The organism is Halorubrum shenae (assembly GCF_051194165.1).
GTDB lineage: Archaea > Halobacteriota > Halobacteria > Halobacteriales > Haloferacaceae > Halorubrum.
In genome coordinates, this window is record NZ_JBLZNI010000003.1 from 55,693 (window position 1) to 112,086 (window position 56,394).

A 56,394-nucleotide genomic window follows, 5' to 3' on the forward strand; every position below is an offset into this window, starting at 1 on the left:
TCTCGCAGAGCGGTCCGGGACGATCGCGTTTCGGATCGCTTACCTCGCCGTGTTCGCGTTCCTGCTCGCGCCGTTCGTCGTCGTCGCGGGCACGTCGCTGGACGCGTCCGGAGCGGTCGTGTTCCCCCCGTCTGGTGTGTCGCTGCGGTGGTACGATACGTTGCTTTCGAGCCCGGACTGGATCCGCGCGGCGCGCAACAGCCTGATCGTCGCGGGCGGGACGACGGTGGTGTCAACGACACTCGGCGTCGGCGCGGCACTCGGCCTTCGGAACGTCGACTCGTGGCCCGCCACCGTCATTACCGGAATCGCGCTCGTCCCGCTACTGGTCCCCGGCGTCGTCCTCGGCGTCTCGCTACTGGTCTTTTTCAGTAAGCTCGGCCTCCAGCAACAGATCCCGACGATCGTGGCCGCCCACTCGCTGTGGGCGACGCCGCTCACCTTCTCGGTGATGCGAGCGACGTTCGCGCGGTACGACTGGCGACTCCGTGACGCCGCCCTCGACCTCGGCGCCTCACGCCCACGGGCATTCCTCGAGGTCGTGGTGCCGAACGTGCGAGCGGGGCTGCTGGCGGCCGCCTGTATCGCGTTCGTCGTCAGCCTCCAGGAGTTCGTCATGTCGCTGTTCCTCTCCGGTCGCGAGACGCGGACGATCCCGGTGATGGCGTGGAACTCGCTGCGGAACTCGCTGGACCCGCTGGTGAGCGTCACCTCGACGCTGCTGGTCGTCGCCGTCTTGCTCGTCGTCCTCGCCGTCGGCGTCACCGCGGGGCTCGAACGGATCGCGCGCGACACCTGACCGCGGCGGCCCCTGCGGCTCGGATACGACGATTGCGGTCGCCCGCGACTCAGCGCGGGCGCAACGACCGCCGCACAACGACCGCCGACGCTATCGGTTCGTCGTCACTCCCGTCGACCGGCCGGGTGTCTGGCGTTCGGCTCGTCGGTGCCGAACAGGCGTTTCCGAAGCGTACCGCCGCCCGCGTCGGCGGCGAGCAGGCCGCGGTCGCGGAGTTCGGGCACTAAACGCTCCGTGACGCGGTCGAGGGTCCGCGGGACGAGCGCGGGCATGACAACGAAGCCGTCGGCGCCCGCCGCCAACCACCGCTCCAGCTCGTCGGCGACCTCGGCGGGCGTACCGGCCGGCTCCGGCACCGGATATCGGGCGTACCGCTTCGCGGCCTCACCGATGGTCCACGCGCGGTCGTCGTCGAGGAACGCGCGGAGGACGCCCCGGATCCCCTCGGCGGGGACGTCGCGCAGCGGCTCGTCGAGCGCATGCCGACTGTAGTCGTAGTCCAGGTGCGAGGAGAGCCTGACCAGCCCGGTCTCGGGCTCGACGAGGTCGCGGACTTCGGCACGGGCGGCCTCCGCCGCGGCCGTCGTCTCGGCGACATACGGCGTTACCCCCGGACAGACACGGACGTCGTCCGGGTTCCGACCGGCCTCCCGAGCCCGTGTCCGGAGGTCGGCGGCGTGGTCGGCGAAGGCGTCCCGCGAGAGCGCGAACGCGAAGGCTACCTCCGCGTGGCGGGCGGCGACGGCGCGGCCCCGCTCCGACTGTCCGGCCTGGAATAAGACCGGCGCGCGTTGGGGGGTCGGCGCGCAGCCGAACGGTCCGGCGACGGAGAAGCGCTCGCCCTCGTGGTCGATCCGCGAGACTGCGTCGGGGTCGACGAACGTGTCGGCGTCGGCGTCGCGGACGACCGCGTCGTCCGTCCACGAGTCGGTCCATAGGGCGTAACAAACGGCGAGGAACTCCTCCGCGCGGTCGTACCGCTCGTCGTGGTCGAGGTACTCGCCGCGGACGTTGGCGAACTCGTTTCGACCGGAGGAAGTGACGACGTTCCAGCCGACGCGGCCGTCGGAGAGGGCGTCGATCGTCGCGAATTTCGTCGCGAGGACGTACGGTTCGTAGAAGGAGGTAGAGGCGGTGGCGATCAAGCCGAGGTCGTCCGTGGCGTCTGCGAGCGCGGTCAGCAACGGGAGCGGATCGTACTCGGGGACCTGCTCGCCGCGTCGGAGAGCCGGGACGTAGTCGTCGTCGTAGCGGTCGGCGACGTTGAACGAGTCGGCGAAGAAGAGCCCGTCGAAGCCGCCGGCTTCGAGGTCGCGAGCCAATCCGCGCCACCACGAGAGGTCGCGGACACCGTCCGTCTGCTCGTGGGCGGGATGCCGCCACGCGTCCTCAACGACGGGGGAGTGACTGCAGTTGGTGTACGCAAACAGGTGCACACCGGATATTAAGCCACGGACCGATTGAATCTGTCGCGGCTCACCGCTCCGTCCGTCGTCGCCGCGGGTACGCCGTTGTCGACGTCGGTACGCCGTTGTCGACGCCAGTCTCGTGCTTACAACGCTCCGTCGACCGGCACAGCAGACAGCGCGTCCTCCGTGACTCGGACCGCAGTCGCGCCGTCGCGGCGGCCCACGACGACGGCGAGGGCGTCCCCGGCGACTCCCGCAGCCGCGACGTCGACGTCGACGGCGTCGAGACGGCGGAGGACGGCCGCAAGCGCCCCGGCGTCGACCTCGCCGGTCGCGAGGATCGCCGTCTGGCGTCCCTCGGAGCCGACCGTCGTCCCGCCGACGCTGAGGAGCGGGGCGGCGGCGTCCGCGTCTCCCACCACCCCGACCCCGCTCCGCATCGACACGGTGGCCGCGCGGTCGGCAGTCGCGTAGTCGGACAGCTCCTCGCGGAACCGGCGGAGCGCGGTCGCGATCGCGTCGGTGTCGGCGTCGCCGTCGCCACCGAGGTCTGCCTTCTCGGCCAGCCACGTGGCGGCGGCGCTGTGGTTGAGAACGCCGGCGCGGAGCGCGTCGAGAACGAACGGTCGGGCCCGGGCCGCGTCACGGGTGTCGGCTGCCAGCGACATGACCGTATCTGCGGTGCGGGCCGGCATGGCGATTTCGGTCGGCGACCGGAGAGCCGGTCGCTTCATCGTTCCCACGCGCCCACACGTGCCGAAGTCCCTAAGAGCCGCGCGCCCCCAGCGTCTGTATGCAGTCGCTCGTCATTGTCGCACACGGCTCACACCTCAACCCGGGGTCGAGCGCGCCGACGTACGACCACGCGGACACCGTCCGCGCGACCGGCGCCTTCGACGAGGTGAAGACCGGCTTCTGGAAGGAGGAGCCGCACTTCCGCGAGGTGCTTCGTACCGTCGAGGGCGACGAGATATACGTCGTCCCGCTGTTCATCTCCGAGGGCTACTTCACCGAGCAGGTGATCCCCCGCGAGCTCCGGCTCGACGGCTGGGACGTATCGGAGTGGGACTCCGACGGCCTCTCGGCAGATCAGGCCACCCTCGTCGCCGAGGACATCGACCGCGAGGTCCACTACTGCGGTCCGGTCGGGACCCACCGGGCGATGACCGACGTGATCGTTCGGCGCGCGGAGTCGGTCACCGGCGACCCCAACGTGGGCGACGGCGTCGGCCTCGCCGTCGTCGGCCACGGCACCGAGCGCAACGAGAACTCGGCGAAGGCGGTCGCGTACCACGCCGACCGGATCGCCGAGCGCGACCGCTTCGACGAGGTGAAGGCGCTCTACATGGACGAGGACCCCGAGGTCGACGACCTCCCGGAGTTCTTCGAGAGCGACGACGTGGTCTTAGTCCCCCTCTTCATCGCCGACGGCTACCACACCCAAGAGGACATCCCGGAGGACGTCGGGCTCTGTGAAGACCACACCGAGGGGTACGACGTTCCCACCGAGGTCGACGGCACCCGAATCTGGTACGCGGGCGCGGTGGGCACCGAGCCCCTGATGGCCGACGTGCTCTTAGAGCGCGCGGCCGACGCCGGCGCCGACCTCGGGACCGCGCTCGACGACGTGCGCGAGACGACCCGCGTCGCCACGGGGGACTGACAGTGGCCGACCCCACACCCGAGAGCGCAGACACCGCGACCGGCGAACCCGAACCCCCCGAGATCGACCTCCCGAGCGACGCCTTCGACGCGGTCCTCGACGCGCTCGATGGTCGCGACCCCGACGACTCCCTTCGGTTCGAGGGGTTCAGCGTCGCGCGGGACGCCGGGAGCAGCGGCGAGGACGACTCCGAAGAGTACGTCCTCGCCGACGGCGATCGCCGGACCGGACTGAGCGAGCGCGACCTCCACGAGGCGCTCGACGAGCGCGCCCCCGCGGTGACGGACTGGTACGCCTTCGAGCGCGTCGTCGGCGAGTTCGGGCCGCGTCGCGCGTTCCTGCGCTGGCTGGAAGACGCCGACGGCGCGACGGTGGCGACACGGTACGCCGCGCTCGCAGAAGGGATCGAGCGCGCGTGGGGCGAGTTGCGAATCACGGCCACAGTCACCGACCGCGGCGAGCGCCGGTACGACGTGCGCCACGTCGACGACGCTGGCGTTCCGGTCGATGAACTCGACGCCTACGACGACCCGCTCGACGCTCGCGATCTGGTGACGCTCGACGAGAAAGGGCGCTACCGGCCCCTCAAGACCGCGCCGTCGCTTGCGGGCGGCTGGGCCTTCTCCGATCTCGGCCCGAGGGACGCGTACGAGGCGGTCGAGACGATCTACCCCGCGACGGTCGCCAACTGGCACCGCGAGCGCGAGGGCGATCTCGACGTGACTCACTGGCGCGAGACGATGGCGCGGCAGTCCGGCATCTACGGCGTCGTGAAGACGTGGGACCGCGGCGAGGGGTACGAACACGTCAACTGGGTCGCGGAGGCGTGCTGTGACGACTCGCAGTGTCTGAAGCGCCGCGAGTGGGAGTACGACGAGGAGACGGACCTCGACGTCGACGGCGGGGACGGCGTCTTCCCCTGCCGGGAGCCCTGCTCGGTCGTCGTCTCGGCCGCGCGCAAGTGGACCCGCCTCGAAAGCGAACAGCCCCGGAGCTACGAGTTCGAGCTGACCCCGAGCGAGAAAGAGCAGGTCGAGGCGGTCATCGACGCGGTCGCCGACGACCGGAGCGACGAGATTCGCGAGGCCGACACGAAGGAGGGGGCGAACCGCTACCGGACCCGGTTCCTGCGCGCCAAGCTGTTCGACGACGAGGGGAACCTCGGCGGCGTGCCGACCGACCCCGACGAGGAAGGCGAAGAGTAGGGCGCGCTAAGAAGGACACTATTCTATCAGGAGCCAGATCGGTTCTCGTCTTCAGTACCTCCGCGACACGCCCTCACGGTCATCCGTGCCGGCGATCACGGTGTTCACAATTGCTCCGATCATGAGTATAATGGCGCCCAGATAGTAGCTCGTGAGGATGATGATGATCCCACTGAGAACGCCATACAGTGCATATTGAGCGGCATTAGCGGCATAAAAGCTGACGGCTGTCAGCAGGATCGTCCACCCGACTGCGGCTGTCAGCGCACCTGGGAGCGCTTCTGTCAGTGAAGTCACCACCCGTGACGGAGCGTAGTAGAGCGGGAGGAACGCGACCGTCAGCGTGCCAAATTGAACGAACGGCCTGCTATAGGAAAGTAATTGACCGACCGGCAAGAGCACAAATAGCAAGTTGGTGAGGATAACCGCGACAATGACCAAGCCGAAGGAGCCGATAATGCTACTGGCATCGTGAAGCTGAGTGCGAAGTGATTCTCGAGGGAGTTGTTCAACGCGGTTGACGACCGTCTGAAAGCCGATCACGATGTTTATCCCAGCCCAAGTAAACACGCCGATCGCGAGCAGGGCCGCCCACATTCGCCCTGACGCAGTGACCAACGCGTCGGAGAGTAGCCGCTGGGCACCGGGCGTGAGGAAATCGGGCGTGATTGTTTGAATCTGTCTGACGAGTTGCTCGCTGATGACGGCCACCACCAATATCAGAATCGGAACTTGGGAGACGAAGGCGTAATACGCGAGTGCAGCCGCCGGATACCTGACATCGTGTTCCCTGGACATCCGACCGACAGTCAACGCGACTTCAAGCGCGTGGCCCAAGCGTCTCATACCTCATCTACGGAAATGCGGGCAAAAAGTGCTGTCTCGCTCGTACACCTTCCAAAAACCGCTCCCACGGAGACAAATGTCCGTCGCCGACACCGTTTCCGCCTTTAGGCGCGGACACCGCGAACACGGCGATCACCGCGGTCGTATCACGCATTCCCGCGCGTGCGGGCGATATTACGTGATGTCACGAAACCTTTAGACGGGAGAGCGGCCTATCCCGAGGCAATGAGTCGCGGCCCCGAACTGATAATCACGGAGAAAGACAACGCGGCGCGCCGTATCGCCGAGATCCTGAGCGGCGAGTCGGCGACGGCGGAGCGGCAGAACGACGTGAACGTGTACAAGTGGGGCGGCAAGCGCTGTATCGGCCTCTCTGGTCACGTCGTCGGTGTCGACTTCCCGGCGGAGTACAACGACTGGCGCGACGTCGAGCCCGTCGAGCTGATCGACGCGCCGGTCACCAAAGAAGCCACCCAAGAGGGAATCGTCGCGGCCCTCCGCAAGCTCGCTCGCAACGCCTCCCGAGTCGTCATCGCGACGGACTACGACCGCGAGGGCGAACTAATCGGCAAGGAGGCGTACGAGCTGGTCCGCGAGGTGAACGAGGACGCGCCGATCGATCGGGTCCGGTTCTCCTCGATCACCGATAACGAGGTGAACGAGGCGTTCGCGAACCCCGACGACCTCGACTTCGATCTGGCCGCCGCCGGGGAGGCCCGGCAGGTGATCGACCTAACGTGGGGCGCGGCGCTCACCCGATTCCTCTCCCTCTCGGCCCGCCAGCTCGGCGACGACTTCATCTCGGTGGGGCGGGTACAGGGACCGACGCTCAAGCTGATCGTCGACCGCGAACGCGAGATTCAGGCGTTCGACCCCGAGGCCTACTGGGAGCTGTACGGGAACCTGACCAAGTCCGGCGGCGACCCCTTCGAGGCGCGCTACTTCTACCTGAACGACGAGGGCAACGAGGCCGAGCGCGTCTGGGACGGCGACGTCGCGGAAGTCCTCACCGAGGCCCTCGACGCGACCGACGAGGCGATCGTCGACGACGTGCGCCGGCGGACTCGCACCGACGACCCGCCGACCCCGTTCAACACCACGGCGTTCATCCGCGCCGCGGGGTCGCTGGGGTACTCCGCACAGCGCGGCATGTCGCTCGCGGAGGACCTGTACACCGCCGGCTACGTCACCTACCCGCGGACGGATAACACGGTGTACCCCGAAGACCTCGACCCGCGAGAGCTGATCGAGGAACTCTCGGCCGCATCGACGTTCGGGAAGGACGCGAAGAGCCTGCTCGAACAGGAGGAGATCGAGCCGACCGAGGGCGACAAAGAGACGACCGACCACCCGCCGGTCCACCCGACCGGAGAGCTTCCATCCGCCTCCGACCTCTCGGAGGACGAGTGGGAGGTGTACGAGCTGATCGTCCGGCGCTTTTTGGCGACCTGCGCCGAGCCCGCGACGTGGGAGCGGCTCCGTGTCGTCGCGCTCGCGAACGACGCGGCGACCGGAATCGCGGAGCGCGCAGACGGCCTCGCCGCCCTCCGCGACCCGGACGAGGCGAGCGGCCCCGGCGACCTCGTCGCCGACGGCGGCCTCCGCCTGAAGGCGAACGGGAAGCGCCTCCTTGAAGCGGGCTACCACGACGTGTATCCCTACCGCTCCAGCGACGAGCGGATCGTCCCGGACGTCGAGGTCGGCGAGACCCTCGCACTCACCGACCGACGGACCGACGCGAAAGAGACCCAGCCGCCCCGCCGGTACGGGCAGTCCCGGCTCATCGAGGAGATGGAGAAGCGCGGCGTCGGCACCAAGGCGACCCGTCACCGCACCCTCGAAAAGCTGTACGACCGCAACTACATCGAGAGCGACCCGCCGCGGCCTACCCGACTCGCGGAGGCCGTCGTCGAGGCCGCCGAGGAGTTCGCTGGCCACATCGTCAGCGAGGAGATGACCGCGCAGCTCGAACGCGACATGCAGGCGATCGCGGCCGGCGAGAAGGAGTACGACGAAGTGACCGAGGCGTCCCGAGAGCTGCTCGACCGCGTGTTCGACGACCTCACCGAGTCGCGCGAGGCGGTGGGCGACCACCTCCAGAAGTCGTTGAAGGCGGACAAGACGCTCGGCCCCTGCCCTGAGTGTGGCGAAGACCTTCTGGTTCGGAAGTCCAGACAGGGGTCGTACTTCGTCGGCTGTGACGGCTACCCAGACTGCGAGTACACCCTGCCGCTCCCCTCGACCGGGAAGCCCCTCATCCTCGACGAAACCTGTGAGGACCACGAACTTCGAAACGTGAAGATGCTCGCAGGCCGGAAGACGTTCGTCCACGGCTGCCCGCAGTGCAAGGCCGACGAGGCCGACGAGCAGGAGGACGAGGTGATCGGCGTTTGCCCCGAATGCGGAGAGGAGCACGGCGGGGACCTCGCCATCAAACGGCTCCGCTCCGGCTCCCGGCTCGTCGGCTGCACGCGCTACCCCGACTGCGACTACTCGCTGCCGCTCCCGCGGCGCGGCGAGATCGAGGTCACCGACGAGACCTGCGAGGAACACGATCTCCCGCACCTCCGGGTCCACTCCGGCGACGAGCCGTGGGAACTGGGCTGTCCGATCTGCAACTACCGAGAGTTCACCGCCCGACAGGAGGGCTCGGAGCTCCAGACCGTCGAGGGGATCGGCGAGAAGACCGCGGAGAAGCTGAAAGACGCCGGCGTCGACGGCGTCGACGACCTCAAGTCGGTCGACCCGGACGACCTCGCCGCAAACGTCGACGGCGTGGGCGCCGACACGGTCCGCGATTGGCAGGCAAAGGCGGACTGAGCACGCTCCCGCCCTCTGCGGAGTCCCCTCGTTGTTTATAAGCTCCGCGCCCATCGTTCAGGGTATGGATGGATCGTGACGGCGAGTCGACACCCCGCGTGGTGCGGTCGTTCGTCGAGGCGGTGCCGACCCCGACAGTGGCCTGCGATCCCGAGACGCACGCGATCCGGGCGGCGAACGCGCCGGCAGCCGCGCTGCTCGGGCAGGACCGCAAGACCCTCACCCTGATGGGACTCACCGACCTCGGTGAGGCCGACGAGACCGTCGAGGGCGATCCGGTGGCCGGGACGGTCGACGAGGCGGTCGACCGAGAAGGAGTCACCGACTTCGAGTGGGAGGTCGGCGGAGAGCGGGGACGCCGCCGCCTCTCGCTTTCGCTCCGCACGGCGACGATCGCCAACGAGCGGTGGCTGATCGTCGGGCTGACCGACGTAACCGACCGCGTCACCGCCGAGGAGAAGCTCCGATCACAGCTGCGCGTCGTCGACGCCGTCGCCTCGACAGTGCCCGCCGCGCTGTTCCAGTGTGGCTCGGACGGAACGCTCGCGCGCTGGAACGAGCGACTCGCGACCGATGCCGGGCGAGGAGGCGAGTCGTTGTCAGGGACTGACCTAACGGGGCTGTTCGACGACGAAACCCGCGACGCCGTCTCGGAGGCGCTCCGGCGCGTGTACCGCGATCGCGAGCCGGCGAACTGCGAGGCGACGCTGCTAACGCGGTCTGGCGAGCGCGTCCCGTACCGCCTGGCGCTCGGACCGATCCTCGACGCCGGCGAGGTCGTCGGCGCGATCGGCGTCGGCGAGGACCGCACGGAGGCGTCGCTCCGCGAGGAGCGGCTCGCCGTCCTGACCCGAGTGCTCAGGCACAACTTCCGGAACGACCTCAACGTGGTGACGGGATTCACGGAGCGAGCCATCGAAGCCGTCGAGGATCCCGAACTGGTGGGAGAGCTCGAACGGGTCGTCGACACCGCCGAGCGTCTGCTCCGCGTCGGCGAGACCTCTCGGCGCGTCGAGCGGCTGCTCGCCGACCGACCCGCGCCCGACCGGCTCGACCTCGCCGACGCGGTCGACGAGGCGCTGGGCGCACTCCCTCCGGAGCTCCGCGAGAGCGCCGACATCGAGGTCGACGTGCCCGAGGGGATCACGGTGTCAGCGATCGGCTACCTCGCCGAGGCGATCGCGGAGATCGTCGAGAACGCGATCCGCCACAGCGACGCCGAGCGCCCGCGAGTCGAGATCACGGCCGCGAAACTCCCGAGCGAGGCGTGGGCATCGCTCGTCGTCGCCGACGACGGGCCGGGGATCCCCCCCGCCGAGCGTGCGGTGCTCACCGGAGAGGAGACGCCGCTGGAGCACGCGAGCGGGCTCGGACTCTGGTACGTCAACTGGATCGTCAGCGCCGGCGGGGGGTCGTTCGACATCAGCGAGAGCAAAACCGGCGGGACCCGGATCGAGATGGAGCTCCGGACGCGGGACGACGGGTGACTGGTGGTGTGAGCGGCCGATCTCGAAGTCGACTCACTCGACGAGTCGAACCTCGTCGCCGACCGCGACCTCGTCGACGGCACCGGCTGGGAGTTCGATCACCGTGTCCGCGCGGCCGCGGCCCAGCCCGACGAACGGGGCGAGCCGTTTCGTCCGCTGTACCTCGCCGCCGACGAGCCACAGCGCGTCGATCGCGAAGGGGACGAACAACATGTGAAGCCACTGCGTGTCCGGCGCGTCGAAGGGGAACACGAGCGCGTAGTCGTCGGGGATCGACCGGCGGAACATCAGCCCGCGGCCCTGTTCGATCGTCGAGCGCGCCACGTCGACGTCGCTCGCGAGGAGCGTAGACGACTGGTCGCCGTCGGACGACGCGCGTCGGTGGACGAGTCGCACGCTGGACACGTGACGGGCGCCGGATAAATAGCCTCGCGATCGGGCGGCGCTTCTGGTGGCCGAGCTAGCTCGCGTTGCCGTACGTCTCGTCGAGGTACTCAACGATGTCGCCGCTCTCGGACATCCCCTCGATCCCGTGTTCCTCGTCGACGAGGACGGGGACGCCGGTCTGCCCGGAGAGCTCCTCCACCTCGGTGCGCTCGCCGTGCGAGCGCGGCACCATCACCGACTCGTACTCCAGATCGAGGTCGGCAAGCTTGGTCTTCACCTTTGCACAGTACGGGCAGCCCTTCAGTTCGTACAGCGTCAGATCTGCCATCACCGATCGGTAAGGGACAGACGGATAAAGAAGTACGGTGGGCGGTGCGCGCGGGACGCACGGGCGGTGTCCACAGTTAAAAGGTACTGTGCCGGAGACGCCTCTCAGAGGATAACACCGCGCGTCTGCAGCACGTAGTAAACAACCAGAAGCGCCGCGATGACGTACTGACCGAGCGCGACCTCGTCGTACTCACCGATTGCAACCTTGATCAGCGGGTAGGCGACGATACCGGCGGCGAGCCCGTCGGCGATCGAGTAGGCGAACGGCATCACGGTGACGGTGAGGCCGGCGGAGACGGCCCACGCCGGGTTGCTCCAGTCGACCTCGACGAGCCCTTGCAACATCATCACGCCGACGACGATCAGCGCGATGAAGGAAGCGTACGCCGGGATCGCGGCGACGACGGGGATCACCGCGAGCGAGACAACGAACAGCAGCGCGACGACCAGCGCCGTCAGGCCTGTGCGGCCACCCTCTTCGACGCCCGTCGACGACTCGATGTACGTCGTCACCGTGGATGTACCGAGCACCGCACCGGCGGTCGTCCCTACCGCGTCGGCCATCAGCGGCTTGTCCATGTCGGGGAGGTCGCCGTCTTCGTCGAGGAAGTCACCGAACTGCGAGACGCCGATGAGCGTCCCGGCGGTGTCGAAGAAGTCGACGAAGAAGAACGTGAACACGACCAAGACGAACGTGAGGGGGTCGATCTGTCCCAACCCGTCGACGAACGCGCCCGCGAGCGGGGTGATGTCGTACTGCGCGCTCGGGAGCGTCTCCGGCGTGATCGCGCCGCGCTCGAAGACGCCGGCGAGCGTGAGCCCCCATCCGGCCAGCGACGTGGTCACGATACCGACCACGATCGAGCCCGTGATCCCGCGCGCCCAGAGGCCGAAGGTAAACGCGAGCCCGAGTAGCCCTAAGATCGCCCACGGGTTCCCGAATATCCCGCCGAGCGTGACGAGCGTCGCGTCGCTAGGGACGACGATCTGGAGCTCTTGGAAGCCGATGAACAACAGGAAGAGGCCGATACCCGCGCCGACCGAGCGCTTCACCGGCTCGGGGAACAGCCGGATGACGTACTCGCGCGCGCCGACCGCGGTGAGCAGCATGAACAGGACCCCTTCGACGAACACCGCGGCGAGGGCCGTCTGCCACGGAATTTCGAGCGCTATCACGACCGTGTACGCGAAGAAGGCGTTGAGCCCGAGGCCGGGCGCGAGCCCGAACGGTCGGTTCGCGTACAGCGCCATCACGACCGTCGCGATCGCCGCCGAGAGGATCGTCGCGATAGCGATCATCTGGAACACCTCGCCCTGTCCGTACCCATCGATCCGGATCGCTTCCGAAAGGATTGCGGGATTCACGACGATGATGTACGACATCGCGAGGAAGGTGGTGAGCCCCGCGACCAGCTCCGTACGGACATCAGAGTCGTGCTCCTTTACGTCGAACCGCGCGGCCAGCGTGTCTGAGATCCCCATTGAACGGGTGAGTGTTCCCCAGGATCGAGTGATAAGCTTTGCTGAATGTCAGCGACTAGTATGCAAGTACGTGTGTATAAAACCGGTTTAAAACGTTAGAGAGCCAAGAGAAATGCGCGAACGTGCGTATCAAAAGCGAAACCGCGCCTATTCGAACGTCGTCAGGGCACCTACTGGGGCGTCGGTGATATCCCGCGCGCGCTGCATCCCCTCATCGCCGACAGCGATGAGGGTGAACACGCCGGTGACGTCGGCGTCGGCCTGCAAGGCGATGTCGAGGAGCAGTTCCTGCGTCTCGCCGGAGCGGATCAGGTCGTCGACGACGAGGACCGTATCGCCGGCGTCAATCGCGCTCGCGGGGAGGTAGTAGGTGAGCTCGATCCCGGATGCGAGCCGCTGGCGCGACTCGATGAACTCTTCGACGGCGGTCTCCTTCGACTTCTTGGCGTACGCGAGCCGCGCGTCGAAGAAAGAGGCCATCGCCGCACCGAGGGTGATCCCGTCCGTGGCCGCGGTGAGCACCACGTCCGGCGACTCGAACTCGAACGTCTCCGCGGCGACGGGCGCGACCAAGTCGAGGAACGACTGGTCGAAGACGACTCCGGAGTTGTCGACGTACCCCTCGTCGTCGAACTCGACCCGGGCGAGCAGCTCGTCGGCGAGGGCGTCGCGACCGACGGCCTCGACGACCTCGCTCGCGCGGTCCGTTCCGGGAAGCACGTGACCGTTGACGTATCGGTTTAAATCGCCCGCGGGTAATCCCGTCACGTCGGACAGCTCCTCGTAGGTTCGCGTCTCCTTCAACATCCGCAACACGGCGACCGCCTGCAGCTGGAGGGCCGCCTTCTCTGCTCGATTCATAAGGATGATCGTGATCGCACAAGTATGAATACGTCGAAGTGTTCGTCGAGAGAGATACACATGAGTATGCGTGGCTGAAGCCCGCCGAGGGGGCGCAGCCGGACCGTCAGCGTACCGGTCGCGTCGGCCGCCACCCGGACTCCTCTGATCGCCGGCGCCGAGCCCTCGAACGACGAGAGACAGTCACTCCAAGAACCGAGACTGGGCGTCACCCGATGGCATCATACATCTGTCCTTCTTCCCGAACCACCGGTATCTGTGCTCGGCGATGAAGTCGTATATCCGGTCGCGGATCGGTCGGGGAACGTGCCGGAACGGCGAGAGGAGCCGATAGCGCCCGCCCAGTCCCGTCGCGATATGGATGATCGCCGCCGACTTCACGTAGCTCTCTCCGTCTTCGATGAGGACGACCGACTCGAGTTCGTCAGTCGGCAGGTCGTGTTCGGCCAGCAGCGCCTGTCCGACGTCGGATTGGAGGGAAGCGAAGCGGTACTTGTCTTCCGTGTCACGAGGGAGGACGAACTGCACGAACCCGCTACAGAGGTTGCAAACGCCGTCGAAGAGAATAATCGCGTCGTCGTCCGGAAGTTCCGTGGACATCGCTTGCCGGACGTACGGGTTCGTCTCAGTTCACGCTTCCGGTTGGGCCACAACAAGCTTATCCCGGCCCAGGCTGGAACCCTGCGTAACGGCGAGTCACGGACTTATGAATCGAAGCCCCTCCAACAGCACTGCGTGGTCGCAAGTCTCCGACGTCGTCAGTTGGCTTTCGGCAGCGTTCGCCGCACGAGTCGGGATCGATCTGCGCGCGCTCGCGGCCTTCCGGATCGGGCTCGGGGCGCTGTTACTCGCCGACCTGGTGCGGCGCTCGCGCTCGGTAACCGCCTTCTACACGGACGATGGCGTGCTCCCGCGGCGAGCGTTCTTCTCGGACTACGCGGCAAGCCACTCGCTGCACGCGCTCGTCGGAGAGCCGTGGGCCGTGGCGCTGCTGTTCGGCGTCGCGGGCGCGTTCGCTCTCGCGCTGCTCGTCGGGTATCGAACGCGGCTCGTGACGGTCGTTTCGTGGCTGTTGCTGCTTTCGCTACACGCCCGGAACCCGATGGTGTTGAACGCGGGCGACAGCCTGCTCCGCATGCTGCTCTTCTGGAGCGTCTTTCTCCCGCTCGGTGCGCGCTGGTCGGTCGACGCCGTCCGGCGGGCAGACGCGCGAACCGGCACGGAAGCCGGCGTCGGTTCTGCGACTCCGGGTCCAGGCGGGCCCGCCGTAGCGACCGTCGCCACGATGGCACTCCTGTTGCAGATGTTGTTGATGTACCTGACGAACGCCGTCCACAAACGCGGAGGCGATCTCTGGATGAGCGGCGAGGCGGTCGTGTACGTCATGCAGGCCGACCACTTCACCTACCTGCTCGGTAACCACATCGCCGAGTTCTCCGGCCTGCTGCGCGCGTTCACCGTCCTGTGGCTCGTGCTTCTGTTCGCGTCGCCGCTGTTGCTTCTGCTCACCGGGATTCCGCGCGCCGCGGTCGCCTCGCTGTTCGTCGGAATGCATCTCGGGATGCTGGTCACGATGCCGATCGGTCTCTTCCCGGTCGTCGTCATCGTCGGGTTCATCCCGTTCTTCCAGACGCCCGTCTGGGACGCCGCCGAGGGCGCCGTCGCTCGGCTGGGCCTATCGACGCCGCTCGCGCGCTGGCGCGCCTCTCTCGAATCCCGTGCGAGGGCCCTCCCCTCGCTCGGCGCGCCGTTCCCTCGACCGACCCCGCCGAAACGCCTCGACGATCTCCGAACTGCTGGCTTCAGCGGGAGTCTCACCCGCGGACGCGCCCTCTTTTCCACGGTCCTCCCGTACGTCTTCTTAGTGTTGATCGTCCTCTCGAGCGCGCAGGCGGTCGACTACGCCGAGGTCCCCGAACCCGGTGAGGACGTCTTGGACGCCGTCGAGATGGACCAGTCCTGGCGGATGTTCGCGCCCGATCCCACGCACACGACTCGGTGGTTCGTCGCGCCCGGTACCCTCGAAGACGGGAGCAAACGGGACGTGCTACGCGACTCGTCGGTGAGTTTCGAACGCCCGCCGCGCGCGGAGGCCACGTATCCGAGCTCACGCTGGCGGAAGTACCTCACGAACGTCTACTCGACCGACAACGAGAACCACCGCTCGTACCTCGCGAGCTACCTCTGTGACGACTGGAACCGCACCCACGACACGCGCGTCGAGAACGTCACCGTCTACCAGCTGTACGAGCGGACTGACCCCTACAACGGGACGATAGAGGCCGGAAACGAGGTCGAACTGATCGAGTACGACTGCTCGGGCGAGTTCGTCCAGAACGAGTGAGACGACGGCTTCGACGAAACCCGGCGGGTCGACGGCGCGTCACCGGCGGCGTTCTCGACTCTCGCGTCCGAACCGCCTCCTCGTGCCAGTGATTCGGTTCCGGCTGCCCGGGAGAGCGGGAATCAGACGAGGATGGTTCCGACAGCTGCGGCCGAAACCATCGTTCCGCCTCCGAACCCGCCGACTCGTGCCATCGCGCGACGCGACCGACGCTCGGTCCACCCGGTGCCCGTGTCGAGGTGCTCCTGTGCGGCCTCGATCGCCCGACCGGACGCGACGGAGCCGGCCCACCCGAGAAGTCCCAGCCCGAACCAGAGCCCGCCGAACGCGAACGCCGCCTCCGCCGCGGCCAGCGGACCGAACCCGCCGACGGCGACCAACCCGGCGACGAGAACCGGCGACGTGACGGCACCGACGGCGACACCGCCGGCAACGAGCCGCCCGCGCTCACGGACGACCGGCGCCAGCGACATCGATCAGTCGACCGCTTCCCGCATCCGGGGGTCGAGTGCGTCTCGCATCCCGTCGCCGAGCAGGTTGAACCCGAGGACGGTCAACGCGAGGAAGAGGCCGGGGAAGAACGACCACCACCAGACGCCGGTGAGCAGTCCCTGACTCACGCCGTTCGAGAGCATGAGCCCCCACGATGGTGTGCCGGCCGAGGCGCCGAACCCGAGGAACGACAGGGCGGCCAAATCGAGGATGGCCAGCCCGAAGTTCAGCGTCGACTGGACGGTTATCGGCGCGAGGCAGTTCGGCAGCACGTGCCTGACGAGCACGCGTGGATCCGTGGCACCGAGCGCGACGGTGGCGTCGATATACTCGTTTTCCAGTACGGTGAGCGCGGCGCCGCGGACGACGCGGGCGAACCGCGGCGTGTACACGAGCGTCAGGGCCGCGACCGCCCGCCAGAGCCCGAGCTCGTCCGGGAAGATGGAGACGAGCGCGAGCGCTAACAGGAGCGAGGGGAACGCCAACAGCACGTCCATCGTCCGCATGATCACGTTGTCGGTGACGTCGCCGTAGTAGGCGGCGATGATGCCGAGGCCGACTCCGAGCACCGTCGATGCACCGACGGTCACCGTCCCGAACAGCATCGCGTACCACGCGCCGTACGCGACTCGGGGAACCAGGTCGCGCGCCTGTCCGTCAGTCCCGAACGGGTACTCCACGCTCGGCGCGGCGCGGTTCGGGTTCGTACCGAGCTGCGATCGAGAGATAACGTCGAGATCGAGCGAGAAGCGGGCGTATATCGCGATCACGAGCATCGCGATGATAATTGTGAGGCCGGCCAACGCGAGACGGTTCGACAACAGCTGCGAGAGGAACGGCGAGGCGCGGACACGGTCGACGAGCCCGCGGCTCTTCGTCTCCGCCTCGCCGTCTCTGAGTGTTTCGGTGCTCATTGTTGGATCCTCGGATCGAGGTACGAGTAGGTCACGTCGACGACGAGGTTCACCAGGGTGAACAACAACGCGAAGGTCAGGACGGTCCCCTGAACGATCGGGTAATCGCCGACCTCGATCGCTTCGACGAGCAGCGTCCCGATCCCGCCGATCGCGAACACGGTCTCGGTCAGCACCGCCCCGCCGAGGAGGGTGCCGAACTGGATCCCGATGATCGTGACGACCGGGATCAACGCGTTACGGAAGCCGTGTTTCAGCACGGTGATCTTCGCGCCCTGCCCCTTGGCGCGGGCGGTTCGCATGTAGTCTTGCCTGACGACCTCCAGCATCGACGAGCGCATCATCCGCGAGATGAGCGCCATCGAGTAGACGCCGATGACAATCGACGGTAGGAACATATGTCTGACCGCCGATCGGAACATCTCCCAGTCGCCGGCGAGCAGCGTGTCGATCGTCACCATCCCGGTGACGCGGATCGGGACGACGCTGAACGACGACGAGATCCGCCCGCTGGTCGGAAGCACGCCGAGCACCTGCGCGAACAGCAGGATCAGCAGCGGGCCGCTCCAGAAGATCGGGACGCTGATCCCAGCGAGCGCGCCGACGCGGGTGCCGTGGTCGGTGAGCGTGTCCTGTTTCACCGCGCTCAGTATGCCCAGCGGGATACCAAACAAGATACCGAACAGCTGGCCGTACAGCGCCAGTTCGAGCGTGACGGGGAGCGTGTCCGCGAGTATCTCTCGGACGGTCGTGTTCCGGTTGATGATGTACGACTCCCCGAAGTCGAACCGCACGACGTTACCGAGGAAGTCGATGTACTGGACCCAGATCGGGTCGTTGAGCCCGAGGTCGGCGCGGATGCGCTCGACGAACTCCTGGCTTGCGCGCTCCCCGGCGATCGTGAGCGCCGGGTCGCCCGGCGAGAGGTGGAGGATGGAGAAGACCAGCGTCGCCACTCCGATCAACACCGGAACGAGCAACAGCAATCGCTTAATTACGAATCGCTTTGGGAACATCGAGAGCTGAGACTGGGTTCCTCGACTACTCCAGCGAGACCAAGTTCAGGTACGGGCCGCTGATCGCAGCGATCTGGAACCCGTTGACTCGGTCGGCGACGCCACGGAGTTCCTCGGCGTAGTCCAGGTACACCCACGGCGCCTCGTCGTGAGCAATCTGCATCGCCTCGTTGTACAGGTCAGCGCGCTCGCTCTCTGCGGCCGTCTCCTGGCCTTGTTCGACGAGGTCCATGTAGTCTCGGTTCGCCCACGCCGAGCGGTTACTGGTGTTGTATCCCTCGGTGTCGAAGCTCACCCAGTCCTGGCCCTCGGTGAGCTCGCTCTCCTCGACCTGCGGGTGAAGCAGCACGTACGCGAAGTTGTCCGGGTCGGCGTTGTCGGTGTACCAGCCGAGGAAACACGCGTCGTGACGACCCTGGGCAGTGTACTCGAGGAACGGCCCGAACGACTGCTGGTTGATCTCGACGTCGATGCCGATCTCGCTGAGGTTGGACGCGACCGTCTCGGCCGTCTGGAGCGGCGAGGGGTTGTATCCGCGGGGGTTCTGGAACGTCGCCAGCTCGAAGGAGAAGCCGTCGCCGTAGCCGGCTTCCTCCAGCAGGCTCTGCGCCTCCTCGGGGTCGTACGGGTACGGGTCGATGTCGTCGTTGTGCCCCAGCACGTTCGGCGGCAGCGGCTGGCTGGCCTGCGTCGCGAAGCCGGCGTAGATCTGGTTGACGATCGCCTCGGTGTTGATCGCGTGGCTGACCGCCTGCCGGACGCGGCGGTCCTGGAACTCCTCGACCGCCGCGATGTTGAACGCCATGTAGCCGATGTTGATCCCCTCGGTACGGACCAGCTCGGCGCCGTCAGCTCCCTCAACCTGCTGGGAGGACTGCGCGCCGATCCCGTCGATGATGTCGAGTTCGCCGCTCGCGAGCGACTGCGCTCGGGTGGAGTTCTCGCCGACCGTGACGAACACGGCCTCGTCGACCTCCGGACCGTCGCCCCAGTAGTCGTCGTACGCGGTGAGGCGGACCTGCTCGTTCGAGTCGTCGAGGGTGTCGAGCTCGAACGGCCCCGTCCCGACCGCGTTCTCCGACAGGTCGGTGCCGTACTCTTCGATGGCGGCCTCGGAGTGGACCGCGGCTACGAACATCGCCAGGTTACGCAGGAATGGCGCGTACGCCTGACTGAGCTGGATCGTCAGTTCGTAGTCGCCGTCGACCTGGGTGTCCTCGATCCAGTTGCCGAGCGTGAAGGGACCGTACGCGGAGACGTAGTCGTCGCCGGCGTAGTACTCGTACTCCGAGTCGACGAAGCGGCGGTACGAGGCCACGAAATCCTGTGCGGTGAACTCCTCGCCGTTGTGGAAGGTGACGCCCTCCTTCAGGGTGAGCGACGCCGTCTGGCCGTCGATCGAGTAGTCCGAGGCGAGTCCGTCCGTGAGCGTCGACTCGCCCGGCTCGAAGTTGATCAGCGTGTCGTAGATCTGCTCGGTGACCTTCGCGACCTCGCCGCTCGTGCTGTTCTGGAAGTCCAGCGTCGGCGAGTGGCTCCCCCGACCGTACCGGAGCAAACTGGTCTCGTCGCCGCCGTCCGAGCCGTCAGACCCATCGGATCCGTCGGAACCGTCCGATCCATCGGACCCGTCTGACCCGTCCGAACCGTCGCCGCCGTTGTCGGAACAGCCGGCGAGCCCGACCGTTACTGCGGCGCCACCGGCGGCACCGAGGAACTGTCTCCGTGAAACACTCGTGTCGCGGGATGACATGGATCGATTCTGAACACTATCCAGTATAAACCTACCGAACGGATAGGCGGAAATGTTCCGATCCGAATGGTTTCGGGCGACATGGTTTCGATCCGCGTCGCCGTATGCCGTCAAGCTCGCGGAAGCGCCATCACCGTCTCGCTTCTGATCTGGTCCTATCGAACCGCGATCGTGGCGTCGATCTGCCGAGGAAACGAAGCTTACGGAAAATTCGAGGCGAAAGCCTCGCCCTTCACAGTAGTTGCCGAATCAGTTCGTTTCAGCCATCGATCTCGTGTGAACGACGATCTACGTACATATACCGGATAAAAGAGTATATAAATGGAATGCGCCGAGTTCGACGATCAGCACCTTCGATATGCGCTGTGTTGAGAGGTTCGGCAACTACTGTTTAGCGCGGGGAGGATGTCAATCGAGCAGGTGGCACGCAGCCGGGTGGTCGCTGTCGGAGAGCGTCGGCTCCTCGCGCTCACAGACGGTCGCAAACGTCTCCGCGAGCACGTCCGCCGCCTCGGTCCACTCGCCTGCAATCACCAGTCTGAGAGCTCGATCGACGACCTCGCCCGCGTGCCCGTCCGGGTACCGGTCGAAATGGGCGTCGCGGACCGCCTCGACCGCACCGGCCGCGATCGCGTCATCCCCGGACGAGGCGGCAGCCGCGGTCCCACCGTCGGCCGCCACCTGATCGGACGAGTCGCCGACCTCATCGAGGATGGTCTCAGTGTCGATCGCCTGTCGCTCGACGCGCTGCCGGAAGTCCATCACCTCGCGGTACGTCTCCTGCTCGATGTCGAGGTCGTCGGGGGGAATCACACTCGGACACCGCGTCCGGAACGAACACCCGGAGGGCGGGTCGATCGGCGAGGGAACGTCGCCTTCGAGGATGACGCGATCGCCGGTGTCCGCCGTCGGGTCCGGCTCGGGGATCGCGGAGAGCAACGCCTGCGTGTACGGGTGCTGTGGGTCCGCGAACAGCTCGTCGGTGGCCGCCACCTCGACGATCTTGCCGAGGTACATCACGGCGACCCGGTCGCTGATGTGCCGCACCACCGACAGGTCGTGCGCGATGAACAGGTACGTCAGGTCGAACCGGTCCTGCAGGTCCTCCATCAGGTTGAGGATCTGCGCCTGCACCGAAACGTCGAGCGCGGAGACGGGCTCGTCCGCGACGATGAACTCGGGGTCGACCGCGAGTGCCCGGGCAATTCCGACGCGCTGGCGCTGTCCCCCAGACATCTCGTGGGGATATCGGTCGTACTGCCCCACTTCGAGTCCGACCGCCTCAAGGAGCTGGCGGACGCGGCGACGACGCCGGAGACGGTCGGTGTCACCGGCGGAGATCGTCACCGAGACGCGTTCCACGTCGCCGGCGTCGGTGCGCTCGACGGTCCCCTCGACGCCGAGCTGTTCGCGCACGTCGACGTCGACCTCGCCGTCTGCGACCGTCACGTCGACGTGGGTGGTCGCCACGCCGTCTCCGGAGCCGACGATGGCGTCGATCTCGTCGTCGACCGTCAGATCGACTCGATCGCGGGCGATCCCCGAGACGGTCACCTCGGCTTCGACCGCCACGTCCGGATCGGTCTCGGGCAGGTTGTGAATCGACAGCGGCTCGCGGATCGTCTGACCGACCGTCTGTCGCGGGTCGAGCGAGGAGAGCGGGTCCTGGAAGATCATCTGGAGGTTCTTCCGCTGTTCCCGCAGCCCCGAGCCGTCGAGGTCGGTGATGTCGGTCCCGGCGAACACCACTCGGCCGTCGGTCGGTTCGGTGAGGTGCAACAGCGCCCGGCCGGCTGTCGACTTGCCGCAGCCGGACTCGCCGACGAGCCCCAGCGTCTCGCCGCGGTTGATCGTGAAGTCGATCCCGTCGACCGCCTTCACACTACGGTCGTCGGCACCGAGAACCCGATCGAGCACGCTGTCCGCCTGTTCGTAGTACTTCCGGAGCCCGTCGATCTCGACGAGGGGCTCGCCGATCGAGCGGTTGCGACCGGGGGCGATCGTGTCGTCGCCGTACTCGTCTTTGTCGAACGACTCCATGATACACTTCGAACTGTGGTCGACCTCCTCAGGGCCGTGCTGGAGGTACGGTATCTCGCCGCTCGTGCACTCCTCGGTCGCCCACGGACACCGCGGCGCGAAGTGGCACCCGGGCGGCATGTCGATGAGGTCGAGGACGTTCCCCTCGATCGGCGTGAGCTGGTCTTTCTCCTCGCTCGGGAGCGACTCCAAGAGCGTGTACGTGTACGGGTGCGACGGGTTCCCGAAGATCTCCTCGACGGGACCCTCTTCGACGATCTCCCCGGCGTACATCACCGCGACGCGGTCGCACGTCTCGGCCACGACGCCGAGATCGTGGGTGATCATCAGCATCGACATCCCCAGATCGGTCTGCAGGTCGTCTATCAGGTCGAGGATCTGCGCCTGAATGGTCACGTCGAGCGCGGTCGTCGGCTCGTCGGCGACGAGCAACCCCGGCTGACAGGCCAACGCGATCGCGATGAGCACCCGCTGGCGCATCCCGCCGGAGAACTCGTGCGGGTACTCGTCGACCCGCGCGCCCGGTTCGGGAATCCCGACCTCTTCGAGTACCGCGATGGTCTCTTGGCGGACGTCTTCGTCCACGTCGCGGCTGATCTTCGGGAGGATCTCGCGCACGGCGTTGAACCACGAATCCTTGCGACGGCCGCCGTACTGGTGGAGTCTGAGGCTCTCGGCGACCTGGTCGCCGACGGTCACCGAGGGGTTGAGCGACGTCATCGGGTCCTGGAAGATCATACTTACCTCTCGGCCCCGGACGAATCGGAGCGCCTCCTCGGGCGCCGCGGTGAGGTCGATCGTGTCGCCGTCGATGAATTCCGTGGTGTTGTACCGGTCGCGAAGCTCGTCTGCGATCCGACCGTCGGTCAGCTCGACGGTCCCGCCGACGATCTCGCCCGGATCGTCAACGAGTCCCATCGTCGACAGCGCCGTGACGCTCTTGCCAGATCCCGACTCGCCGACGAGTCCGACGGTCTCCCCTTGCCGGATCTCCAGGTCGATCCCGTCGACCGCTTTTACCTGTCCCCGTTCCGTCGAGAACTGCGTTCGGAGGTCAGAGAGCGAAAGTAGAGGCGGCATACAGCCGTTTTCTGACCCTCTATGGATATACTTTTGCCTTCGATAGGACGTCAGCGATGGCCGACAGGAGGGAACCTTTACCCGCCGCCGACCGCCTACGCCGTGCATGGACGTGGAAGAGCATCCGCTCGCGGACGACGACGACGACGCGTGGACCACGGTCATCGACGAGTGCCGTGCGACCGCTGAGGAGTATCGAGATCGCGGGTGGACGGCGTTCTCGCCGGTCCCCGGCGACGTAGTGGCGGTCCCCGCGCCCGGCGACTCGGCCGCCGAGAAGGTCGGCCTCGACGTGTTGCTGTCGGGTGAGGAGTTCGACCGGCTCACTGAGCTGGTCGAGGAAGACGGCTTCGACGAGTTCGAGGCGTTCCGCGCCCACGAGAACGGGATCGTGTATCTGACGCTGGTGTTCCGGGCGACGGCGACCGAGACCGCGCTCTGTCTCCCGCTCTACTACCGAGTCGCCGAGGCGGACCGTATGCTTAGTCGCGTTCGGGCCGGCGACGCGATGACGACCTACGTCCACGCGCTCTCCGGGGAGGAGCGGATCGAGTTCGACCACGAGGATCCGACGCCGCTGTTCCCGCCGCAGGACACCGGAGACGCGTAGGCCGGGCGCTCGATCCCCTCACCGCTCGCGCACGACGACGAACTCCGCGAGGTCGCGGAGGTACTCGATCGCCTCCGTCTCCGGGGGGTCTGCGTCGTCGAGCGCGGCCAGCGCGAGGTCGGACTGCTTGCGCGCGCGCTCATCGATTTCGTCGGGCGAGAGCGACGTGACCTGCAGGACCGAGGGGCGGTCCATCTCCGCGTCTTGTCCGGTCGGCTTGCCCAAGTCGTCGGCGTCCGCGGTCGCGTCGAGCACGTCGTCACGCATCTGGAAGGCGACGCCGACGCGCTCGGCGTACTCGCCGAACGAGTCGACCGCGTGGGGGTCGGCGCCGCCGGCGATCGCGCCCAGCTCGGCGGCCGCCCGGAACAGCGCGCCGGTCTTCCGGCGGGCGAGCTCCATGTACTCGGCCTCGCTCGTGGGGCGGGCGGCCAGCTCGGTGGCCTCGCCCTCGCCGAGTTCGACCATCGCCTCGGCGACGGTTCGCATCGCGCGGGGCTCGGCGGAGAAGAGCGCGAACGCCTCGCCCAACAGGCCGTCGCTGGCGATGATCGCCGGCCCGTAGCCGTACTCGGCCCACGCCGACGGGGTGCCGCGACGCACCTCGGAGCGGTCGATGATGTCGTCGATCACGAGCGACGCGTTGTGGACGAACTCGATCCCGGCCGCGAAGTCGACGGCCGCGTCGGGATCGCCGTCGAACGCCTCGCAGGCGAGGATCGTCACGGCGGGGCGGACCCGCTTGCCGCCGGCGAGGACGACATGGCCGACCTCCTCGGACAGCTCGTCGGGTTCGACCTCGTCGATGACGGTCTCCAGCCTGCCCTCGACCAGCGCGACCCGGCGCTCCAGGTACTCCATCTATCGCCCGGAGGGGCCGGTCGCGCAAAGGCCTAACGGAACGGCGACAGCGGATACCTACGTGAACTCGATGCCGAGATCGTTGAGCCCGGTGTTGTGCTGGGCGACGTTTATCAGAAGCGGAGTCAGTCCCTCGATCTCGGGCGCGTTGGCGATGCCGCCGGCGTCGAGCGCGCGCAGCCCCTCGATCCCCTCCGCGACGTCCGTGACCGTCCGCTTCGCGTCCTCGTCGTCGCCGATCACGAGCGTGTCGATCCCGAGATCGGCGTCGAGGTTCGCGAGGCGGGCGGCCGCGAGGTTGTGGAACGCGCCCACGACGTCGACCCCGTCGGGCGCGGCGTCCGCGGCGATACGCGTCACCGAGCCCGCGCCGGGCTTGTGGTAGTGGAAGCCTTCGTCGTCGCGTTTCATGCCGGTCGCCGGCGAGACGAGCACGTCTCCGGAATCGAGCGCGTCGGCGACCGCTTCGACGGTATCGCCGACATGATACGGCGGGACCGCGAGCACGACGACCCGCGCCGCGGCAGCGGCGACCTCGTTCTCGGCGCCCGCCACCGCGGCGTCGAGGCCGCGGCTGTCGAGCTCGGTCGTGTACTCCTCGGCTTTGGTCTCCGCCTTCTCCGCGTCGCGCGAGCCGACAGTGACCGCATGATCGGTGTCGGCAGCGAGCCGCAGCGCGAGTCCCTGTCCGATGTCTCCCGTGCCGCCGAGTATCGCGATTTTCATACGGATAATGCGATCGCTCGCGCCTTAGGGGTTGCGCGACCGGCGGTCCTCGCCACCGTTCGGATCGGGATTCATGTGCGTCGGCCGCGTATCACGTTCATGATCGACTCGCCGGGACTCGCGCTCCGATACGCCGCCTGCGACGCCTGCGAAACGGTGTTCGCGCTCCCCGACGACCCCGCGGAACCGGACGTCTGCGGGCGGTGTGGCGCCCGTCCGCTTCGCGAACTCACCGGGATCCGAGGTCCGGACGCGTATTTCGCGCCCTGACTCCGGGCGGCGGGTGACAGACTGCCGGAGATCCGGTCAGAGCGATTCGATCAGGGCGATTCGGTCAGCGCAGATCGTCCATCTCCAGCTCTCCGTCTGCGATCGCTTGCAGTTCCTCGTCGGAGAGCCGATCGATCACGAACGACGGCATTCCCTCCGGGAGTCCCGCCGGAACCGACCGATCGCCGTCCGTCCCCACCCTTCCGCCGTCGGTCCCGCTCTTGACCGTCCCGCCGTCCGTGCGAGACACGGCGGCCGATCCGGCGTCGTCCCGATCGCTTCCAGCCAGCCGGCGCACGGTCTGCTCCACCGTTTCGACCGCCTCGGACTGGTGCTCGCTTTCGGCCGCCAGCTCCTGCATCTTCTCAGTGATGCGGTTCGACTGATCGACCACCCCGTCGACCGTGGCGGCGATCTCCTCGGCGGCGGCGGCCTGTTCGTCGGTCACGTCCGAGACCTCGCCGATACCGTCCGCCGTCTCCGTCACCGCCTCGGCGATGGCGGTGAGGTTCTCCGTGGCGTCGGCGACGCGCTCGCTCCCCTCGTCGACCCGCTCCGTCGTCTCCGAGAGGCTCTCGACGGTGTCCTCGGTGTCGGTCTGGATCCCGCCCACCATCGACTCGATGTCGCTCGCGTGTTGTTGAGACTCCTCCGCGAGCGATTTGATCTCGTCGGCGACGACGCCGAACCCGGCACCGGCGTCGCCGGCCCGAGCGGCCTCGATCGAGGCGTTCAGCGCGAGCAGGTTGGTCTGGTCGGCGATCCCGTTGATCGCGTCCACGAACTCGTCGATCTCCTCGACGCGGTCTTGGAGCGCTTCGACGTCGTCGGCCACCTCGTCGACGGCGTCGCCGATATCGTCCATGGCAACCGCGGCGTCGTCGGCCGCCTCCCGCCCGTCGTCGGCCATCGCTTCCGCCCGGCTGCTCGTGCGCTCCACCTCGTCGGCGGTCGACGCCACCTCCTCGACCGTCGCCGAGAGGTTCGCCACCTCCGAGGAGATCTCGTTGACCCGCTGCGACTGCTCTTCCGACGCGTCACCGACTTCGGCGGCGCTGTCCGCGACGTCCGCCGCCGACTCGCGGAGGTCGCCGATCGGCTCCCGAACTTCGTCTTCCACATCCGCCATCAGGCGCTTGTTCCGCTCGATTTCGTCGGAGAGCTTCTCGCTGTACGAGTGGATGTACGTGTCCGTGACGACCTGCATGTCGAGGTTGATGATCCGGAGGATGGAGAGCAGGTCCTCGATCGCGTCGTCGACCTCTTCTTCGACGGCCGCCTCGACCGCGTCGCCGATTCCCTCACCGGCGCCCTCGTCGGCCAGCCGGTCCGTGAGCGAGTCGGTGAGTCGGTCGCCGATAATCGGGAGGATGAGGTCGTAGTACACGCCGTACTGGCCGAGGTAGTGTTTCATCGGCATCTCCAGGATGTCGTGGATCTTCCCGATCCGCGCACGGTCCTCGAAGTACTCCGACCCGTAGTCGCCCTCGGCGAGCGTTACGAGATACGCCGACTGCGTCCGCTTGAGCTGTTCGAGCCCCTTGTCGGAGCGGCTGATCACGTCGACGGTCTGCTGGTGACCCGTGAGGTTGTCGTAGAAGTCGTCGGCGATCTGCTCGGCGTTCTCCGCGAAGGCGTCCTCGTACCGGCTCAACCGGCGCTCGTCCTCCTCGTCGAATCCGACGAAATCCTTTCGCCACGCGATCTCGTCGCCGTCGAGCCCGATCTCGTCGACCAGCCCGGAAACGTCGAGTCCGTCGTTTAAACCGCCCTGCCCGAAGTCGCCCCGCCCGTACTCTCCAGATGTCGCCATGTGGAGCGATCCGCTTTTCCATTACATAAGAGGTGACTCCCGTCTCTCAAGAGTGATAGTGGAGCGTCAGCCGTCATATCGGAGATGAACGCCGATCGGGCGGTGACGACGCCCGTTCAGTCGGCGCCGGCCGCGTCGCCCTCGGCGACCGGCTCGACGGCGATTGCCGAGTGCTTGAATTCGGGAATCCCCGCGTCCGGATCGAGCGCGTCGCCCGTCAATGCGTTCGCGAGCGGCTCCGCGTAGTGGAACGTACAGAACGTCACGCCCTCGCGGACCGTGGGGGTGACTTCGGCGGTGACCTCGACGGTCCCGCGCTCGTTCGAGACCGTTACCGGATCGCCGTCCTCGATCCCGCGGTCGGCCGCGTCGTCAGGGTGGATCTGAAGCGCGTCCTCGCCGCGCATCGCCATCAGCCGGTCCGACCGCCGGCTGAGCGCCCCGCTGTTGAAGTGTTGGAGCACGCGACCGGTCGTCAGCGTCAGCTCGCCGGCGTCGAGGTCGTCTGCGGGCGGCACCGGATCGATAACGGCGAGGGGGGCGGTGCGCTCGCCGGTCAGGAACGCCTCCGCGTGTAACACGTCCGTCCCGGCGCCGTCCGCCGCCGAGAACGGCCAGCGCTGGTAGCCGTCGCCGATCCCCCCGTAGCTCATCCCCTCGTAGATGGGGGCGACGCGCGCGAGCTCGTCGAAGACCGCTTCCGGTCCGTCGTAGTCGAACGCGTCGGGCCGGTCGGTCAGCCGCCGCCCGAGCGCAGACAGGACCTCGAGGTCGCGCCGGGCGTCCCCCGGCAGGTCGGCGTTAGGGCGCATCCGCATCACGCGGCGGTCGGTGTTCGTGACGGTGCCGGCCTTCTCTGCCCACGCGCTCCCCGGGAGGACCACGTCGGCGTGGGCCGCGGTCGCCGTCTCGAACAGGTCGATGACAACGCAGAAGTCGAGCGCCTCGAACGCCGACGCGACCGCGCTCGCGTTGGGCTCGGTGACCGCCGGGTTCTCGCCGAAGACGACCGCTGCGCGCACCTCGTCGCCGAACCGGTGCGTCGCCTCGACCTCGGTGAGCCCGGGCTCGGCGGGCGGCTCGACGCCCCACTCCGCGGCGACGCGCTCGCGGGCGTCCGGGTCCGTCACGGACTCGTACCCGGGGAGCACGCCCGGGAGCCCGCCGACGTCGCTGGCGCCCTGCACGTTGTTCTGGCCGCGTAGGGGGTTCACGCCGGTCCCCGGCCGACCGACGTTCCCGGTCAACAGCGCCAGGTTGAGCAGGGCGTGAACGTTGTCGGTGCCGCAGCGGTGCTGGCTCGTCCCCATTCCCGTGATGACCGCGGCGCGGTCGGCCTCGCCGTACGCCCGGGCCGCCTCGCGGATCGTCTCCGGCTCGACGCCCGCCGCTCGCGCGTTCGCCTCGACGTCGACGTCGGCGAGGTGGTCGCGCAGCCGGTCGAAGCCGGTCGTCCGCTCCGTGAGGAACGCCTCGTCGACGAGGTCCTCCTCGACGAGGACCGCGGCGATCGCGTTCGCCACCTCGATGTCGGTGCCGGGGCGCAGCGGGAGGTGGACGTCGGCCGCCTCGGTCGTGTCGTTCGCGCGCGGGTCGACGTGGATCAGCGTCGCGCCGTCGCGGATCGCCGGGAGGATGTACGACCGGAACGCGACGGGGTGTTGCTCGGCCGGATTCGCGCCGTTGACGAACAGGCAGTCTGCCTCCTGTAAGTCGTCAAGCGTGTTCGTCATCGCGCCGGCGCCGAGCCGGTCGCTCATCGCGGCGACGGTCGAGGAGTGACAGAGGCGCGCGCAGTTGTCCACGTTGTTGGTCCCGAGGACCCGCGCGAGCTTCTGGAGGACGTAGTTCTCCTCGTTCGTGCAGTTCGAGGAGGCGAAGAACTGCACGGCGTCCGGCCCGTGTTCGTCGACCACTCGCCCGATCCCGCTTGCGACGCGGTCGAACGCCTCCGCCCACGGCGCCGTGACGAAGCGACCGTTATGCCTGACGAGCGGCTCCGTCAGGCGGTCCTCGTGGTCGACCACGTCGAACGCGGCCGCCCCCTTCGGACAGATCTCGCCGCGGGCGTTCACCGGTCCCTCGACCCCGGTCGCGCTCCCGCCGCCGGCGTACTCGATGCTGCAGCCGACGCCGCAGAACGGACAGGCGGTGGGGTTCGACTCGAAGCTCCGCTCGGGCGTTTCGCTCGGGTCGGTCATCACGTTCAGGGACGGTCTCGACGACCCTCCCGATGCCACCGGAGTAGCGTGGTGTTTTAAATACCTGCTCGCGCGCTCCGCGGCGGAAGGCAGGTCGCGGTCGGCGACGGACCGCTCGTCGACCGCGTCGACGGTCACCCCGTCACGGTGTCGCCGCCGACCGGAGCGAGGACGCGGCCGAGGGACAGGAGCCCCGCGGTGACGAGACAGGCCGAAAACGCGATCGTCCCGAGTTTCCCGCCGAAGCCGACGAAGTACGGCGCGGCGCCGACGAACGCGACGCCCGCGGTCCCGCCGGCCAGCAGCATCGCGCCAGGACCGGGGATCCGCTCCGGGGTGGCCATCCCGACGAACGACGCGCAGAAGGCGACGGCCGCGACCGCGTCGCCGGCGGCGAACAGGGGCGGGCAGACGACGCCGGCGACGAGCCCGACGACGGCGGAGCCGACGACCGGGCCGTGGTCGAGCCGGACGCTCACGAGGAACGTGGCGAGGGCGGCGACGGCGGCCGAAACGACCAGTCCCGCCGCGACGGTCGGCTCCGGTATCGACTCCGTTCCGGGGGCGAGCCCGCCGAGCGCGGCCAGCGCCAGGCAGCCGACGAACGCCGTCGTGCCGAGCTTCCCGCCAAATCCGTTGAAGGCGCGCTTGGCGGCCACGAACACCGCGGCGGCGGCGATCCCCGCCGCGGTCACCGCCACGAGGTCGGCGTCGGCCGCCGGGGTCGCCATCCCGACGAACGAGCCGCAGTACGCGGGGGCGCCGTACGTCTCCGTCAGGAGGTACGCGCAGAGCCCGACGAGCGCGGACGCCACGACCGGGCCGACGCCGACCCGAACGGAGAGCACGTAGGTGACCGGCGCCGCGGCGGCGACGGCGATCGCGTTGCCGAGGTCGACCCGCGTGACGCCGAAGCCGTCGGTGCGCAGCGCCCATCTCGCCTCCTTCACGGCGGTGTAGCCGAGGCTCGTCGCGGTGATCGCGAAGACGAGGGCCCCGGCCAGTAGCTCCGGGCCGATCCCCGTTCCGGACCCCGAGCCGACGCCGGCCCCGATCGCCAGTCCCGCGGTCGCCGCGACGCTCATTCCGACCCCGGCACCGGCCAGGGCGATCGCTCCCACGGCGTGAATCGCTCGATGCACGGGCACGGCTCCGGGCCGGGAACCGATACCGGTCGACCCACAGTATTGCGGGTGTTCTCGGGGGGACCCGGCCGAGCGACTCGCTCGTCTGGGATCAGGCCTTTGTGTCCGTCTCCCCATCCACGATCCGATGGGAGCTGGAGGCAAATCGACGGACGACCGCGCGGGAGACACGCCCGAGGGCGTCCGCGCGGGCGTCGCAATCCACGGGACGAGAAACTGCCCGGTCGTCGCAGCATCGACCGCCCACGACGGCCCGATCACGGGCGTCACGTGGACGCACGCGGGGGACACGCACACCGAGGAGTTCCGCGCCCGCGACCCGGACGCGGTCGACCGCGCGGAGGGCGTGCCCGCCGCCGCGTCGGTCGTCGACCTCGGCGACGAACGGGTGTACCGATACGACCGCCCGCGCGACGGGGAGTGCGCCTGCCGGATCATCGAGGAACTCGACTGTCCGATCGCCGACGCGCGCGCCGAGGACGGGGTCTTATCGCTCACTCTCCACCTTCCCGACCTCGAACGCCTCCGCGATATCGTCTCGGCGCTCGACGGGATCGCGGAGCGCGTCGAGGTCCGCTACCTGGTCCACGGCGCGGCCGACGGCGACGCGGTGCCCGACCGGACCCTCGTCGACCGCGGTCGGCTCACCGACCGCCAGTGCGAGGTGCTACGGACCGCCTACGGGATGGGGTACTTCAAACGTCCCCGCGACGCCAACGCCAGCACGGTCGCCGACGCGCTCGACATCGCCCCGTCGACGTTCGCCGAGCACCTCGCGGCGGCACAGCAGAAGCTGCTGGAGGAAACGCTGGCCGCCGAGTGACGCTTGAACCGGCTTGCGGCGGATCGGCGTCCCGTCGACCGTCGGCAGCGAGACGACCCCGCCCCGATCAGGCCGCGCGTTCGATCGCCGACTCCAGCGTCGCGCGGTCCTGCGCGCCCGTGAACCGGTCGACCGGCTCGCCGCCGGCATACACGAGGAGGGTCGGAATGCTCCGGGCGCCGAGCTGTTGGGCGATACCCTGGTTGGCGTCCACGTCGACCTTCGCCACGGCGGCGCCGGTCTCGCTCGCGAGCGCCTCGATCGTCGGCTCCATCATCTGACAGGGGCCACACCAGTCGGCGTAACAGTCGACCAGCACCACGTCGTGTTCGTCGACGACGCGCTGGAACTCCTCGGGCCCAGCGATGTCGATCGGCTCGTCCGGGGTCGCTACCGACTCCTCACCCGACTGCTCGTCCGGGTCGCCGCCGCCTATCTCCCCGTCGCGTTCCAGTTCCTCCTGAAGCTCGCGGAGCTTGCGCTCGCGGATGCGCTCGCGCTCGCTTTTCGTCGATTCGCTCCCATCGGTCGCGTCCGCGGTGTCGCTCATATACCAGTATTGGGTATTAAGAACAATATACCTTCCGGCACCGGGACGGGGCGTTCGGATCCCGATCCGGACCGTCGTGAAATTCCGCTCACCCCGAGTCGTCGAGCCCGACGACCGCGAGATCGACGTGGTCGGCGACGAGGTCGGCGGCGCGGTCGTACGGGGATCTCCCGTCGTCGTCCGCTCCTCCAGTGGAGCCCGACCGTCCCGTTGGCCGCGACGCGTCCGCAGTCGCGAAGACGGTCGTCACGAAGGCGTCGCGGACCGCCTCGTTCTCGAAGAGGCCGTGGAGGTACGTCCCCAGCGCCCGGTCGGTCGCCGCGCTCTCCGGACCCAGCGGCCGGGGCGTCCCCGCGGTCGGCGACGACCGGCCCATGTGGATCTCGTAGCCCGTGGCGGTCCCGGTCGCCCCGGACAGCGGACCGACGCCGTCGACTGATCGCGTCACGCGCTCGACGCGCTTGTCGGGCGAGAACTGCGTCTCGACCGGGAGGACACCGATACCGCCGACCGTCGACGCCGAGCCTGTGCCTTCGATGTCGGCGCCCGTGATCCGCTCACCGAGCAGCTGGTAGCCGCCGCAGATCCCGACGATCGGCCCCTCGAAACTGTGGATCGCGTCGTCGAGGCCCGCCTCCCGCAGCGCGAGCAGGTCGTCGACCGTGTTCTTCGAACCGGGTAGGACGACCGCGTCGGCGTCGGCGAGGGGGGCGTCGAGAGACGAGTCGAGCGGGACGTACGCCACCCGGACGCCCGGCTCGCGGGCGAGCGGCGCCAGGTCGGTGAAGTTCGAGATCCGGGGAAGCCGGGGGACCGCGATTCGGACCGTTTCCTCGCCTGCAACGTCGTCGTTCGCGCCGAGAACGCCTTCGTCACCGCCACTGTCTCCCGCGTCCGGCAGCGAGAGGCTGTCCTCGGCGGGGAGCCCGGGATCGTCGTGGGGGACGACGCCGACGATCGGGACGCCGGTTCGCGCTTCGATCTCGTCGATGCCAGGCTCTAGGAGGTCTGGGTCGCCGCGGAACTTGGTGATGACCGCGCCGGCGACGCGCTCGCGCACGTCGTCGGGGAGGAGTTCGAGGGTGCCGTAGAGACTCGCGAAGGCGCCGCCGCGCTCGATGTCGACCGCGATCAGGATCGCGGCGTCGGCGAATCGGGCGCACTCGACGTTGGCGAGATCGCGGTCGTGGAGGTTTATCTCGGCGATGCTCCCCGCTCCCTCCGCGACGATCACGTCGTGGTCGGCCGCCAGCCGACGGTGGGCCGCGACCGCCGCCTCCCGGGCCCGTTCCCAGTGCGACTCGTAGTACTCGCGGGCCGCGAAGTGGCCGACGGCCTCGCCGTCGATCACCAGTTGGCTCTCGCCGTCGCCGCGGGGCTTGAGCAGGACGGGATTCATGTCGGTCGTCGCCGGGACTCGGGCGGCCCGAGCCTGCACGTGCTGGGAGACGCCGATCTCGCCCCACTCGCCGTCGGGCGCGAGCGCGACCCGAGCGTTGTTGCTCATATTCTGCGCTTTAAAAGGCGCGACCGAGACGCCGCGACGCGCGAGGAGCCGACAGAGCCCGGCCGCGAGCGTGCTCTTGCCGGCGTGGCTCGCGGTGCCGGCGATCAGGACGGTGTCCGCTATCTCGCTCACGGCCTCAGTACTCCGTTCCTCGCCGGGCCCGGTGGCCGGCGTCGAACGGGTGTGCCACCTTGCGGACGTTCGTGATCAGGTCGGCCACGCCGTCGAGGTAGTCGGGCTCGGCGTGGCTCCCGGTGAGGACGAGTTCGAGATTTGTGGGCTTCGACTCCGCGAGCGCGACGATGTCCTCGGGGTCGACGAGCCCGCGGTCCGCGGCGTACAGCACCTCGTCGAGGATCAGCATGTGGACACCGTCGTCGGGGTCGCTGTCGAGGGGGAGGGGTTCGGTCAGGTCGGCCTCGGCGGCACCCGCGACGAGGCCCTTCGCGCGCTCGAACGCCGCGCTCGCCTTCGCCTCGTGTTCGTCGTCCGCGGAGCCGTCGAGGAGCCCGTGCCAGCCGTAGTGGCCGGCGTTCTCGTAGCTGAAGCCCGGCATCGCGGCGATCGCATTGTACTCGCCCCTGACGCCCTCGACGCTGTCGGCGCCGCCCTTCATGAACTGGAGCATGTGGACGCGGTAGCCGTGGCCCGCGGCCCGGAATCCCATCCCCATCGCCGCCGTCGTCTTCCCCTTTCCGTCGCCCCACCACGCCTGGACGAGCCCGAACTCCTCGGGCGCGGCCGGCTCGATGGGTTTTGGCTCGGGAGCCGCCCCGCCGCCGGGGGTGCGCGCGGCGGGGTCCTCGTCGGTCTCGGTCGGTGCTGTCGAGTTATCGGCGTCGTCGTGAGTGTCGTTGTCAGTTGTCATAGCTCGAAAACCTCCGCCCGGTCGTCGGCGACCACGCCGTGTTCGGCGTCCGCCGCCGGACCGGGGTACTCGCCGTCCGGGTACCGCGACCGCAGGCTCGCGCGGACCGCGTCTCGGACGCAGACGCGGGCCGCCGCGCCGACCGGCGTCGCGCTGCCCGAGAACGCCGCCGGCTCCCCGGTCGGGTCGTCGCCGACGACTACGGCGTCGCTCGTCGTTCCCGGAACGCCCGCCGTCGCGAGCAGCGTCGCCGCCTTCGCCTCGGCCGTGACCGCGACGAGGTTCGCCGCCGCGCCGTCCGCGAGGCGGCGAGTCGTGCCGACGATCAGGTTGACCGTGCCGGGTCGCCGGGGCGATTCTTCGGTCGACGCGTCGGGGTCGCGCCCCGAGTCGACCGCATCGCGCGTCGCTCCCGTCGGCTCCATCGGCAGCATCGCCGGGTTCGACAGGCCGACGGTCGCGTACGCGACGACCGGCCCGAGGCGGGCGCCGCGGGCGTGGGCCATCGAGACGCCGGTGAACAAGGTCGGCGGGGCCCCGTCGCTTATAAACCCCGCTCGCGTCAGTCGCTCGTCGCGGTACGCCCCGAGGTCGGTCCGGTCGAACCCTTCCGGCACCGAGACGTTGTAGACGGCGTCCGCCCGCGAGCGACCCCCGTCCCAGCCGGTCGAGAGCCAGCGCGTCTCGGGGCGGCACAGGCGGAGGACGCTCTCCCGCACGGTCGCGTCAAACATCTGTGCCTCCCAGCTCCCCGTCGCCCGTCGGTCCGTCGCCGACGCCCAACGCCGCGAGCAGCCGGTCGTTCTCTGCGGGCCGGCGCACCGCGACCCGGACGTGGGAGTCGAGCCCGCGGAAAGTGGTGGCGTCCCGGATCGCCACGCCGCGATCCCGAGCGTCCGCGACGACCCGCTCGACGGATCGCCCGCTCTCTCCCTCTCCCACGTCGAGTAACAGGAACGGCGCCTCGGAGGGGGTCACCTCGTAGCGCCCCCCGAGCGACGCGGCCATTCGCGCCCGCTCCGAGCGGACGCGCTCGCGGGTCCCGCTTATAAACTCCTCCTGTCGCATACAGTGCGCGCCGGTCGCCAACGCCGGGGCGCTCAGGTTCCAGGGCCGCCGTACTCGCTCCAGCGCGGCGCCGAACTCCCCCGTCGCGACCGCGAACCCCGTCCGGATCCCTGGGAGCCCGAACAGCTTCGTCAGCGACCGGGCGACGACGACGCCCTCGGTCCCCGCGAGCGAGGGACGGTCGGTGAACCCGCGGAACGCCTCGTCGACGAGCAGGGTGGTGTCGCTCGCTCGGCACCGCGCCGCGAAGCGCTCCAGCTCCCCGCGGTCGTAGTCGGTCCCCGTGGGGTTGTTCGGGGCGCAGACGACCGCGAGCGCGTGGTCGCCCGGGTCGGCGTCGAGGATCGCGTCGGCTTCCGCGAAGGCGGGATTCCCGCCCTGCAGGCGGACCTCGCGGGCGTACTCGCCGAAGCTCGGCGCCGGGAGCAGCGCGGTGTCGCCCGGGTCGACCGCGAGCGCGACCGCCGCCCTGATAGCGGCGAGCCCGCCCGGCGTCGGCACGACGGCGTCCGGGTCGCAGTCGACGTACTCGGCGGCGGCCTCGCGGAACGCCGCTGGCGGTTCGGTCGGGTACGACCGCGCGGCCGCGAACGCCTCGCGGTACGCCGCCTCGACGCCCGGCGGGACCTCGGGGTTGGTGTTCGCCGAGAAGTCCAGCAGGTCCGGGTCGTCGCTGCTCCCGTGCGGTTCGCGGTCGAGACTGAGCGCGGTGTCGAGGTTCATTGGTCGGGGTGGTGGTGTCCGGAGTCGCTTTCGAGCAGCCGTTCTGCGGTCCGCACGTCCGACGGGTAGTTGACGTTGACGGCGAGGCGGGCGTCGTCGGTGAGGTGGACGGCACCGGCGTCATCGTCCGCGGAGCCGTCGTTGTCTTCCGCCACTCCGCCGCCGACGACGTTGATCCCGGCGGGGACGACCTCGCGACCGTCGATCTCGGTCGTCGCGTCCGCGTTGACGCCCAGTTCGCGCTTGCGGGCCGCCGGCACGCAGACGGTGAGCGAGTCGCCGTCGGCGGCGCGGGCCGCGTCGAGGACCGCGTTCACCGCCGCGCCGTTTAAAAGCGGGAGGTCCGCCGCGACGGTGAGGAGGGAGGCTCCGCCCGCACCGACCGCCTCCATCGCGTACTGTAGGTCAGCGACGTAGCCGTTTCCGGGTGCCTCAACGACCGACAGCGACGGGGTATCGCTCGCCCGGTCCGCGAGGTGATCTCGCGTTCGCGTCGCGTGCGGAGAGACGACCGCGTGCGTCGCCTCGATCCGGCTCTCGGCGAGCGCGTCGAGTACCCGGTCGACCATCGGCCGCCCCGCGATCGCTCGGAGCGGCTTCTCCGTCTCGCCGCCGAGTCGGGTCCCGCGGCCGCCACACATCAGAAGCGCGTCCACGCGATCACCCCCGCGTGCAGCGCGGCGACCCGCGCGAGTTCGGTGGTCGCGCCCAGTACGTCGCCGGAGACGCCGCCGAGCCGGCGGCGGGCCCACCGGGCGACGAGCGCAGCCGTCGCCAGCGCGGCGAGGAGCGCGGTGAGGCCCGGCAGAATCCGCGGCCACGCGAGCAGGGCGACGGGCGCCGCCAGCGCGAGGACCGGAAGCGCCGCTCCGGGAGACGACTCGCCGGTCAGCGCGGCGCCGAGCCCCTCGTGGGGCGCGTCGCCGACGCAGACGAGCGTCGCCGTCGCGGTCTTCGCGCCGACCTCCGCGGCGACGACGAGTCCGACCGCGGTGAGTGGAACTCCTCCGCGGCCCGCGGTCGATCCGATCTCAACCAGTCCGAGCGCGGCGGTCGCCAGCCCGAACACGACCAGCACAAGCGCGACCGTCCCGCCGACGCCGAGCTGGGAGTCCTTCAGCACTCGCCGGCGCTCCTCGCGGTCACCGTGGACGACCGCCGCGTCGCCGAGGTCGGCCACGCCGTCGAGGTGGCCGATCCCGGTGACGGCGTAGACGGCGAGGACGAACGCGAGCGCGACCGTGGGGGCGGGCGCAGGGACGAGCAAAGAGAGGGAGACGAGCCCGCCGACGAGGTACCCGACGACCGGGAACGTCCACGGCGAGCGCGCGAACGCGGCCCACGCCGCCTCGTCGCGGCCGACCGGGATCCGGGTGAGAAAACCGAGCGCCCCGCGAAGCGCGGTCAAGACCATCCGACCACCCCCGCGGAGGTCGGGAGCCATCCCGCCGCGAGCAGCCACCCCACCGCCGCCAGCCACCCCGCTGCGAGCGCGAGCGCGACCCCAGCTGCGACGCCGACGAGCCGGACCGCCCGCTGCGCGTCGACGACGCTGGGCGGGCTCGCGTCCGGGTTGAGGACGTAGCGGCCGGGTTTCTCCAGTCGAACGTCGAGCGCGGCCGCGGCGGTCGCCATCGGCCACCCGGAGTTCGGCGACGCCGGCTCTCCCGCCCACGACGCGGCTCGGCGGTGCGCGTCGAGGGACCCAGCCGCGAGCGCCAGACACCCCGCCGTCGTGCGGGCCGGGACGAACATCGCGGCGTCGTCGAGACGCGCGCTCGCCCACCCGACCGGCTTCGAGCGGTAGCCGAGCATCGAGTCGAGCGTGTTGACGGCCTTCACCCAGACCGCGCCGGCGACCCCCGCGGCGAGCGGGAAGGCGACTTCGGTACCGCCGACCGCGATTCCGACCGCCGTCCCCAACGCAAACCCGCCGAGGGGCGCGACAAATCCGTCCGCGAGGTTCTCGGCCGCGCTCTCGACGGTCGCGCTCCGGAGGTCGGCCGGCGAGAGGTCCGTCGCGTCTCGGCCCGCGAGCGCGCGGATCGATTCACGGGCCGCGTCCGGATCCGTTTCCGTCAGATCGGCGACCTCGGCGGTCGTCGCCAGCAACATCCGGAGGCTGACGGTCGTGAAGAGTATCACGCCGGCGGCGAGGACAGGGAGTGCGGGGGAGGCAGGAAGAGCGAGGGAGACGACCGCGACGAGCCCGCCCGCGACCGCCGCGGCGGCGACCGGGAGCCCGACCGCGACCGCGACGCCGACGAGCCGCGGGCGCGACCACGACCGGTCGAACCGGCCGACGACCGACCCGAACAGCGCAACGGGGTGGATCCGGGCCGGCGGCTCTGCGACGGCGAGATCGAGCGCGACCGCGATCGCCAGCGCGGCGAGGGGAGCGACCGACATCGCGATCAGATCTCGTCGAGGAACGCGTCGAACGCCCCGCTTGCCGGGTGGACGTGGGCGTACGTTCCGAGCGTTCGGTGTTCGATCAGGCCGTCGCGGTCGCCGTCGATCCCGGCCCCGCGCTCGACGTCGAAGGCGAACCGGGCGTCGCTCGCGACCGCGGCGTCCGAGTAGTGGAACTCGTGGCCGCGCAGCGTCGTTCCCGTCGACGCCGTCGGCGCGTCTCGCGTCGCCCGCAGCTCGACGTGGTCGAGCGCTTGATACCGGTCGCGCATGCGCACGTCGGCCGGGAGGACGCCCGCCATCGCGTGGGTCTCGCCCTCGACCGTCGTCAGCGACTCGGCGAGCGCCATCAGTCCGCCGCACTCGCCGAATACGGGGGTCCCCTCGGCGGCCGCGCTCGCGATATCGTCGAGCGCCGGGCTCTCCGCGAGCTCCGCGGCGTGGAGCTCCGGGTAGCCGCCGGGGAGGTAGACGCCGTCGCAGGGCGGGAGGGGGTCGCCCGCGACCGGAGAGAACGACTCGACCGTCGCCCGCTCGCGCAGGCGTTCGATCGTCGCCGGATACGCGAACCGAAAGGCGTCGTCGCGGGCGACCGCGACGCAGGGGCGGTCGTCGTCGGTCGGTTCGACCGGTCGTCCCGTCCCGTTCGGCTCCGCCGCACCCGCCGGCTCCCGAGCGATGGCCGCCAGCCGCTGGGTCCGGAGCCCCTCCGCGGCCGCGTCGAGCGCGTCGTCGGGCACGGGGGACTCGTCGCCCATGTGGAGGCCGAGGTGGCGGTCGGGCACGTCGAGGTCGTCGTTCGGCGGGATCCGGCCGAAGTAGGCCATCTCGTCCGGGAGCGCCTCGCGGATCCCGTCGGCGTGGCGCCCGCCGTGCGCCCGCTGGGCGACCACCCCGGCCACGTCGATATCGCGCCCGATCCGGGCGGCGTACGCCCGGAACCCGAGCGCGGTCGCCGCCACGCTCTCCATCCCGGCGCTCGCGTCGACCACGAACACGACCGGGAGATCGAGCGCCTCGGCGACCGCGGCCGTGCTCGACTCGTCGCCGTCGTACAGTCCCATCACGCCCTCGACGACGCAGACGTCGCCCTCGCCGCGGGCGTAGTTCCGGCGGAGCCCGTCCGCGCCCTGCAGCCACAGGTCGAGCGTGCGCGAGGGGCGCCCCGCCACGCGCTCGTGGTGGCTCGGGTCGATGAAGTCGGGGCCGGCCTTCGCCGGCTGGACGGCGTGGCCGGCGTTTTCCAGCGCCCGGATCGCCGCGAGGGTCGCAACCGTCTTGCCGACGCCGGAGGCGGTACCGCCGAGGACGAAGCCCTTCATGTCGGGGACTCCCGCTCGGCCAGCAGGCGGTCGGTGAGCGCCGCGATCCGCTCGCGAACGTCGCTCGCGGGGACGCCGGCGCGCTCGGAGAGCGCCAGCGCGCCGCCCATCCCGACGCCCTCTTTCGCCTCGCCGCGGGCATACGCCGCCATCGCCGGGTGGTCGCTCTCGTCGAAGGCCGGGTCGGTCGCGGCGAGCGCCAGCCCGAGGTCGTCCGCGAGCGCGCTCACGTCGGCAGAGGGGTCGTCGGCGACGAACGAGGTCGTCGCGAGCGGGAGCCGGTCCTCCACGCCCGCGTGCCGGGCGAGCGCGGCGACCGTCGCCAGCTGGGTGCCGCCCGCGAGCGTGACCGGCACCCCGCGCTCGACCGCGCCGACCACGAGGCCGGCGGCCGCGGCGAGTACGGGGTCGCCCATCAGCCGGAGCGCGTCGAGCGGATCGCCGGCCGCGTCGCCGGCGGCGAGTCCACTCGCGCCCAGCCCCTCGTCGACGACCGCGCGCTTGGTCCCGAGGGGGTTCGCCGGCAGCGACGAGGAGACCGCCGGTCGCTCGCCGAGCGCGGTGAGGGCGCCGAGCGCGGTCGTCGTGCCGCCGGGAATCGTCTCGGCGACGAGGAGTTCTCGGTCGACGTCGTCGTCGTCGCCGTCGGAAGCGTCGGTTCGACCCTCGACGATCTCCGGCACCAGCCCGCGCGCCCGCTTAAAAATCGCTGCCGCGTCCGGGACGGGCACCGGGTCGCGCACGTCGCCGCCGGGCGCGGCGCCCGCGTCGAGGATCGACGCCTCCGTCGGCGTCGTCGGGACCACGAGTCCGGCGTCGATACCGACGAAGTCGAACCCGACGAGCTCGCGTACGGCCCGGGTGACGACCGCGGGGGTCGGACAGCCCGAGGGGCTGACCGGGACGGCCGAGTCGGGGGCCGGCCGACCGTCGGCGACGATCTCGAGATCGGCGCTCGGGGTGTGTTTCCGCAGCTCAGGATCCGCGCCCGCGGCGCTGATCCCGTCGATCGCGGCGGTCGCGGTCGTCCCTGCGACGACCGCGAGCGTTACGTCGGTCACGCCGCACCCCCTCGTCGCCCCGATCGGCGAAGTACTCGGTCGAGGTTCTGCGCCGGTCGATCGCGTCCGTCGCCCGTCCGGTCGATAACAACCACTAGCGGTTGATTAGCACAAGTCGACTTTAATCGATCGGGATCCGGGCTCGCTGGACGTTGAGGCCCGACGGCACAGCCGTGACACAGCGAGTGACGGCTAGCCGACGTTCGAGGGCACTGAAACGCGTGTGATTGACCTGCATATTTATATGGAGTGGACACTCACGGATAATCGTTAACAATGGTAACTGGAAGTCCGAATGTCGAAAACAAGCGAAACCGAAGTGGGGCTGTAGAGTCGAGTTCGGAAAGCCGACTACCGATCGGTCGACGACGATTCCTGCAGGCCGCCGGCGCCGGTGCGGCAGTCTCGTTGGCGGGTTGCTCGGGCGGGAGCGGCGACGACGGGCCGGTGACGCTAGGCGCAACGTACATCCTCTCCGGGTTCGCCTCGCTGTACGGCGAGGCGGCCGAGCAGGGCCTCGAGATGGCCCAGTCGGAGATCAACGACAACGGCGGCATCGACGGGCGCGACGTGGAGGTGATCGTCCGGGACACCGAGGCGAGCGCCGACACGGCGATCCAGCAGCTGCGGAGCCTCGTCGAGGAGGACGACGTCGACGGGCTGTTCGGGCTCGACTCCAGCGGCGTCGCGCAGGCCGTCGCGCCGCAGGTGGCACAGCTCCAGATGCCGTTCATGATCACGCACGCGGCGACGCCGTTCGTGACCTCGCCCGAAGGCGAACACGAGAACTCCGTCGGCAACGAGTACGTGTTCCGAGACTCCAACAGCCTCACGCAGGACATCTACGGGGCCGCACGGACAGCGGCCGACCTCGACGCCACGGAGTGGGCGACGATCGGTCCCGACTACGCGTTCGGCTACGAGACGTGGGACTACTTCCAGGAGTTCTGTGCGGGTCTCGGTGTCGACGCCGAGTTCACGGCCGAGCAGTTCCCGCCGCTGACGACGGGCGACTACACGCCGTACATCAGCTCGATCCTCGACGCCGAGCCGGACGCCGTGATCACGCCGCTGTGGGGCGCCGACCTCACCACGTTTATCGGACAGGCGGAGGACGCGGGCTGGTTCGACCAGATCGACCACACGCTGTTCAGCGTCGGGATGGGGACCGACCTCGCGAGCGACGGAAACCCGCTCCCGGAGGGCGAGTACGCCTCGACGCGGTACGACCCGTTCGTCCCCGACACCGAGGCGAACAACGAGTTCCGCGACGCGTACTACGAGGAGTACGACACGCTCCCCACGTACAACGCCGAGGGCGCGTACCGCGCCGTCTACCTGTACAAGGAGGCCATCGAGTCGGCCGGGAGCACCGAAGCCGACGCACTCGTCGAGGAGTTCACCGGGATGGAGTACTCCGGTCCGGTCGGCGACTACCAGTTCAGCGAGACGAATCAGGCGACGGTGTCGTCCATCTGGGGGACCGTCTCGTACGACGAGGAGTGGGAGAGCAACGTGCTCGACCCCGTGAACAGGTACGATGCCGGTCCCGACGAGCTGGAGGAGGCGCTCGGCGACTCCGACCTCCCGGCGGGCATCTAACCGGTCCCCGACGTGTTTTCCATGAGCCTATCGTCTCTCGTTCCACTGATCGGCGTCGCCGACGTCGTCATCGGGCTGAGCCTCGGCAGTCGGCTCTTCCTGATCGCCGTCGGACTGAGTCTCATCTTCGGCGTGCTCGGCGTCCTCAACTTCGCGCACGGCGGCTTCTACATGCTCGGCGCGTACGTCACCCTCGCCGTCGTGACGAACGTCGTCGACAACTTCTGGCTCGCCGTCGTCGTCGGCGCCCTCGCGGTGGGGGTCGTCGGTGCCGCCATCGAGTTCGCGGTGATCCGACCGCTGTACGACCGAGCCGACGCCGATCTCGACCAGCTTATCGTCACGTTCGGATTCGTGCTCATCATTCACGAGACGGTCCGGTTCATCTGGGGATCGGGGTCGTACTCGGTGGACCCGCCCGCCCTGTTCGACTTCTCGGTCTCGCTCGGCGGGAGCACCTTCGGCGCGTACCGGTTAGTGGTCATCGGCCTCGCAGTCGCGGTGTTGATCGGCCTCTGGCTGTTTATCACCCGAACGTACTTCGGCTCGCTGGTACGGGGCACCTCCTCGGATCGGGAGATGGCGTCGATGCTCGGCGTCGACGTGCCGCGCCTGTACACCGGGGTCTTCTTCCTCGGGAGCGTGCTGGCCGGGCTCGGCGGCGCGCTGTCCTCGCCGCTGCAGTCGACCAGTCCGGCGCTCGGCGATCAGGTAATCATCGATGCGTTCATCGTCGTCGTCATCGGCGGGCTCGGCTCCATGAGCGGGGCGTTCGTCGGCGCGATGCTCATCGGTATGATGCAGAGTCTCGGGCCGCAGTTCATCAGCGCCGGCAGCATCGCGATCCCGTTTCTCGCGATGGTGATCGTGTTGCTGTTCCGTCCTGAGGGACTCTTCGGGGGGCTCGGCGAATGAGCGCATCGACGGACACCGGCGGCCGCGTCCGCGAGTTCGGCTCGGCCGTCGCCGACGGCTGGACCCGCGAGCGGTTCGGGGTCCTCGCCGCGCTCGGCCTGGTCCTGTTGGCGTTCGGGCCGTCCTTCCAGGTCTACCTGTTCACCGACTTCCTCGTCGTGGCGCTGTTCGCGCTCGGATTCAACCTGCTGTACGGCTACACCGGCCTGCTGTCGTTCGGCCACGGCCTGTTCTACGCGGGCGGTGCGTACGGGGTCGCCATCGTGTTGCGAGACCTGAGCCCGGTGATCGCGGACGTCGTCGGGTCCGGAATCTCCCCGCTCGTCACGTTCGTTGTCGGCGGCGCCGTCGGCCTGGCGCTCGTCGTGGTCATCGCGGTGCCGGTCGGGTGGCTCAGCGTTCGGTTGGAGGAGATTTACTTCGCGTTGATCACGCTCGCGTTCGGGATGTTGGGCTACTCGCTGATTATCCAGGACCCGGCGGGACTGACGAACGGGACCGACGGGATCATCGTCCTGCTGGGGAGCGTCGACATCGGCGGCGGGAGCTTCCGAATCGGCGCTCGTCGGACGTACTACGCGCTCACCGTCGTCGTCGTGCTCGCCGCGACGTACGGAACGTGGCGCGTCGTCAACTCCCCGTTCGGGACCGTCTGCAAGGCGATACGTGAGAGCCCCGACCGGGCGTCGGCGCTCGGCGTCGACGTCAGACACCACCGCTGGATGACGTTTATCGTCTCGGCGGCGGTAGTCGGGATCGCCGGCGTGTTGCGAGCGGGGCTCGCGAGCGTCGCGTCCCCGGGGCTGACGCACTGGTCGACCAGCGCGGTCGCCGTCATCGCCACCGTGATCGGCGGGGCGACGTACTTTTCCGGCCCGATCGTGGGCGCGTTCATCTTCCTGTACATCCGCTGGGGAATCAGCCGCTTCCCGGCGCTCGACGCGTACTGGGAGCTGTTCTTCGGTGCGCTGCTCATCGCCGTCGTATTGTACTTCAAGCAGGGAACCGTCGGCGGGCTCCTGCTGCTTCGCGACCGACTGCTCGGAGACGGCGAGGAGACGGGTACCGGCGACGGCCCCGCCGGCGGCGATTCCGGCGGTGGGGAAGCGACTGCACCGACCGACGACGACACGCAGACCGACCGCGGTGATGACTTGTGACGACCGTCCTCAAAACCGAAGACCTCCGCAAACAGTTCGGCGAACTGACCGCTGTCGACGGCGTTTCGATCGAGATCGACGACAGCGAGATCACCAGCATCATCGGCCCGAACGGGGCCGGAAAGACCACGTTCTACAACCTGTTGACCGGCGTGCTCCAGCCGACCGGGGGGTCGATCTGGCTCCGGAACGACGACGAGGGCGGCCTCGCCGACATCACCGACGCGGAGCCGCACGAAGTCGCGCAGGCCGGGCTCTCGCGCTCGTACCAGATAACGAATATCTTCGAGGGGCTCACGGTCCGCGAGAACGTCCGGGTCGCCCGGATCAGCCACGAGGGGACGCGACTCGACTTCCGATCGCGGGCGACCGGCGACGAAGCGCTCGAAGCCGACATCGAGGAGCTGTTGGAGCTGACGGGACTCTCCGACATCGCGGACACGCCGTGCGACACGCTGAGTCACGGCGAGAAGCGGACCGTCGAGATCGCCTTGGCGCTCGCCATCGAACCGAACGTCTTCCTGATGGACGAGCCGACCGCGGGGATGAATCCGACGGAGGTCACCGAGATCGTGTCGCTGATCCGCGAGCTCAACGCGGACCTAGACGCCACGTTCGTCGTGACCGAACACAACATGGACGTCGTCACCGACATCTCCGACCGGATCGTCGTGCTCGCCGAGGGGGCGATCCTCGCCGACGGGACGCCGGAAGACGTGTTGACGGACGATCGCGTGACCGAGGCGTACTTGGGGAGTGATAGCGTATGACGATACTCGACGTCGACGACATCGACACGTACTACGGGAACAGCCACGTCCTTCACGGGATCTCACTCGAGATCGACGAGGGCGAGGTGGTGACGCTGCTCGGGCGCAACGGCGCCGGGAAAACGACGACGATGCGCTCTATCGTGGGCGCGTCGCCGCCGCGGTCCGGGTCGGTCACGTACCGCGGCGAGGAGATCGCGGGCAAGTCGCCCGACGAGATCAACAAACTCGGCATCTCGCTCGTCCCGGAGGACAGACGGGTGTTTCCCACCCTGACCGTCCACGAGAATCTCCGGCTCGCGCACAACCTCGCGAGCGACCCCCGTCCGGTCGAGGAGATGTACGGGCTGTTTCCCGCGCTCGATTCGCTGCGGAAGAGCGACGGGCAGAACCTCAGCGGCGGCGAACAGCAGATGGTGTCGGTCGCCCGGGCGCTGGTACAGGCCCCCGATGTGCTCCTCTTAGACGAGCCCACCGAGGGGCTCGCACCGGTCATCGTCGACGACCTCCGGGAGATCGTCCAGACGGTCGTCGACGAGAACGTGACCGTGCTGTTGACCGAACAGAACGTGGACTTCGCGTTCGATCTCGCTGAGCGAGGCTACATCATGGACACCGGACAGATCGTGTTCGACGGCACCGTCGAGGAGATCCGCGACCGCGAGGATCTCCTCGAAACGTACCTCTCCGTGGGGACCGCAGATGTCTGAGGAGCTCACGCTCCGTCCGTTCTTCTGGCGAGCGACCCGGCTGTTCCCGGAGACGGAGGTCGTCTCGCGGACCCACGACGGCGTCGACCGATACACGTACGCCGACTTCGGCGACCGCGTCCGGCGGCTCGCGGGCGCGCTCGCGGAGCTTGGCGTCGAGCCCGGTGACCGAGTCGGAACGCTCGGGTGGAACACCCACCGCCATTTCGAGGCGTACTACGCGGTCCCCCTTTCCGGCGCCCAGCTCCACACGGTGAATCTCCTCTTACAGGACGATTACGTCGAACACATCGTCAACGACGCCGCGGACGACGTGCTGATCGTCGACCGGGACGCCGTGTCGACGCTCGACCAGCTGTGGGACCGGATCGACGGCGTCCGCGAGGTCGTCGTCATGGACGACTCGGTGCCGGAGACGGAGTCCGACCTGCCGCTGTCGGCGTTCGAAGAGCTGATCGTGGACGCCGATCCGATGGAGTCGTGGCCGCCGCTCTCCGAGGACGACCCGGCCGGGATGTGTTACACCTCTGGCACCACGGGGAAGCCGAAGGGCGTCGAATACACCCACAAGATGATCTACGCCCACGCGATAATGGTGATGACCCCCGCCGCGCTGGATATCGCCGAGGACGACGTGGTCATGCCCGTCGTCCCCATGTTCCACGTGAACTCGTGGGAGTTCCCGTACGCCGTGACGATGGCGGGTGCGAAGCAGGTGTATCCGGGGCCGTCGCCAGACCCGGCCGACCTCGTCGAGCTGATCGAGTCGGAGAGCGTGACGCTCACCGCGGGCGTCCCCACCGTCTGGATCGACGTGCTGGATTACCTCGACGAACACGGCGGCGACCTCTCCTCGCTGGAGCGGATCGTCGTCGGCGGGAGCGCGGCGCCCCGGGAAGTGATGCGTCGCTACGAGGACGAACACGACGTGACGATCGAACACGCGTGGGGGATGACCGAGACGATGAGCATCGGCTCCGTCTCCCGGCCGACCTCCGGGATGACCGACACCGACCGCGAAGCGAAGCTCGCCAAGCGGGCGAAACAGGGGCTGCTCTCTCCCGGCCTAGAGATGCGGGTCGTCGACGACGACGACGACCCGGTCGCCTGGGACGGCGAGGCGTTCGGCGAGCTGCTCGTCCGGGGGCCCACGGTCGTCGAAGAGTACTACGACCGCCCAGAGGCCGACGCGACGGACTTCGTCGAGGCCGACGACGGCGGGGCCCGGTGGCTCCGCACCGGCGACATCGCCACCGTCGACGAAGACGGGTACATGGAGGTCGTCGACCGCGTCAAGGACGTGATCAAGTCGGGCGGCGAGTGGATCTCCAGCATCGAGCTGGAGAACGCGCTGATGGCGCACGAGGACGTCGCCGAGGCGGTCGTGATCGCGGCCGCCCACGAACGCTGGCAGGAGCGGCCGCTGGCGTTCGTCGTGCCGAAAGCGGGCCGCGAACTCGACGTCGAGGGCATCCGGGCGTTCCTCGCCGACGAGTTCCCGCGGTGGTGGCTCCCGGACGACGTGCGGTTCCGCGAAGAGATCCCGAAGACCGCGACCGGGAAGTTCGACAAGAAGACACTCCGAGAGACCGTCGAGGAGCCGAAACTGCCGTACGCGCCGGGTGAAGGAGGCGGAGAATGACTGACGGCACCTCCCTGACGCCGGACGACGCCCTGCCGGACCTCTCCGGGCGGGTCGCCGTCGTCACCGGCGGCGGTCGGGGAATCGGGCGGGCGATAGCGCTCGGGATGGCCGCCGCGGGGGCGACGGTCGTGCCCTCGGCGCGGACCGCGGCGGAAGTCGAAGCCGTCGCCGCCGAGGCCCGCGATCTCGGCGTCGAAGCGCGCGGGATCACCGCCGACGTGACCGAGGACGACGACGTGGACGCGCTCGTCGAGGAGACCGTCGAGGCGTTCGGCTCGCTGGACGTGCTCGTCAACAACGCCGGATTCAACCCCGGCGGCGCGCTCGGCGACCCGAGCGAGGTCGAGAGCGACGCCGTCGACGACGTGCTCGACGTGAACCTGCGGGGGGCGTTCCGGACCCTCCGGGCCGCCGGTCCGCACCTGCAAGAGTCCGGGGGGAGCGTCGTCAACGTCGCCAGCGTGGCGGGGGTCGTCGGCCTCCCGAAACAGCACCCGTACGTCGCCTCGAAACACGGCCTCGTCGGGTTGACCAAGAGCGCAGCGATGGACTGGGCGCCGGACGTGAGGGTGAACGCGGTCGCGCCGGGCTACGTCGCGACTGACCTCACGGAGACGCTGCAGGAAAACGAGCGACTTCGGCAGTCGATCCTCGACCGGACGCCGCTCGACCGCTTCGCCGATCCGATGGAGATCGCGGGACCGGCCGTCTTCCTCGCCAGCGACGCGGCGAATTTTGTCACCGGCGAGACGCTCGCCGCCGACGGCGGCTGGACGGCGCGGTAAGCCGGCGCCGCCGGTGGCCCCGCCGAGGAGCCTACAGCCGCTCCGTTTCTCCCTCGACGTACGCTAGCGTCCGCGCCGCGAGCGTGGGCACCTGCGTCTCCATCTTCGGGTACAGCGGGTCGTCGCTGTCGTCGTTCAGGTGCCGCGCGAGGAACATCTCGCCCAGCCCGGCCATCTTGTAGGCCGCGAGCGCGCGGTAGAACCGCTCGTGGGCGAACTTGCGTCCCGTCGTCGTCTCGTAGCGCTCGATCAGCTCCGCGCGGGTCGGATACCCCTCTCGCGCGGTGAACGTCGACATCAACTCCGGCATCGCCGGGTCCGGATCGCCCTCGTCGTACCAGAACAGGAGCAGCCAGCCGAGGTCCGCGAGCGGGTCCCCGAGCGTCGACAGCTCCCAGTCGAAGACGGCGACGACCTCCGGGGGCGTTCCGGGACCGTACATCACGTTGTCGAGCTTGAAGTCGCCGTGGACGAGCGACTCGGGATGGTCGTCGGGGACGTTGTCGGCGAGCCACTCGCCGACGGCGATCAGGTCGGGGACGTCCCTGACTGCCGTCGTCGTCTCGAACGCCCAGTCGAGCTGGCCGGTCCACCGCTCGACCTGTCGAGCCGTGTACCCCGCGGGGCGACCGAACTCGCCGAGCCCGACCGCCTCGTAGTCGACCCCGTGGATCGCCGCCAGCGTGTCGACGAGCTGGGTCCCGACCCGCTCGCGGGCGTCCGGGTTCGCGAAGCGCTCCGGCTCGGTCTCGCGAAGTACGTCGCCCTCGGCGCGCTCCATGAGGTAGAAGTCGCTGCCGAGGACCTCGTGATCGTCGCAGGCGCGGAGCGTCTCGGGGACGGGGACATCGGTGCCGCCGAGCGCGTCGACGACGCGGTGCTCCCGGAGCACGTCGTGGGCCGTGTCGGCCGTCTCACCGGGGGGCGGTCGCCGAACCACCAGCTCGCGGTCGCCCCACGTGACGAACAGCGTCTCGTTGGAGTGGCCCTCGGCGTGTCGCTCGACGGTGAACGCGTCCGCCGGCCCGAACTCGGCGGTCAGGTAGGCCCCGAGCGCGTCGTCGTCGACCAGCCGATCGAGGTAGTCGGCGTCGGTCACGACCGATCCGCCTCCGGCCACCACCGTTCCGAACGGCTTTTACCTTTTTTGGCGTATTTGACTAACATTGTAAATCAGTTTGTGATACAGAACTGGTTAGACTCGGGATTTATAGCCTTTTGGGAGCAGATCGCCGGAACTACTATTTACATTGCTAAACAAGTACGGCTATGGAGTACGACGATATCGGTCGCGGGCCGGAGATCGCCGACGCCGTCAGGGAGTTCGTCGACGAGACGGTGCTTCCGGTCGAGCGGGAGTGGCTCGGCCGAGGACCGATCCCGCCGGCGGAGATCGAGGCGCTGCGCGACGCCGCGCGCGACGAGGGGATCTACGCCCCGCAGGTCGACGAGGAGTACGGAGGGCTCGGACTTGGGTTCCGCGAGATGCTACCGGTGTTCGAGGAGGCGGGCCGGAGCCTGCTCGGGCCGGCGGCGCTCCGGTGTGCGGCCCCCGACGAGGGGAACATGCACACCCTCGAAATCGCGGCCACCGACGCACAGAAGGAGCGGTGGCTCCGCCCGCTGGCGGCCGCGGAGATCGACTCGGGATTCGCGATGACCGAGCCCATGCAGGGCGGGGGGTCGGACCCGAAGATGCTGGCGACGACCGCCGAGAAAGACGGCAACGAGTGGGTGATCGACGGCCACAAGTGGTGGACGACCGGCGGCGTGGAGGCCGAGATCTTCCTCGTCTTCGCCCGTACCGACCAGGAGGCGCACCCGTACGCCGGCTGTTCCGTCATCCTCGTGCCCGCCGACGCCGACGGCGTCGAGGTCGTCCGGAACATCCCGCACCTCGGCGAGGGGCTGGTCGGGACGACGCACGCCGAGATCCGGTTCGATGACGTGCGCGTGCCGGTCGAGAACACCCTCGGAGAGGAGAACGATGGATTCAGGCTCGTCCAGCAGCGGCTCGGTCCGGCCCGGCTCACGCACTGCATGCGGTACGCCGGGATGGCCGACCGCGCGCTCGACATCGCGACCGCCTATCTCTCCGAGCGAGAGGGATTCGGCGAGCCGCTCTCGGAGAAGCAGGGGCCGCGGTTCCGGATCGCCGACCGACGCACCGAGCTCCACGCCGCCCGCACGATGGTCCGGCACGCCGCCGGGCGGATCGCCGACGGTCACGAGGCGCGGATCGAGGTGGCGATGGCGAAGACGTTCGCGGCGAACGTGACGCAGGAGGCGATCGACGACGCGCTCCAGTTCTGCGGCGGCAACGGGATCGCGCACGACCTGCCGATCGCGCGCTTCCACGAGAACGTCCGGCAGTTCCGCCTCGTCGACGGCGCCGACGAGGTCCACCGTCGGTCGATCGCGCGGGACGCCTTTGAGGACCCGCCAGTCGAGGAGTTGGAGACCGTCACGCGGTTCGGCGAGTTCGACTGAGCCGGCGGTCGATGGCAGCGGTCACTCGTCGTCGTCGTCCTCCTGAAACACCTCGAACAGCTCGGGGTCGGTCCCGAACTTGAGGACGTTCGTCACGACGGAGTTGCGGAGGTTGTTGACGAGCTCGCCGTGCTCCTTGTAGAACTCGTGGATCCACTTCGACTCCTGTTCGCGGTCCTCGAACATCATGATCGTCTTCCACTGGTAGTCGCCGTCGGAGAGGAAGTACATGAACGTGTGGCGGCTCGACCGGATGTGTTCGAGGGCGTCTTCCCAGTGTTCGTCGAACCCCTCCGGGTTGAATTGGAACTCGAACAGCGAGAAGAAGAGGTGCTCCTCGTTGGGGACCAACGCCTCTCGGAACACCCCATCGGCGCGCATCCGCCGGATCGACTCGTTGACGGTGACGTGCGAGACGTCGATATCGTATTCCTCGTCGAGGAGGTCGCGGAGCCCGCGCGAGGTGAGTTGGGGGTCGCGCGCGAGCTCCTGCAGGATGATCGTGTCCCGCTCGGAGAGGTTCCAGTCGGGGATCGGCTGTTTCTCGGGCATGCTCTCCATAGTGGTGGACGCGACACGGTAATCAGTATTTGGCTCGACGATCGCCGCCCCGATCGGGCAGATTTCTGGCCCGATCGATCGTGTTGGGTGCCCGTCCAGGTGCGCGAGACGGAAGTTGACCCGCGTCTACTCGGTGAGCGGGAGGAAGATCCCGAAGACGAACGGAGTGGCAAGCGCGATCGCGGTTCCGAGGAACTCCAGATCGAGGAGGAGCTGCTCCTCCCAGCCGGGCACCTGCGCGCCCGTCAGATGGATGAATGCCTCGCCAAGGGCGCCGATCAGGAACAGTCCGAGCCCGAACAGGACGCCGCGTTTGGTGATCTTCGGGTAGTCTATATTGCCGTAACGACCAGCCATACACGACGATTTATCTGAGATCTGATAAGGATTGCTGTTCGGTGGATTCCCCATTGGTACCGGTGGGTGCGAGGCCCGTCGCCTACATCAGCCCGCTCGCAGGAGCCGGTGTCGAGGAATCTGGAACCAACGCGAACGGCCCAGCGTCAGCCCCTGAACAGCCGAACGATCTCGTCGCTGATACCGGTCCTGACGGCGACCAAATACCGAAACCCGGGTTCCAGCACCATCTCTGGACCCGGAATCTGGTTGCTGTCACGTCCGGCGACGACGACCGCACCCCGTGGGAAGGAGACATCCTGGAGTTCACGGTCGGCGACCGGCGCGTCCCCCGCCACAGTGAGTTCGAGCAACGAGAGATTGCCCGTCACCTGCTCGATCGTCTGGACACCGCCGCCGGCGACGTGGACGATCTCGTTGGTCGCCGCGTGGGCCGCCAGCTCTTCCGGATAGACGACCCGGTCGACGAGCCCGGCGTACTCGTCTCGATCGCCGTGATCGATCCGCGCGACCGTCCCGACATCGGGTTCGAGCTCCGTCGCCATCGTACAGATGCCGATGTTCGTCATCGCACCGTAGCCGGTGAGCGCCGCGAAGACGTCACTCCGGTCGAGACCGGCTTGTTGCAGGACCGACCGCCGACCCCCGTCACCGTGAATGATCGTCGCGTCGTACTGCTCGCTCAGGAACTCCACCCGATCGCGGTCCTTCTCGACGATGACCACATCGTGACCGCGCTCAGAGAGCTGTCGCGCAGCGTGATACCCGACGTGTTGACCGCCGACGATCACGACTCGTAGGTCCGCGCTCATCCGCGAGTTTTCCGGGTGCAGATAATTGTAGGTTACGCTCGTTTACTGGTATTCTACATTTCGGGACGGATATTTTACCTTTGTACTCGAAAGCTGGTTATACGATTTATGGCGACCAGATTAATATACAGACAGTCATGATGATTAACACAACCGCGAAATGACGGTTCTCAGAAGCAGAGCTCGGGCGCGGAACGCATGAGCAGTCACGACCAGCGGAAACCGGAGGCCGAACTGGGCCTGCTGGACGCGACGATGATCGGAATGGGCGCGATGATCGGCGCGGGTATTTTCGTCCTTACGGGCCTCGCAGCCGAAATCTCTGGGCCGGCCGCACTGCTCGTCTTTCTGCTGAATGGGGTCGTGACTGCGTTCACCGGGCTCTCGTACGCGGAACTGGCGTCCGCGATCCCGAAAAGCGGTGGCGGATACGCGTTCGTGCGGGAGATTTTCGACGACTTCGGCTCGTTCATCATGGGATGGATGCTCTGGTTCGCGTACATGATCGCCGGCGCACTGTACGCGCTCGGCTTCGCGCCGAACTTCCTCGAACTGCTCCACGTCTACGGCGTGGTCGCGCCACCCGACCAGGTCGGCGCGGTGGTTCTCCCGCTGCTGGGAGTGGGAGTCCCGGCAAAATTCCTCCTCGCGTTTCTGGCGGTCGCCGGACTCGTTGCCATGAACGCGGCGTCGACCGCCGCAAGCGGAAGCGCCGAAACGATATTCACGGTCGTGAAGGTGTCTATCCTCGTCGTGTTCGTCGCGTTCGGATTCCTCTCGGCCGGTGGCGGCGGCGAGACCAGTTTCACCTTCCAGAACTTCGACCCGCTGTTTCCGGAGGGGGCCGGAGCGTTCAGCATCCTCCCCGCGATGGGCCTGACGTTCATCGCGTTCGAGGGGTACGACCTCATCACGACTGTCACCGAAGAGGTCGAAAACCCACGTGAGAACATCCCCAAAGCGATTTTCGTCAGCCTGGCCGCGACCGTCGTCGTGTACCTGTTGGTCGTGACGGTGGCGATCGGCACGCTGGGCGCCTCGGAGCTGGCCGCCGCCGGCGAGGCCGGTATCGCGACGGCGGCGACCTCCTTTATGCCGACCGACGTGCCCCTCATCCAGAACGGCGGCGCGCTCATCGTCTTCGGGGCGGTGTTCTCGACGATCACCGCGCTCAACGCGGTCGTTATCGCCTCCTCGCGGGTCGCCTTCTCGATGGGGCGAGAGGGTCAGTTACTGCCGTCGATCGGCCAGATCCACCACCGGTTCGGCACGCCGTTCGTCGCGGTGCTCCTCAGCGCGGTCGTCATGCTGGGATCCGTCTTCCTCCCCACGCAGAGCGCGGGCAACATGTCGAGCCTCTTCTTCTTGCTGTCGTTCATCATCGTCAACGTCGCGGTGATCAGACTTCGCCGAGAGCGACCGAACATGAACCGCCCGTACGAGATTCCCTACTACCCGATTCCACCGATACTGGCGATCGTGTTGAACGGGATACTCGCCGTCGTACTGATCAGGTTCCTGGTTCAGACGGACCTGCTCGCGCTGCTGCTCAGTGTCGGGTGGTTAGGTGCGGGCGCAGTGATGTACGTCGCGCTCAACAAGTACAGAGCACGGGGAACCGTCGAAGAGGGACCGGACGTATCCGCTGACCAGCCGGCCGCGGAGGGCTCGGGTGAGGACTGATATGACACGAGACATCATCATCGCCGGGGGCGGCCGTGTCGGCTTCCATACGGCCGAGGTGCTCGCCGCCCGCGACGAGAAAGTGACCGTCGTCGAACAGGACGAAGACCGCGTCGAGGAAATCGCCGACGCGTGGATCGCGACCGTGATCCAAGGCGACGCGTCCGATCCGGACATTCTCGAACAGGCCGGAATCGATGACGCGGACACCATCGCCGCGCTGACGGAGCTGACCGGATTGAACCTCGCGGTCTGTCTGCTCGCCACTCGGCTCACGGACGAGATCAGAACGGTCGCCCGCGTCGATCGGGAGACAAACGAGACGTATGACCGGTTCGTGGACGCCGTCGTCTACCCCGAATCGGCGGGCGCACGCGTCGCAGCCAACAAGACCACCGGGGAGGTAGTCCAGAGCCTGGCCGATGTCACCGGAGACGTCGAGATTCTGGAGATCAGCGTCGCCGAGGGCGCACCCGCGGCCGGGAGAACGCTCGCAGACGTCGCCTTCCCGGCGGGAACATTGGTCATCTCCGGTGAAGACGGTAACCGGATCTCGAAGCCGGACACGACGTTGACACCGGGGCGCCGGTACGTCGTGGCCGTCGAACCGGGGGTCGTCGACGAGGTACTCCAACTGATGCGAGGGTAGTCGCTTCGCGACCGTTCCCCCGAGCGACTCCGCCGGCGACGCCCACGCCGCCGCCACTACTCACATCAGCCCGCCCGCGGTGAACACCCCGTAACAGATCGCCACGAGCAGTCCGGAGTGCAACAGCGCCGCGTAGCGCCCCCGAGAGGCGGTGCCGGCGAACCAGCCCGACGCGAGCATCGTCGCCTGCGTGACGACGTACAGCCGGAAGCGCTCCAGGTCGGGGAGCACCGTCTCGGGTTCGACGACGAACTCGGCGGTCGCGGCGAGGTCGGCGAGTCGCGCGGCGTCGATCACCTGCGTGTTGACGACGGCGACGACCGCTGCGACCAGCGCGGCCGCCGCCCAGCCGACCGCGACGTACGGGTGCATCGACGAGCGGAGCGCGCGCTGCTCGCTGTAGAGCCGCCCCACCTCGATCCGAAGCGTTTCGAAGACCGCGTCGGCGTCGCTCCCGGCGTGCAACGCGTCGGTGACGAGTCCGAGCGTTCCCTCGGCCAGCGGCGTCCCGACGCGCCGGACGAACCGATCGATCGCGGCCGCGCGGACGTCGCCCGGGCGCGCCGGCTCGGTGGACTCTACCGTTCCTCCCGCGCCTCCGGTCGCGGTCGTCGACCGGAGCGCGAACGCGAGGTCGGCCACGTCGTCGTCGAGGACGCCGAGGTCGGCGTCGCGCGCGACCGCCTCGACCGCCGCGGGGAACGGTCGTCCCTGCGCGACGTGGCCCGAGACGGCGTGGACGAAGTCCGCCAGCTCGCGGTCCTTCGCGTCGTCGATCCGAGTGCGTCTCCCCGCGACGGCGCCGACGGGAACGGCGAACGTCGCGTACGAGAGCAGCCCGACGTTGACGAGGGTGTACCCGGCGAGCGCGAGCGCGAGCGCCAGGAGGGCCGCGGGCGGCGCACAGACGACCGCGGCGCTCGCGGGGTTGCGGCCGGCGGAGGCGAAGATCCCGCGGGGCGTCGCCGGCAGATCGTAGCTCGCGCGCTGGTTCGGCGGGCGGAGGGTGCCGACGGCGACCGCCCCGAGGAGTCCGATGGCGACGAGGAAGACGACGGCGCCGTAGAGGACGACGGCCCGCGTCGGAACCACGCCGACCGGGGTGTCGACCGGCGGGAGCAGCTCCGGCACGACGACGGTGAGCGCGGTCGCCGCGATGACGAGCAGCGCCGGCAACACCAACACGACGAGGAACAGCTCGGTGAGCAGCTCCAAGAACCGCCGCGCGCGCTTGCGAGCCCGGTCCTGCCGGTGTGCGAGCATCCGGCGCTCCGTCCGGAGGTACTCCGCGAGCGCCGCGTCACCGGTCGCCGCGTGCTTGCGGAACTTCAGCAGGAACGGCGCGAGCAGCTCCCGCGAAGGGGTGT

At 68.6% G+C, this 56,394-nt stretch carries 52 protein-coding genes (2 of these 52 cut by a window edge); 19 read left to right on the forward strand and 33 right to left on the reverse strand.

The annotated features are described in order from the left end of the window. A protein-coding gene (locus ACNS88_RS05090; RefSeq protein WP_435094548.1) for an ABC transporter permease crosses the window boundary here: on the forward strand, nt 1–799 show its 3' portion. The gene continues 89 nt to the left of window position 1, outside the view; 799 of the gene's 888 nt are visible here — the last part of the coding sequence; the start codon falls outside the window, past its left edge; the stop codon is at nt 797–799. A 104-nt stretch (nt 800–903) separates the two neighbouring features. On the opposite strand, the gene ACNS88_RS05095 is transcribed toward ACNS88_RS05090, so the two are convergent. Both ACNS88_RS05095 and ACNS88_RS05100 read right to left on the reverse strand, forming a co-directional pair. After that, nucleotides 904–2,235, reverse strand: a complete 1,332-nt coding sequence (locus ACNS88_RS05095) for an NtaA/DmoA family FMN-dependent monooxygenase (protein ID WP_435094550.1) — start codon at nt 2,233–2,235, stop codon at nt 904–906. Nucleotides 2,236–2,351: 116 nt separating this feature from the next. Further along, entirely contained in the window at nt 2,352–2,876 is a 525-nt protein-coding gene (locus tag ACNS88_RS05100) for a DUF7523 family protein (protein ID WP_435094962.1), read from the reverse strand. Nucleotides 2,877–3,001: 125 nt separating this feature from the next. Between ACNS88_RS05100 and ACNS88_RS05105 the strand changes: the two genes are divergently transcribed. Continuing rightward, on the forward strand, nt 3,002–3,871 hold the full coding sequence (locus ACNS88_RS05105; RefSeq protein WP_435094552.1) for a CbiX/SirB N-terminal domain-containing protein: 870 nt from the start codon (nt 3,002–3,004) through the stop codon (nt 3,869–3,871). Between the two features lie 2 nt (nt 3,872–3,873). Continuing rightward, a complete protein-coding gene (locus ACNS88_RS05110) occupies nt 3,874–5,076 on the forward strand; it encodes a DR2241 family protein (protein ID WP_435094554.1) in 1,203 nt (400 codons plus the stop codon). 51 nt (nt 5,077–5,127) lie between these two features. On the opposite strand, the gene ACNS88_RS05115 is transcribed toward ACNS88_RS05110, so the two are convergent. Next, entirely contained in the window at nt 5,128–5,922 is a 795-nt protein-coding gene (locus ACNS88_RS05115; RefSeq protein ID WP_435094556.1) for a YihY/virulence factor BrkB family protein, read from the reverse strand. A gap of 225 nt (nt 5,923–6,147) precedes the next feature. Here ACNS88_RS05115 and ACNS88_RS05120 point away from each other — a divergent pair, with 225 nt between their 5' ends. Further along, the gene (locus tag ACNS88_RS05120) at nt 6,148–8,742 is read left to right on the forward strand and encodes a DNA topoisomerase I (protein WP_435094558.1); all 2,595 of its coding nucleotides are present in this window, start codon (nt 6,148–6,150) and stop codon (nt 8,740–8,742) included. A 68-nt stretch (nt 8,743–8,810) separates the two neighbouring features. After that, nucleotides 8,811–10,229, forward strand: coding sequence for a sensor histidine kinase (locus ACNS88_RS05125; RefSeq protein WP_435094560.1), 1,419 nt, complete (start codon nt 8,811–8,813; stop codon nt 10,227–10,229). Nucleotides 10,230–10,262: 33 nt separating this feature from the next. On the opposite strand, the gene ACNS88_RS05130 is transcribed toward ACNS88_RS05125, so the two are convergent. The 5 genes from ACNS88_RS05130 to ACNS88_RS05150 form a co-directional block, all read right to left on the reverse strand. Further along, nucleotides 10,263–10,634: a DUF192 domain-containing protein gene (locus ACNS88_RS05130; protein WP_435094562.1), complete on the reverse strand. Its 372-nt coding sequence runs from the start codon at nt 10,632–10,634 to the stop codon at nt 10,263–10,265. A 55-nt stretch (nt 10,635–10,689) separates the two neighbouring features. After that, nucleotides 10,690–10,944 (reverse strand): glutathione S-transferase N-terminal domain-containing protein, encoded by a 255-nt coding sequence (locus ACNS88_RS05135; RefSeq protein WP_435094564.1) that lies wholly within the window; start codon nt 10,942–10,944, stop codon nt 10,690–10,692. Between the two features lie 104 nt (nt 10,945–11,048). Then, on the reverse strand, nt 11,049–12,428 hold the full coding sequence (locus tag ACNS88_RS05140; protein ID WP_435094566.1) for an NCS2 family permease: 1,380 nt from the start codon (nt 12,426–12,428) through the stop codon (nt 11,049–11,051). A gap of 147 nt (nt 12,429–12,575) precedes the next feature. Beyond that, nucleotides 12,576–13,289, reverse strand: a complete 714-nt coding sequence (locus ACNS88_RS05145; protein ID WP_435094568.1) for a phosphoribosyltransferase family protein — start codon at nt 13,287–13,289, stop codon at nt 12,576–12,578. A gap of 183 nt (nt 13,290–13,472) precedes the next feature. Next, the gene (locus ACNS88_RS05150; protein ID WP_435094570.1) at nt 13,473–13,889 is read right to left on the reverse strand and encodes a thiol-disulfide oxidoreductase DCC family protein; all 417 of its coding nucleotides are present in this window, start codon (nt 13,887–13,889) and stop codon (nt 13,473–13,475) included. A gap of 106 nt (nt 13,890–13,995) precedes the next feature. Between ACNS88_RS05150 and ACNS88_RS05155 the strand changes: the two genes are divergently transcribed. Continuing rightward, nucleotides 13,996–15,633, forward strand: coding sequence for an HTTM domain-containing protein (locus ACNS88_RS05155; RefSeq protein ID WP_435094572.1), 1,638 nt, complete (start codon nt 13,996–13,998; stop codon nt 15,631–15,633). Between the two features lie 122 nt (nt 15,634–15,755). On the opposite strand, the gene ACNS88_RS05160 is transcribed toward ACNS88_RS05155, so the two are convergent. The 5 genes from ACNS88_RS05160 to ACNS88_RS05180 form a co-directional block, all read right to left on the reverse strand. Next, on the reverse strand, nt 15,756–16,106 hold the full coding sequence (locus ACNS88_RS05160; protein WP_435094574.1) for a DUF7268 family protein: 351 nt from the start codon (nt 16,104–16,106) through the stop codon (nt 15,756–15,758). A 3-nt stretch (nt 16,107–16,109) separates the two neighbouring features. Continuing rightward, nucleotides 16,110–17,039 carry an ABC transporter permease gene (locus ACNS88_RS05165; RefSeq protein ID WP_435094576.1) on the reverse strand — a complete coding sequence of 310 codons (930 nt, stop codon included), beginning with the start codon at nt 17,037–17,039 and terminating at the stop codon, nt 16,110–16,112. Continuing rightward, nucleotides 17,036–18,055: an ABC transporter permease gene (locus tag ACNS88_RS05170; protein ID WP_435094578.1), complete on the reverse strand. Its 1,020-nt coding sequence runs from the start codon at nt 18,053–18,055 to the stop codon at nt 17,036–17,038. Before ACNS88_RS05170 ends, ACNS88_RS05165 begins: the two co-directional genes overlap by 4 nt. A gap of 25 nt (nt 18,056–18,080) precedes the next feature. Beyond that, complete coding sequence (locus tag ACNS88_RS05175; RefSeq protein WP_435094580.1) at nt 18,081–19,808, reverse strand: ABC transporter substrate-binding protein; 1,728 nt, start codon at nt 19,806–19,808, stop codon at nt 18,081–18,083. Between the two features lie 408 nt (nt 19,809–20,216). After that, nucleotides 20,217–22,928: a dipeptide ABC transporter ATP-binding protein gene (locus ACNS88_RS05180; protein ID WP_435094582.1), complete on the reverse strand. Its 2,712-nt coding sequence runs from the start codon at nt 22,926–22,928 to the stop codon at nt 20,217–20,219. Nucleotides 22,929–23,034: 106 nt separating this feature from the next. Between ACNS88_RS05180 and ACNS88_RS05185 the strand changes: the two genes are divergently transcribed. After that, entirely contained in the window at nt 23,035–23,538 is a 504-nt protein-coding gene (locus tag ACNS88_RS05185; protein WP_435094584.1) for a DUF7529 family protein, read from the forward strand. 18 nt (nt 23,539–23,556) lie between these two features. On the opposite strand, the gene ACNS88_RS05190 is transcribed toward ACNS88_RS05185, so the two are convergent. Together ACNS88_RS05190 and npdG are read right to left on the reverse strand one after the other, a co-directional pair. Continuing rightward, nucleotides 23,557–24,399: a polyprenyl synthetase family protein gene (locus ACNS88_RS05190; protein ID WP_435094586.1), complete on the reverse strand. Its 843-nt coding sequence runs from the start codon at nt 24,397–24,399 to the stop codon at nt 23,557–23,559. A 57-nt stretch (nt 24,400–24,456) separates the two neighbouring features. Beyond that, on the reverse strand, nt 24,457–25,125 hold the full coding sequence (gene npdG / locus ACNS88_RS05195) for an NADPH-dependent F420 reductase (protein ID WP_435094588.1): 669 nt from the start codon (nt 25,123–25,125) through the stop codon (nt 24,457–24,459). A gap of 99 nt (nt 25,126–25,224) precedes the next feature. On the opposite strand from npdG, the gene ACNS88_RS05200 reads away from it, so the two are divergent. Further along, nucleotides 25,225–25,395, forward strand: a complete 171-nt coding sequence (locus ACNS88_RS05200) for a hypothetical protein (RefSeq protein ID WP_209487144.1) — start codon at nt 25,225–25,227, stop codon at nt 25,393–25,395. A gap of 64 nt (nt 25,396–25,459) precedes the next feature. Here ACNS88_RS05200 and ACNS88_RS05205 read toward each other — a convergent pair whose 3' ends face one another. From ACNS88_RS05205 to ACNS88_RS05215, 3 genes are all read right to left on the reverse strand, one after another. Beyond that, entirely contained in the window at nt 25,460–27,208 is a 1,749-nt protein-coding gene (locus ACNS88_RS05205; RefSeq protein WP_435094591.1) for a globin-coupled sensor protein, read from the reverse strand. A 116-nt stretch (nt 27,209–27,324) separates the two neighbouring features. Next, on the reverse strand, nt 27,325–29,409 hold the full coding sequence (gene fdhF / locus ACNS88_RS05210) for a formate dehydrogenase subunit alpha (RefSeq protein ID WP_435094963.1): 2,085 nt from the start codon (nt 29,407–29,409) through the stop codon (nt 27,325–27,327). Between the two features lie 134 nt (nt 29,410–29,543). Next, nucleotides 29,544–30,494, reverse strand: coding sequence for a hypothetical protein (locus ACNS88_RS05215; protein WP_435094964.1), 951 nt, complete (start codon nt 30,492–30,494; stop codon nt 29,544–29,546). 187 nt (nt 30,495–30,681) lie between these two features. Here ACNS88_RS05215 and ACNS88_RS05220 point away from each other — a divergent pair, with 187 nt between their 5' ends. Next, nucleotides 30,682–31,377, forward strand: coding sequence for a helix-turn-helix domain-containing protein (locus ACNS88_RS05220; protein WP_435094593.1), 696 nt, complete (start codon nt 30,682–30,684; stop codon nt 31,375–31,377). Nucleotides 31,378–31,444: 67 nt separating this feature from the next. On the opposite strand, the gene ACNS88_RS05225 is transcribed toward ACNS88_RS05220, so the two are convergent. From ACNS88_RS05225 to ACNS88_RS05270, 10 genes are all read right to left on the reverse strand, one after another. Continuing rightward, nucleotides 31,445–31,927 carry a thioredoxin family protein gene (locus ACNS88_RS05225; RefSeq protein WP_435094595.1) on the reverse strand — a complete coding sequence of 161 codons (483 nt, stop codon included), beginning with the start codon at nt 31,925–31,927 and terminating at the stop codon, nt 31,445–31,447. 88 nt (nt 31,928–32,015) lie between these two features. Beyond that, a complete protein-coding gene (locus ACNS88_RS05230; protein WP_435094965.1) occupies nt 32,016–33,557 on the reverse strand; it encodes a cobyric acid synthase in 1,542 nt (513 codons plus the stop codon). A 13-nt stretch (nt 33,558–33,570) separates the two neighbouring features. Further along, entirely contained in the window at nt 33,571–34,302 is a 732-nt protein-coding gene (locus ACNS88_RS05235) for a cob(I)yrinic acid a,c-diamide adenosyltransferase (RefSeq protein ID WP_435094597.1), read from the reverse strand. Continuing rightward, on the reverse strand, nt 34,299–35,036 hold the full coding sequence (locus tag ACNS88_RS05240; RefSeq protein ID WP_435094599.1) for an adenosylcobinamide amidohydrolase: 738 nt from the start codon (nt 35,034–35,036) through the stop codon (nt 34,299–34,301). Before ACNS88_RS05240 ends, ACNS88_RS05235 begins: the two co-directional genes overlap by 4 nt. Then, complete coding sequence (locus ACNS88_RS05245; protein WP_435094601.1) at nt 35,029–36,093, reverse strand: aminotransferase class I/II-fold pyridoxal phosphate-dependent enzyme; 1,065 nt, start codon at nt 36,091–36,093, stop codon at nt 35,029–35,031. The genes ACNS88_RS05240 and ACNS88_RS05245 overlap by 8 nt, the downstream gene beginning before the upstream one ends. Then, nucleotides 36,090–36,734: an NTP transferase domain-containing protein gene (locus ACNS88_RS05250; RefSeq protein WP_435094966.1), complete on the reverse strand. Its 645-nt coding sequence runs from the start codon at nt 36,732–36,734 to the stop codon at nt 36,090–36,092. Before ACNS88_RS05250 ends, ACNS88_RS05245 begins: the two co-directional genes overlap by 4 nt. Then, complete coding sequence (gene cobS / locus ACNS88_RS05255) at nt 36,734–37,507, reverse strand: adenosylcobinamide-GDP ribazoletransferase (RefSeq protein WP_435094603.1); 774 nt, start codon at nt 37,505–37,507, stop codon at nt 36,734–36,736. The genes ACNS88_RS05250 and cobS overlap by 1 nt, the downstream gene beginning before the upstream one ends. After that, nucleotides 37,498–38,502 carry a CobD/CbiB family cobalamin biosynthesis protein gene (locus ACNS88_RS05260; protein ID WP_435094605.1) on the reverse strand — a complete coding sequence of 335 codons (1,005 nt, stop codon included), beginning with the start codon at nt 38,500–38,502 and terminating at the stop codon, nt 37,498–37,500. Before ACNS88_RS05260 ends, cobS begins: the two co-directional genes overlap by 10 nt. Before the next feature lie 5 nt (nt 38,503–38,507). Beyond that, a complete protein-coding gene (locus tag ACNS88_RS05265) occupies nt 38,508–39,827 on the reverse strand; it encodes a cobyrinic acid a,c-diamide synthase (RefSeq protein WP_435094607.1) in 1,320 nt (439 codons plus the stop codon). After that, on the reverse strand, nt 39,824–40,888 hold the full coding sequence (locus tag ACNS88_RS05270) for a nicotinate-nucleotide--dimethylbenzimidazole phosphoribosyltransferase (RefSeq protein WP_435094609.1): 1,065 nt from the start codon (nt 40,886–40,888) through the stop codon (nt 39,824–39,826). Before ACNS88_RS05270 ends, ACNS88_RS05265 begins: the two co-directional genes overlap by 4 nt. A 276-nt stretch (nt 40,889–41,164) precedes the next feature. Here ACNS88_RS05270 and ACNS88_RS05275 point away from each other — a divergent pair, with 276 nt between their 5' ends. Genes ACNS88_RS05275 through ACNS88_RS05305 form a run of 7 tightly spaced genes read left to right on the forward strand, consistent with a single transcriptional unit; the run spans nt 41,165 to nt 48,475 of the window. Beyond that, nucleotides 41,165–42,490, forward strand: coding sequence for an ABC transporter substrate-binding protein (locus ACNS88_RS05275; RefSeq protein ID WP_435094611.1), 1,326 nt, complete (start codon nt 41,165–41,167; stop codon nt 42,488–42,490). Nucleotides 42,491–42,511: 21 nt separating this feature from the next. Continuing rightward, entirely contained in the window at nt 42,512–43,405 is an 894-nt protein-coding gene (locus ACNS88_RS05280; protein WP_435094613.1) for a branched-chain amino acid ABC transporter permease, read from the forward strand. Beyond that, the gene (locus ACNS88_RS05285) at nt 43,402–44,565 is read left to right on the forward strand and encodes a branched-chain amino acid ABC transporter permease (protein ID WP_435094615.1); all 1,164 of its coding nucleotides are present in this window, start codon (nt 43,402–43,404) and stop codon (nt 44,563–44,565) included. Before ACNS88_RS05280 ends, ACNS88_RS05285 begins: the two co-directional genes overlap by 4 nt. Next, nucleotides 44,562–45,335: an ABC transporter ATP-binding protein gene (locus tag ACNS88_RS05290; protein ID WP_435094616.1), complete on the forward strand. Its 774-nt coding sequence runs from the start codon at nt 44,562–44,564 to the stop codon at nt 45,333–45,335. Before ACNS88_RS05285 ends, ACNS88_RS05290 begins: the two co-directional genes overlap by 4 nt. Next, complete coding sequence (locus ACNS88_RS05295; protein ID WP_435094617.1) at nt 45,332–46,045, forward strand: ABC transporter ATP-binding protein; 714 nt, start codon at nt 45,332–45,334, stop codon at nt 46,043–46,045. The genes ACNS88_RS05290 and ACNS88_RS05295 overlap by 4 nt, the downstream gene beginning before the upstream one ends. Then, nucleotides 46,038–47,687 carry a long-chain fatty acid--CoA ligase gene (locus ACNS88_RS05300; RefSeq protein WP_435094618.1) on the forward strand — a complete coding sequence of 550 codons (1,650 nt, stop codon included), beginning with the start codon at nt 46,038–46,040 and terminating at the stop codon, nt 47,685–47,687. Before ACNS88_RS05295 ends, ACNS88_RS05300 begins: the two co-directional genes overlap by 8 nt. Continuing rightward, nucleotides 47,684–48,475, forward strand: coding sequence for an SDR family NAD(P)-dependent oxidoreductase (locus ACNS88_RS05305; protein WP_435094620.1), 792 nt, complete (start codon nt 47,684–47,686; stop codon nt 48,473–48,475). The genes ACNS88_RS05300 and ACNS88_RS05305 overlap by 4 nt, the downstream gene beginning before the upstream one ends. A 31-nt stretch (nt 48,476–48,506) precedes the next feature. On the opposite strand, the gene ACNS88_RS05310 is transcribed toward ACNS88_RS05305, so the two are convergent. Next, nucleotides 48,507–49,574 (reverse strand): phosphotransferase family protein, encoded by a 1,068-nt coding sequence (locus tag ACNS88_RS05310; protein ID WP_435094622.1) that lies wholly within the window; start codon nt 49,572–49,574, stop codon nt 48,507–48,509. A gap of 170 nt (nt 49,575–49,744) precedes the next feature. Between ACNS88_RS05310 and ACNS88_RS05315 the strand changes: the two genes are divergently transcribed. Next, nucleotides 49,745–50,965 (forward strand): acyl-CoA dehydrogenase family protein, encoded by a 1,221-nt coding sequence (locus ACNS88_RS05315; protein ID WP_435094624.1) that lies wholly within the window; start codon nt 49,745–49,747, stop codon nt 50,963–50,965. 21 nt (nt 50,966–50,986) lie between these two features. On the opposite strand, the gene ACNS88_RS05320 is transcribed toward ACNS88_RS05315, so the two are convergent. The 3 genes from ACNS88_RS05320 to ACNS88_RS05330 form a co-directional block, all read right to left on the reverse strand. Next, entirely contained in the window at nt 50,987–51,517 is a 531-nt protein-coding gene (locus tag ACNS88_RS05320; RefSeq protein ID WP_435094626.1) for a winged helix-turn-helix domain-containing protein, read from the reverse strand. A gap of 135 nt (nt 51,518–51,652) precedes the next feature. Continuing rightward, complete coding sequence (locus ACNS88_RS05325) at nt 51,653–51,883, reverse strand: DUF7860 family protein (protein WP_435094628.1); 231 nt, start codon at nt 51,881–51,883, stop codon at nt 51,653–51,655. Nucleotides 51,884–52,029: 146 nt separating this feature from the next. After that, nucleotides 52,030–52,695 (reverse strand): potassium channel family protein, encoded by a 666-nt coding sequence (locus ACNS88_RS05330; protein ID WP_435094630.1) that lies wholly within the window; start codon nt 52,693–52,695, stop codon nt 52,030–52,032. 198 nt (nt 52,696–52,893) lie between these two features. On the opposite strand from ACNS88_RS05330, the gene ACNS88_RS05335 reads away from it, so the two are divergent. Together ACNS88_RS05335 and ACNS88_RS05340 are read left to right on the forward strand one after the other, a co-directional pair. Beyond that, nucleotides 52,894–54,378 (forward strand): APC family permease, encoded by a 1,485-nt coding sequence (locus tag ACNS88_RS05335; RefSeq protein ID WP_435094632.1) that lies wholly within the window; start codon nt 52,894–52,896, stop codon nt 54,376–54,378. A 1-nt stretch (nt 54,379) separates the two neighbouring features. Further along, a complete protein-coding gene (locus ACNS88_RS05340) occupies nt 54,380–55,027 on the forward strand; it encodes a potassium channel family protein (protein WP_435094634.1) in 648 nt (215 codons plus the stop codon). A gap of 60 nt (nt 55,028–55,087) precedes the next feature. Here the strand turns inward: ACNS88_RS05340 and ACNS88_RS05345 are convergent, their stop codons facing one another. After that, a protein-coding gene (locus ACNS88_RS05345; RefSeq protein ID WP_435094636.1) for a type II secretion system F family protein crosses the window boundary here: on the reverse strand, nt 55,088–56,394 show its 3' portion. It continues 670 nt past the right edge of the window; 1,307 of the gene's 1,977 nt are visible here — the last part of the coding sequence; its start codon lies beyond the right edge, outside the window; the stop codon is at nt 55,088–55,090.

Coding starts and splice junctions, on each gene's coding strand:
- ACNS88_RS05100 (WP_435094962.1), bottom strand. CDS start 2,876: ATGTCGCTGGCAGCCGACACCCGTGACGCGGCCCGGGCCCGACCGTTC.
- ACNS88_RS05105 (WP_435094552.1), top strand. CDS start 3,002: ATGCAGTCGCTCGTCATTGTCGCACACGGCTCACACCTCAACCCGGGG.
- ACNS88_RS05115 (WP_435094556.1), bottom strand. CDS start 5,922: ATGAGACGCTTGGGCCACGCGCTTGAAGTCGCGTTGACTGTCGGTCGG.
- ACNS88_RS05120 (WP_435094558.1), top strand. CDS start 6,148: ATGAGTCGCGGCCCCGAACTGATAATCACGGAGAAAGACAACGCGGCG.
- ACNS88_RS05125 (WP_435094560.1), top strand. CDS start 8,811: ATGGATCGTGACGGCGAGTCGACACCCCGCGTGGTGCGGTCGTTCGTC.
- ACNS88_RS05135 (WP_435094564.1), bottom strand. CDS start 10,944: ATGGCAGATCTGACGCTGTACGAACTGAAGGGCTGCCCGTACTGTGCA.
- ACNS88_RS05140 (WP_435094566.1), bottom strand. CDS start 12,428: ATGGGGATCTCAGACACGCTGGCCGCGCGGTTCGACGTAAAGGAGCAC.
- ACNS88_RS05145 (WP_435094568.1), bottom strand. CDS start 13,289: ATGAATCGAGCAGAGAAGGCGGCCCTCCAGCTGCAGGCGGTCGCCGTG.
- ACNS88_RS05150 (WP_435094570.1), bottom strand. CDS start 13,889: ATGTCCACGGAACTTCCGGACGACGACGCGATTATTCTCTTCGACGGC.
- ACNS88_RS05155 (WP_435094572.1), top strand. CDS start 13,996: ATGAATCGAAGCCCCTCCAACAGCACTGCGTGGTCGCAAGTCTCCGAC.
- ACNS88_RS05160 (WP_435094574.1), bottom strand. CDS start 16,106: ATGTCGCTGGCGCCGGTCGTCCGTGAGCGCGGGCGGCTCGTTGCCGGC.
- ACNS88_RS05165 (WP_435094576.1), bottom strand. CDS start 17,039: ATGAGCACCGAAACACTCAGAGACGGCGAGGCGGAGACGAAGAGCCGC.
- ACNS88_RS05170 (WP_435094578.1), bottom strand. CDS start 18,055: ATGTTCCCAAAGCGATTCGTAATTAAGCGATTGCTGTTGCTCGTTCCG.
- ACNS88_RS05175 (WP_435094580.1), bottom strand. CDS start 19,808: ATGTCATCCCGCGACACGAGTGTTTCACGGAGACAGTTCCTCGGTGCC.
- ACNS88_RS05180 (WP_435094582.1), bottom strand. CDS start 22,928: ATGCCGCCTCTACTTTCGCTCTCTGACCTCCGAACGCAGTTCTCGACG.
- ACNS88_RS05185 (WP_435094584.1), top strand. CDS start 23,035: ATGGACGTGGAAGAGCATCCGCTCGCGGACGACGACGACGACGCGTGG.
- ACNS88_RS05190 (WP_435094586.1), bottom strand. CDS start 24,399: ATGGAGTACCTGGAGCGCCGGGTCGCGCTGGTCGAGGGCAGGCTGGAG.
- npdG (WP_435094588.1), bottom strand. CDS start 25,125: ATGAAAATCGCGATACTCGGCGGCACGGGAGACATCGGACAGGGACTC.
- ACNS88_RS05200 (WP_209487144.1), top strand. CDS start 25,225: ATGATCGACTCGCCGGGACTCGCGCTCCGATACGCCGCCTGCGACGCC.
- ACNS88_RS05205 (WP_435094591.1), bottom strand. CDS start 27,208: ATGGCGACATCTGGAGAGTACGGGCGGGGCGACTTCGGGCAGGGCGGT.
- fdhF (WP_435094963.1), bottom strand. CDS start 29,409: ATGACCGACCCGAGCGAAACGCCCGAGCGGAGCTTCGAGTCGAACCCC.
- ACNS88_RS05215 (WP_435094964.1), bottom strand. CDS start 30,494: ATGAGCGTCGCGGCGACCGCGGGACTGGCGATCGGGGCCGGCGTCGGC.
- ACNS88_RS05220 (WP_435094593.1), top strand. CDS start 30,682: ATGGGAGCTGGAGGCAAATCGACGGACGACCGCGCGGGAGACACGCCC.
- ACNS88_RS05225 (WP_435094595.1), bottom strand. CDS start 31,927: ATGAGCGACACCGCGGACGCGACCGATGGGAGCGAATCGACGAAAAGC.
- ACNS88_RS05235 (WP_435094597.1), bottom strand. CDS start 34,302: ATGACAACTGACAACGACACTCACGACGACGCCGATAACTCGACAGCA.
- ACNS88_RS05240 (WP_435094599.1), bottom strand. CDS start 35,036: ATGTTTGACGCGACCGTGCGGGAGAGCGTCCTCCGCCTGTGCCGCCCC.
- ACNS88_RS05245 (WP_435094601.1), bottom strand. CDS start 36,093: ATGAACCTCGACACCGCGCTCAGTCTCGACCGCGAACCGCACGGGAGC.
- ACNS88_RS05250 (WP_435094966.1), bottom strand. CDS start 36,734: ATGTGTGGCGGCCGCGGGACCCGACTCGGCGGCGAGACGGAGAAGCCG.
- cobS (WP_435094603.1), bottom strand. CDS start 37,507: ATGGTCTTGACCGCGCTTCGCGGGGCGCTCGGTTTTCTCACCCGGATC.
- ACNS88_RS05260 (WP_435094605.1), bottom strand. CDS start 38,502: ATGTCGGTCGCTCCCCTCGCCGCGCTGGCGATCGCGGTCGCGCTCGAT.
- ACNS88_RS05265 (WP_435094607.1), bottom strand. CDS start 39,827: ATGAAGGGCTTCGTCCTCGGCGGTACCGCCTCCGGCGTCGGCAAGACG.
- ACNS88_RS05275 (WP_435094611.1), top strand. CDS start 41,165: ATGGTAACTGGAAGTCCGAATGTCGAAAACAAGCGAAACCGAAGTGGG.
- ACNS88_RS05280 (WP_435094613.1), top strand. CDS start 42,512: ATGAGCCTATCGTCTCTCGTTCCACTGATCGGCGTCGCCGACGTCGTC.
- ACNS88_RS05285 (WP_435094615.1), top strand. CDS start 43,402: ATGAGCGCATCGACGGACACCGGCGGCCGCGTCCGCGAGTTCGGCTCG.
- ACNS88_RS05295 (WP_435094617.1), top strand. CDS start 45,332: ATGACGATACTCGACGTCGACGACATCGACACGTACTACGGGAACAGC.
- ACNS88_RS05300 (WP_435094618.1), top strand. CDS start 46,038: ATGTCTGAGGAGCTCACGCTCCGTCCGTTCTTCTGGCGAGCGACCCGG.
- ACNS88_RS05305 (WP_435094620.1), top strand. CDS start 47,684: ATGACTGACGGCACCTCCCTGACGCCGGACGACGCCCTGCCGGACCTC.
- ACNS88_RS05315 (WP_435094624.1), top strand. CDS start 49,745: ATGGAGTACGACGATATCGGTCGCGGGCCGGAGATCGCCGACGCCGTC.
- ACNS88_RS05320 (WP_435094626.1), bottom strand. CDS start 51,517: ATGCCCGAGAAACAGCCGATCCCCGACTGGAACCTCTCCGAGCGGGAC.
- ACNS88_RS05325 (WP_435094628.1), bottom strand. CDS start 51,883: ATGGCTGGTCGTTACGGCAATATAGACTACCCGAAGATCACCAAACGC.
- ACNS88_RS05330 (WP_435094630.1), bottom strand. CDS start 52,695: ATGAGCGCGGACCTACGAGTCGTGATCGTCGGCGGTCAACACGTCGGG.
- ACNS88_RS05335 (WP_435094632.1), top strand. CDS start 52,894: ATGAGCAGTCACGACCAGCGGAAACCGGAGGCCGAACTGGGCCTGCTG.
- ACNS88_RS05340 (WP_435094634.1), top strand. CDS start 54,380: ATGACACGAGACATCATCATCGCCGGGGGCGGCCGTGTCGGCTTCCAT.